Here is a 57,671-nt window from a genome sequence, read left to right as displayed (position 1 = left end):
GGAGTAGCGGAGCTGGATTTAAATACGGGCCGTATTGTGCGCCGTGCACAACACTATGTAAAACCTGAACATGATGAAATTTCACCATTCTGTACGGAATTAACAGGGATTAAACCTGAGCTAATTGAAAAAAATGGTAAGCCATTAGCGACTATTTTACGTTCTATTGAACAAAAATTTGGTGGCCGACATAAGATTTATGGTGCTTGGGGTCATGATGATCGTATTTTAAAGAAAGAGTGCGTTGCAAAAGAATTAAAAGAGCCTTTTCGTGAGTATTTAAATTTAGCTACATTATTTAAACTACAACGCCATGTCACTAATAAACGCTTAGGGCAACGTGCTGCAATGGAGATTGCAGGTGTGGCTTGGGAAGGACGTCAACACTCAGGCTATGTTGATGCTTACAATCTTGCGCGATTAGCAGCAACTATGTTCTGTGAAAAAGAGTCATTGCCGAGTGATAAATAATCAGTCGCTAACTCACATATAGTCTTCAATTTAAAACCTTAAGCATATTACTTGTGACAACAGAGTAAGGTGGTTAGGGTTTTATCATTTTCATTAATAAATGTCCGACTAAGCATTTTCTATGTCTGGTTACGAATATATATTTCTCATCGGAAGTGACAAAATAGCGTCGTCCTCTATTTCAATCTCCCTTATTGAAATAACTGTTTTATCTAAGGCTTAAAATGTTCTATTTACTCCCTCTTTTTACGGTTGCGATCTGGGCCGGAAATGCGATTGTTAACAAAATGGCCTTCAGTGTCATCGACCCAGGTGCGATTTCGTTCTATCGGTGGTTTTTTGCTTTAGTGGCGTTAACCCCTTTTTTAGCTAAGTCGGTATGGCGCGAACGAGTCATCATTAAACCGTATTTAGCTAAGTTAGCTTTTTTAGCTTTACTGGGTATGGTACTGAATCAGTCGTTAGGATATTTTGCCGCGGCGACCACGAGTGCGACAAATATTGCATTAATTATTTCGTTAGTCCCATTAGTGAGTATGTTTTTAAGTGTGCCATTACTTGGCCAACGTTTATCTCCTTTTGCGCTTATTGGCGCCGTTTTATCATTAAGTGGGTTAGTCTTGATGCTAAGCCATGGCCATATCAGTAATTTGATCAGTCAGGGGATTAAACAGGGTGACGGCTTAATGCTGTTAGCTGCGGTGGTGTATGCGTTATATTGTGTGTTACTTAAACGCTGGAAAATGCCGATTTCAAGCTGGCATTCGGTGTATGTTCAATGCCTATTTGCGGTGATGATGCTAACACCTTTATTGTTAACCAGTCATCGGATTGCAATTACCGCCGCTGCTGCACCTTTAATTATGTATGCAGCATTATTAGCATCAGTTTTGGCGCCTTGGTTGTGGATGCAAAGTATTGAACGCCTCGGCGCAGATAGAACTGCAATGTTTATGAACTTATTACCTATTATGGCGGCAGGTATTGCGAGTGTGATGTTAGGCGAGCAGTTACATAACTATCATTATATTGGTGGCATTATGGTGTTATCTGGTGTGGCATTGGCACAGAAACGTGCGAAAGCTAAGAAGCAAATTGATGCAGTTACTGCATAAACACATCGACATATACCACGAATGTACAAATAAAAATGCCGCAGTTAATACTGCGGCATTTTTTTGCGTCACGTTTTTATGAGGATGTGACGGCTTAGATAAACACTAATAGCGGTGAGATACAGAGTAAGATACCTGTGATGATAATAAGGTTTGTTGCTGTGCCTTTATATTGATGCAAATGTGGCACTTGATACACTAAATAGGCAGGAATTAAACAACCTACAATGCCGAATATAGGCGAACAAATAGATGTAAATGATAATATAGGTAAGTTTAAAGCCACAGCACCCCACGCAACTAGAATGATAAATACTGTAGTCAAATTATCTACAAGTTTAGTATTGATCTTATTACTTTCAAATTTACGCTCTAAAACGTTCATCGCTAAGCCACGACAAGCTTCTTTGAAGGCAAGAAAAACACCAAAGAATGAAGTCACAACGGCAAAGATATTGATCACGATACCAACAATTGTTGCAGAGCTACCAGGGAAGTAATGTGCAATCATTGCGAGTGCTGAAATGTTTAATTCCATCGCATGTTTAGCTTCTGTTTGGCTAATGGCAAAAGTAAACGATACTGCAAAGAAAAACACGATCACAAATAGAATAGTAAACGCAATTTTCATCGCACGAGTCGCTTTATAACGCGCAACTTCAATTGATTTTTCATGTGACCGGTAAGAAATAACCATTGGGCTCAATGACTGAATAAACAGAATTGATGTAAGGGTAAATGGCAACGTAATAATAGCATTTTTAAGCATTAGTCCCCAATTTTCGACAGGGGTAACATTAGTAAGGCTCCACTGAGGGACTAATAAAATTCCCATTACCGCGACTAATAGTAAGACGGTGACGGCCATAAAACCGGATATTTTAAATAAGAATTTTTCACTTTTAGAACCAATATAACTGAGTAAGCTAATCAGTGCTAAGCCATAAAAGACATTATGATTAAGATGGGTTTTCGTTATACCAAAAGAATGTAAATAAGAGGCGCTATCATTAGTGACCGTCAAAGAATAAACTAATACCCAAATTACTAGCATTAAGAAATATAATATACCTAATGCAATTCCCCAGTTTTTACCCAAATAACCTGAAATGACACCAGGGTAATCGGTACACTTTTTTGATTCAGCCAAAGTATTGATAAAGAGCTTTTGGAATAAATACATGGCTGGATAACCGATCACAGCTGAAAGTAAAAATACCCATAATCCCATAACCCCTACTTGGACAGGTAAAAATACAATACCTGCACCAACGGCCATGCCGATACTCATTACAATCCAACCAATGTCGATATTGTCAAATTTAATTGCTTGTCGCCATTGTTCTTGAGTCATATTGGCACGAACATGCAGAGGCGTATTCGCTATAAAAGGAGAATTATTGACTGTTTGGTTCATATTAATGTCAGCCCTGAATGATTAACCTAAACATAGTGTTTGGCTATTGTTTTTTGGCAGGATCGCCAATTTAGTTCGTGTATTTTTAGCAATATAAAGCAGTTAAACTATAACCAAACAGAAGCAAAAAAGAGTGATCGCTGTTTATGGTTTTTATTTTAAGTTTATGTTTTTTTTTGCGTTTTAGAGCTGTGTATCAAAAATGGTTGCGAAGTATAAAACACACAAAATGTCAGAATGGCAAAATGCAGAATCGTACGATTATTATTGATGTAAGTGATGGTTTTTCTAATAGTGTTCACATTGTTTATGGCTGGATTATTACGCTAATGGCGTGTTTTTTAAATAACTAGATGTGATTACATATAACTAAAAAGAATATTAGTAAGAGGGAAAATACGGTTTTAACTGTTTTTTGCTGAGAATTATCGAAATGAGGTAATATAATCCTCTAGATAAACATAAAAAAGCAAACGAGTTATCTGGCTTTTTCTATAAATCTAGAGGGGTGTGTCGCGAAATTAGAAGATGTATGGTTATTTATTAATCATGATATCAAGGACCTGAATATCTGTGTGAGCCATTGAACCATTCGCTAACGCTGAAAGATTACGAATAGTACTATCAACATCGTTTGCAACAATACCTTCATTTCCTGTAACACTAAAACCATCAAGTGCCATTAATGCAGATTTAATGGCAGAGCCGGCGGATGATGATACTTTCATTGCACAACTGGTTTTTGCTCCATCGCAGATTATGCCAGCGATATCACCAATCATACTATTGATCGCAGCGCTGATTTGCTGAATATTACCACCAAGCAACCATGTCATTCCAGCAACAGCGCCCATTGAAGCAGTTGTTGCACCACATAAGGCAGATAATTTGTTTTGATGGCTTTTAATATAAATCGCCATTAAATGTGACAACATTAATGCACGGATAAGTTGCTCTTCACCCGCTTTAATAAATTCAGCGACAACAACGACAGGCATGGTCGCAGCAATACCTTGATTACCTGAACCTGAATTACTCATTGCAGGTTTCATTGCACCACCCATTCGTGCATCTGAAGCTGCAGCCGTGCGTAATAATACGTCAGTTAATAAGCCCGCAGAAAGCAAACCACGTTCAATATTGCGTTGGAAAGTTGCACCCACTTGTAAGCCATAGTTACCCTCTAAGCCTTCAATCGAAAGTGCATTATTGAGTTGGTAAGCTTGCTCAATAAAACTAATATCTGCCAATGGTGCCTGCGTTGCGAAATCAAAAATATCTTGAGCACATGCATGAGTAAAAGGATTGGTATTAGCTGATTGTTGAGACGCATGGTGAGCATGTTTAGGATCGGCAATATACGTTGTTATTCCGTCTTCTTCAATTGCCAGTATATGAGTGTGGCTATCGGCAATGGTGACACTTGCAGAGCGATCACCACTAAAGACGGTTACTTTGGAATAAAGAATATTACTGACATTGGCAACACTAACTGAAACTAACTTTTTATCGAGCATTGCTTTTGCGATAGCAACATCATCGGCGGTTAGATTTTTAAGTACTTCTAATTGTGCTTGGCTATCACCCGCGATAGCTCCTGTTGCTGCGGCTATTTCTAGCCCGACCATTCCAGTACCAGGTACTGCTACACCCATACCATTTTTCATTAAATTAGCCGATACGAACGCTTCAATTCCGGTAATTTGTTGATGATTAATATTAAGTTTGTTTACGGCAATTGCTGCTGCTAACGCAACGGATACAGGCTCAGTGCAGCCAAGTGCTGGTACAACATCGCGTTTTACAACATCAATAAATGCAGGCCAAAGTGTATGTTTCATTTCAGTCACCTAACGCTCTATATAAAGAGTTAAAAATTACGGATAAAGCAAATTGAAATATCTGCAGAGTCAATAATTAGTTAATGGTATTTTTTTGCTTGTATTGATAAGTATACGTCTAGTTGTAAAGAAAAAAATTGTATAATTATTGCTTATAGCGAGAGGTTTGGGGGATAATTTTCTATTAAGTTGTGGTGTGGTGGGTCTTTATTGTGATAATCACAGGTATAATAGCAATATTTTTCACTTGTACGATAAGAGATTTTTATGGTGGTAGTTAGAGGGTCATTTAATGATGGTAAAAAAGCAGTTTATAGTGGCGGGAAAGGTTACTTTTTAGGTATCATCTATAAGTAAAGATTACGTAAAGGTTGAAGATAATCACTTCAACCTTTTCTTTTTTTGATAACGTAAACGTTTGCGTTGGCGATTGTGATAACTAATGGCCAGTAGTAACGGTTTGAAAACAGAAATTATAGGAAGACATCATGTCTGCTGACAATACATCCAATACCCAAAGCTCATTAACTCACGGTTTAGATCGTTATTTTCAAATATCGGAGCGTGGTAGTAGTGTTAAACAAGAAGTTATTGCAGGGTTAACGACCTTTTTAGCAATGGTATATTCAGTCATTGTTGTGCCAAGCATGTTAGGTGCGGCTGGTTTTAACCAAAGTGCTGTCTTTATTGCAACCTGTTTAGTTGCTGCTTTTGGTTCATTGCTGATGGGATTGTGGGCTCGATTACCAATGGCTATTGGTTGTGCGATATCGCTTACTGCTTTTACAGCCTTCAGTTTAGTGCTTGGGCAAGGGGTGAGCATTCCTGTGGCTCTTGGTGCTGTTTTTTTAATGGGAGTATTATTTACTCTAATTACAGTGACAGGCATTCGTGGCTGGATCATGAGAAATATGCCAACGGGAATTGCACATGGCACCGGTATTGGTATTGGACTATTTTTGTTATTGATTGCAGCTAATGGTGTTGGTCTAGTTATCAAGAATCCACAAGCAGGTTTACCGGTGGCCTTTGGTCATTTTATGTCATTACCTGTGATTATGTCATTGGTAGGGTTAGCTGCAATCTTAGGGCTTGAAAAGCGTCGTGTACCTGGCGGTATTTTATTAGTGATTATTGCTATTTCAGTATTTGGTTTGATTTTTGATCCTAATGTGAAATATCACGGTTTCTTTGCACTGCCTACATTTGGTGGTGAAGGTTCTCTATTAGGTTCTTTGGATATTATGGGGGCGCTAAATCCGGTGATCCTACCGACAGTATTAGCATTAGTAATGACCGCTATTTTTGATGCAACAGGTACGATTCGTGCAGTAGCAGGACAAGCTAACTTATTGACCGAGCGCGGTAATATTATTAGTGGTGGCAAAGCGTTAACTGCCGATTCAGTGAGTAGTATTTTTGCAGGTTTTGTTGGTGGCTCTCCAGCGGCTGTTTATATTGAATCTGCGGCGGGTACTGCAGCTGGCGGTAAAACAGGTTTAACGGCAACGACTGTCGGGTTATTGTTTGTGCTAATGCTATTTTTAGCACCATTAAGTTATTTAGTGCCAGCTTACGCAACCGCGCCTGCATTAATGTATGTTGGTTTATTGATGCTAAGTAATGTGAGCAAACTGGATATGAACGATTCTGTTGATGCTTTATCTGGGTTGTTATGTGCGGTTTTTATTGTGTTAACGGGCAATATTGTTACGGGAATCATGCTTGGCTTTGTGAGCTTAGTTATTGGGCGTGTTGTTTCAGGTGATTTTAAACGTTTAAACATCGGTACCGTAATTATCGCTATCGCATTGGTGGTGTTTTATGCCGGAGGCTGGGCGATTTAATTTAATTCGTTAGTTAACTATTATAAACCCGCGTACTAAACGCGGGTTTTTAATTGAATCAAATAGCTAATTTCCAATTTTTGTTTGTTGTATTGATCAAAAATGAAAACTTGCTTTACACGATCTGTACTTATCATTGTTATTTAGTACATTGATAGATTATCAATGCTGAGTTTAAATAATATCGCATCGTATTTATAATGCAAACTTAAATATATATTATTCAAATTCAATATGTTATTGCTATTTTGTTGCTGGTGACTAAGCATGAAAAGAAACGCTAACGCACTTTAGAAGGGAATTAATGAAGAGTGATTTTCATGCGCTCTATTTGTGTATCTAACGTTGCAATTTACATGGGATGACAATTAATTTAATGATGGTAAATTTAAAAAAGATGAGTTGCCTTAGGGTTTTGTCATTATTTTATTTTTATTAAACGTTGAGGCTAACCATGAAAGTCGTTATTGAAATTTTAGAGTCAGGCACATACCGCGATCAAGCTTGGGAAGGAACTTTCTTATCAACGAAAGGTGAATTACGCGCTGTTACACCGTCTTATGCTGCACAATTGATTGGCCAAGAAAAAGCGACACTTTATCTAGATGATAACGGGAAAATGAAGTTTGCATAATTACCTATATGGTGGAGATAATTAGAAATGGCGTTTCTATTAGATAAAATAGAAACGCCATTTTTATTTTAAGTAATAAACATGAAGACTAAAAGTATTTACAATGTAAATTCATTACTAATCAGGTGGTTATGTGAAATTTATCGTGTCAAAATATGGGGTTGCGATTATTGCTTTCATCGACGAAATATCATCTAATACGACTAATTGTTGCTGGTGATTAATAATTAAGACAATACACTCTTCACGGTTTTTATTATACAACGTATCGTGTGCAATACCGATAAGATGGCTACCGTCATTCAACGTTAGATCAATGTTCAAATGATGCATACATGCTATTTCGATATAGTCATGTTGGTGACAACTTAACATATTGTGATCCTTGTATAATTCATAATGATATAGAGTAATGACATCAAAAATAAGTAAAATAGATTTAAAATGTTATGGATAAAAGTTAGCAACATTTCAAAAAAATTCATTAGACCTGCAATAGATAAATACCTTTAATATCGACTCTGAAAGTAATGCTATAAGCAATAGTAAAGGAGAGATTAAAAAACCTCCTACAATATATAGCATTTGATGGTGCTTATTTTAAATGTGTAAAAATCAATTACCCAATTTTGCTTAAGTTCAGTGATTGGTTTTCCTGTCTGTGCTAAATAAATACTGATGTAATAAGTTAGCACTGGCTAAGGTTTTAAAACTATTTATCATTGGAACGCGTTGTTCACCATATATAGCTTCAGCTTGTATTACAGTGTTAAAGATCGTTACTGCGACAGTGCGTCCAAAGTGCTGCTCTATGTTAGTAAGCTCGGGGGAATATGATTAATTCGTACTGATGCTAAATGATTAACAGAGAGAATAAGGTGTTGGTAAAATAATGTGATTGATAGTTTAAGTTATATCATTAGTAACAATCTGATATTGTACAATTAATGTGTTAGCTTGTGGCTTTTTGCTTAAAAAATAGCTGGTTAGGGATTTTTTGTGTTTTTTTTCTTTACAGGAGAAGGGCTGCGCTATATTATAAGCGCCATTGGAGAGATGGCTGAGCGGTTGAAAGCACTGGTCTTGAAAACCAGCATACGTTTATAGCGTATCTAGGGTTCAAATCCCTATCTCTCCGCCAAATTTAGTTATCAAGTTTCGACTTGATAGTAAAAAAGAAATTAGTGTGCCGACTTAGCTCAGTAGGTAGAGCAACTGACTTGTAATCAGTAGGTCACCAGTTCGACTCCGGTAGTCGGCACCATTAAATTTCGGTGGGATTCCCGAGTGGCCAAAGGGAGCAGATTGTAAATCTGCCGGCACTGCCTTCGAAGGTTCGAATCCTTCTCCCACCACCATAATTTGTAAAGATACATTGCAGGTATCGTATAATGGCTATTACTCCAGCCTTCCAAGCTTGAGATGCGGGTTCGATTCCCGCTACCTGCTCCAAACAATTCCCTCTTAGTTCAGTTGGTAGAACGCCGGACTGTTAATCCGTATGTCACTGGTTCAAGTCCAGTAGAGGGAGCCAAATAGAGAAGCCCGCAAGAAATTGCGGGCTTTTTTACGTCTGGAGAAAATAGCCTGCAAATCGTGTTGTGTCCCAACTGTGATCACCGTTTGTGAATGGAGCATTGATTAAGCACATCATAAAATAGTATTACTGAAATCTAGCTATTATATAAACTAATCTATTTTTTAATAGCATAGTTAATTTGGCATCCAGTTAGAGGTGATATCACCACATCGTGATTTAATAGGTGACACAATGACTAAGAGTATGCCCTAATTTTATCCTTGAGTTTCGATTGGAATCAACACAACTCGTTTTAGAACAAGACTACTCCATAAAAGAAGCTACTGAAGCGATGAATGTCGGTAAATCAACAATGGATAAGTGGGTTTGGCAGCTTAAAGATGAACGTAGCGGGATTACATCTAAAGCATCACCCAACACCAATGACACCTGATCCGCTTAACATTTGTGAATTAGAAAAGAAGATTAAACGGATTGAAGTGGGAAAGAAATACTAAAAAAACAACCGCTATTTTGGTTCAAAACTTCATATTAGTTGATGAATTAAGGCTTATTATCCTGTATCTATTGTAACGATCAATAAGTTTGATAGTTATAAAAATAGAATGGATGATTAACAATAATAAGCAGTATATATCGAGTATAAAAATGGCAAACAACAATAATGCTGCTTGCCATTACATTTATAATGCAGGCGGTAACTGTCTTAATAATGCAAAGACTTGTTTTTGTTTATTATGAGAAGCGATAAATCCAATAAGTGTTTTATCCGCTGTGTGTGCCTTTGCAATATAACCTTCATGATCTCGTTCAACTTGCCAATGGATATCCATAGCGGTTGTGATTCCCGCTAAACTTAATGGCAACCATGGCGTTTTTGCTTTAATTAACATTGGTGGTAGTGATAATGGCGTCGGTGTTCCTGCTAATGTTTTAGCCAGTGCCATCGCTGATAACATGATGGGTTGAATAAACGCACTAATTTTACCATTGATTTCAGCACAATCACCAATAGCGTATACATTATTAGCGGAGGTTTGTAGCATATTATTGACTATAATACCTCGATTAGTACTGATTCCGGCTTGTTTTGCTAAATCAATTCTTGGTGCTAGTCCCATCGCTGCAATAACGATATCTGTATTTATATCCTTTCTACCTTGCTGTGAAATTATCATCTTTTCGCCATCAAAATTAATTTCATTTATGGTAGCGTTTAGCTGAAGATCTATTTCTTTTTGACTTAATATTTGGTACAGCTCTGCGGCAATAAATTCTGGCAGTAAAGCGGGCATCATGGCAGCGGCTTTATCGCACAATGTAATTTGTTTACCAGCGGTAGCTAAATCAATGGCTATTTCAGTACCAATTAAACCCGCACCTAAAATAGTAATATGCTTTGCGGCATTTATTTGTGATTGATTTTGTTGTAATTCAGATAGACTATTTAATGTGATAATATTATTTGTCGCATTACCTGCAAACTTCGGTATAAATGATGTAGCACCAGTGGCAATTATTAACGAAGAATAATGCAATTGTTGCTGATTAAAATATACCCATTGTTGTGCGGTATTAATTTCTTTAATAACCGTTTCTGTTATTAACTTAATATTTTGCTCTGCTGCAAATTCAGCGGCAGTTTGTTTAATAAGATCTGTTGCTTGTTGGCTACGACTAAAGACATGGCTTAGTTCTGGTTTCGAATAATCAGCACCTTGATCCGCGGTTACTAAAGTAATGGCAGTATGTTGATCCAGTTTTCTAAACGATTTCACCCATTGGTAAGCAGCGAAGCCACTACCAATGACAATAATTGGATTTGACATTGTTAGCTCTCATTTATTTAGTTGATTGGCTCAAATACTTCTTTACCAATACCACATTCTGGGCATAGGAAACTATCAGGCACATCTTCCCAAGCAGTACCAGGAGCAACATCTTGATTAGGTTCACCAAGTGCAGGATCGTAAACCCACTGACAAACCGTGCATAACATTTTCTGGCTACCTGCAGCTTGTGCACAACATTTAACTGCCGCCTCTGTTGTTGGCTCTACTTCAACAACACCTACTTGTTCGATTATTTCAGGAACATCAATCGCGACTTGTATTGTTGCAGCTGGCGTTACTTCGGTAGTGAAAGGTGTGTAATGATCATAAGGGCGTTCATTTTGAGCCCATTCTTTAGCGATTTTTTTGCCATGATCACGACATTCTTGTAATGCTTTGCCATCTGGACGCCACTTGGCTTTAAGACCAATAGTCGTGAAGAAACCAGCATCAGTTAAACGCGCATGAATACGATCAACAGCACCACCATTCCAACCGTAACTACCAAAGGCACCTGCTTTTTTATTTTTAAAACGTAAGCCTGTGATTTCTTCTAGTAGGCCAGCAACTTTAGGCATCATGACGTTATTCATTGTTGATGAGCCGACAAGTACCCCTTTAGAACGGAACATATTAGCAAGAATTTCATTTTTATCATGACGAGCAACATTGAAAATACGCACAATGACTTGATCATCTTCTTCGGTGATCCCTTGGGCAATAGCATCAGCCATCATACGGGTGTTATTTGACATAGAATCATAGAAAATAGTGATACGGTTTTCTTGATATTGATTAGCCCATTCAAGATATTTTTCAATAATTTGAGTTGGGTTATCACGCCAAATGACACCGTGTGAAGTGGCAACCATATCAACTGGAAGGTTAAAGCTTAGAACCTCTTTAATCTTATTGGTAACAAGTGGGCTAAATGGCGTCAAAATATTTGAGTAATAACGTAAACACTGATCAAGCAATTCGTTTTGGTCAACTTCGTCATTAAATAAACGCTCATCACAGTAATGTTGACCAAAAGCATCATTACTAAATAGAACTGCATCTTCGGTCATGTAAGTCATCATACTATCAGGCCAGTGCAACATTGGCGTTTCAACAAACACTAATGCTTTACCATTACCAATATCAAGCGTGTCACCCGTTTTTACGGTGTTAAAGTTCCATTCTGGGTGGTGGTGATGACCAACGATTGAGTCAATTGCGTTTTCAGTACAATAGATAGGTGTATTAGGAATACGGCTCATTAATTCACTTAGCGCACCAGCATGATCTTCTTCTGCATGGTTAATAACAATAAAATCAATGTCGTTAAGATCAATTTCTTGTTCTAAATTTTGTAGGAAAGCTAATGTGAATTTGTGATCAACGGTATCGATGAGCACATTCTTGCCTTCACGAATTAGATAACTATTATAGCTCGTACCACGGGTTGTTTTATATTCTGTGCCATGAAAATCACGTACTTCCCAATCACGTTGTCCAACCCAAGTAATATTGTTTTTAACATGAACAGCCATTTTAAAATTCCTCTAACGCTTTAAGTTGTATTTTAGATGCATGTTATGCCTCGAGGAAATATCTGTCAATGCAAAAGAATCATTTAAAATGCATGTTATGATTTATTTGTTTATTATCATTGTATTAGTGGTTTATTTATTTTGAACCGTCAGTGAGTTGGCGGTTCATTATTGGAATCAAATAAATGGAGGAGAGGATGAGAAGTGTTAATTAAGGTTAAAAACCAGCGCAACGATAGTAATTAGGCTTACTGCATTAAGTGCTGAATAGAGAATTGTTTTTGGCATGCTAAACGCCAAATTATTAAAATCCCGTTTTGAGCCAATAACGGTAATCGTTAACGGTAATACAACCAATAAGCCAAATATCCAACGGATAGTATCAGTGATGGCGTAACCTATTTGAGTTTCAGCAACAATAAAACCTAGAATAGACAAAAGGAAGGTGGTGAGTGAAATTGCAAAGGTTCGATTATAGGAATCCATTAGCTGAGCAAAAGCTTGGTATTCTTCTTCCGTAAAGTCTGGTTTGTTTGCCATGTGTTTTTCAGTCTAATAATGAGATAACTATTTCTATTATAACGGATCACTACTGAGATAACGAAAATAAAGATAGCAACGCTAAAAGAGAAACATAGAAAGTGTGCATTTAATAACCACAGATAAATGGTTTTAGTTATCTAACTGTATCTGTTAGGTGAAATATATTAAAAAACGTTTTAAAATTAATCAGTTGATCGTTTTTGAGTTTACAGTAGCTAATGTGAATTGTATTATACGCCGCATGGAGAGATGGCTGAGCGGTTGAAAGCACTGGTCTTGAAAACCAGCATACGTTTATAGCGTATCTAGGGTTCAAATCCCTATCTCTCCGCCAAATTCTTAAAAAGCCAACATTTAAATGTTGGCTTTTTTTCGTCTAAGTAAAAGTAGCAATATATTTAATTGGCGCAATAAAAGCGGGTTCAAATCCTCTAATACCCAAATCAGCTCCGCCAAATTTAAGAAAGCCGTTAAGAATTTAGCGTTTTTTTGTCTGAATAAAATAGTGATGTATTTAATTGGTGCAATAAAAGTGGGTTCACATCCTCCAATACCCAAACCATCTCGGCTAAATAATTTGGTTATTTGACTGGTACTATAAAGTGGGCCTAAATTTTCGTACCTCGCATTTAAAACAGATGAAATACCCCATTATCTATGTGAATATAGGTATTATTTATTTGGAAAATACCAATAATGACTTTTGAACAATGGGCTTTTGTTGCTGATCTTTATACTCCAATGATTGTCATTATATGCGTTATTAGTATGGTGAAATTAAGACGTGAGCAGGGGATGAGAAGTGGGTTATTCGCGTTGAGTGGAGTCTTGCTCTCAACGGCTTTTATTTATGCAGTTATGTTTTTTGATAATGCGTTGGGGATGTGGCCGGCATTTAATTTGGATTACAGTACCCATACCGCCATTGCGCTTGTTTTTATTGGCTACTTTCTTGTATATACCCCAAAATTAAGAGGGGGGATGGTACTTTCTATGGTGGGTTATGCCGCTTTAATGATGCATCAGAAGTACCATACGTTAAGTGACATTATTACTACTACTGCCTGCGTTATACCTGTGATATGGTTGTGCCAATATAAATTCGCTGTTATTGCTAAACGTTAGTTTTTCTTAGTAATAATAACGTAATTGAATAAGATTAATCCGAGTACAAAACAACCAAATTGAAAAGTGGGCAATACTGTTGCAACGGAACCGATAAGTAATCCTGAGCCTAGCCCAAGTGCAATTTTTTGTCGGGTATTCATTATTAAAATCCTTTTTTAATCATGATTTTTTTCGGTAGTATGTGAATTGTATTTTTCCTCCTAAGACACCTAAATATCCAAAAAATAATGGTTTATGATAAGAGGTGAGTTTTTTATATCAGGTATCGGTATGTGAATAGATAAGCTAGTTACATTATTAGTGCTGTGCAGGGATTAATTACATCAATTATTGGGATATAAGCGTTAGTTGCTGTTTTTCTCAAACCCGCTGTAGTAACAGCGAGTACGGTATGAATATTGAGTGGTAATAATCGATGATTAAAGAGTAGGCTATTGTTAGCCTTAGTCTGTTAAGATTTCACTTTCATTAAAATAAAGACTGATGATATCGTTAAAATGTGTGTGCTCACAAATGAAAGGTAATTTAATATCAATAGCCTCATATGGACTCAGCAGTAACCATTGACCATCAGTCGTAACTTTCCAAGTGATACCTTCTAGTTTGATATAGATTTTGAGCTGCATCCTTTGTTTTATATTATTTGTTATGCAATTGTGATGATGAGTGGTTGGTTGCTTTATGGTATCGAACATAAATTAATCTTCAATTGATATTTAAAATAATTAATACCTTTAATGATAAAATTGCCTGTAAGGCATTATTTATATGATTAAAGATGTTAATGAAATCTTTTTAGTATCAGCTAATAAAAAAGCTAACAGGGATAACTGTTAGCTTTTTAAAATAAGGTGTTAGCGAAGAGGATTAATCTTCAAAATCAACAATCAATTCATCTTCTAAATAATCAATAAGACAACCTAGTGCGGGAGCAGAAACAATATAAGATGTTATTTCAGCAACTTCAGGTGTTGCTAATTGTAATACATCTAATACTGTATGTTCTGGGTTATAAGCAACATCAAATTCTTTGGCAATGGTGCAACTGTCGTTATATTCATCAACAGATAGCTCAATTTTACCATTGTATTCTCCAATATCCGTATCAAAATTATCAACTAATATTTCGATCATAGCTTCATAGTAATGTTGGTAATCCATTGATTTTACCTTAATCTCATTCGAAAAAATTGCTATCTAATACGTTAGGTGTACTGCGCTATGTTACCTTATTTTAGAGTGACAAAAAGCCTTAATCTTTAATAATACGGTATTCATTATTAAATGATATTAAGGAATGATTATTGACGTTATATGTCTTATAAAAAGGCTGACATAAAAAACTATATTTTAATTAAGAATGAAAGCTATTAGTAATTAGAAAAGCATTTATAAATCGACACTTTTATTCTACATAAATCTTTTATTTAGCAGAGGTAATTTCTGAAAGGTATGTGTTTTTAGTGTTGTTACATTTATTGTAACACTTTAACTCTTTGTTACACAAAGTATTAGTTAATCTAGTGATAGCTATAAGATTAAGTTGTATTATATGCAATCATATGGTCAGTAACACTTCATTAGTAAAAACAAAATACTAAAAATAAGTAAGTTGTACGGAATACAACAATGATACTTACTATAAGGATAAGTGCTTTAGGTTTGTTAAAACGAGTGAGTATACTTAGGACGTTAAGTGAAAAAAATAAATAAAATAACAGCAGCTATTGTTAGCGCTATTCTTAGTGGTAATGTTTACGCAGCTGACGCTCGTATTGTTTCTTTTGTTCCTGGAGAAACAATAGTTCAAAATGGTGATATGGTTGCTTATAATGGCGCATGTTTTATTGCCAAAAATAATCCTGGAATATGGGAATCACCAAGCTCTGATTCATGGTTTTGGGAGTCTGCTGAATGTTCTGATGAGCCCAATCCAAACCCGACTCCAGATCCTGAACCAAATCCGAACCCGAACCCAGATCTTGATGGTATTATTCCTTTCATTCCTGGTGCCACACAAGTCAAAAATGGCGATGTTGTCTCCTATAACGGTCAGTGCTTTATTGCTCAAAATAACCCAGGTATATGGGAAGCACCAAGTGCTGATTCATGGTTCTGGAAGCTAACAGAATGTTCTGATGAGCCGTTGCCTGAGCCTGATGTAACAGAAGTATCTATTTTATCGCCAATAGCGGGTCAGTTGCTGAAGGTTAATGAAGCGATTGTAATCAAAGCCAATATTGAGGGTGAGTTAGCATCTAAAGTTGAGTTTTGGGTTAATAGTACTAAATTAGCTGAAAAAGCAATCACTCAAAATACTATGCTTTACTCTCAAACTTGGACGCCAAGTGAAGCGGGTAGTGCTGTTATTAATGTGTTTGTGTTTGATAAAAATAATCAAAAAATAGAACAAAAATCAGTTTCTGTGAAAATCGAAGCTGAAACTAATGAAGATTTTATTGCACCTGTGGTGAGCTTTACGTCTCCAGCAAATGGCTCAACGGTTAATAAAACGGATACTGTCTCTATTGCTGTTAATGCCTCAGATGTAGATAAAGACTTAACAACAGTGGTTGTTAATGCCAATAATCAACAAATTTGTAGCTTTGATGCCGCTGTAGCAACTACATTTAGTTGTGATTGGCAGCCGACTCAATCTGGTAGCGTAACACTGAGCGCTATTGCAACGGATGCACAAGATCTTTCTTCAAACACAAGTTTAACTATTACCGTTAAAGAAGAAACCGTAGAGCCGCCAGTAACACCACCGGGTGGGTTGTGTGAAGAATTTAATGTTTACCCTGACTGGACGCGTGGCGATCATGCAACAGGTGGCGATATTATGGTGCATAACAATATTGCTTATTCTGCTATTTACTGGACCCAAACAACGCCTGGTAGTGATAGCTCATGGGCGCTGCATCTAAATTGTGATGGCTCTGAGCCGGGTACTGCACCACTACTTTCACTACCAAATCCGATGGATCCTGTTCGTTTAGAAGTTGCAGGTTGGCCAAATACATTTGTCGTTGCAAGTCCATCTTCAACGGCTCCTGCGACATTAACTTTTGAAGCAAGCAGTAGTGCAGATTTAACCAATGTTGATAAGCTAGCAGCATCGTTTGTATCGATGATTGAAACAGCGACTCAAACGGATTCTGCATCGATTATTATCAGTAGTGATGTGCTCGATAAGGCAACGCAAGACAAGACTTTATTATCACAAAATATTGCGGCTAAAGAAGCACTAATTAAAGCGGTTGATAGTACGGGTAGTAACATTGATATTGATGCGATCAATGCACTAAGCAATGATCTACAAGGTTGGGTACAAGCACATAACCTTATTGTATCGACATTAGCACCAGCAGCGACATTTGGTTGGTCTTTAACGATTGGTGATTTTGCCTTTAATACTCATTCAGGCCGTCAGTCAGTATGGGATTCAGCGTCTAATCATACGGCTGATCTATTAGATAAATTAGCACTTTATAAAGCTGATAGCGCAACTAAAGCTGATTTTGTTGTGTTCACTAAATCAAGTGCAACAGCGCCATTATCAAGTGATCAATGGCATAACGCGTTAGAATACGTTAAGCAAGTGACTGATTTTGTAAAAACGCCTGCGATGCTGGCAAATATATCAACAGAGCAAGCGGCTAACTACTTTATGGGTGATACAACACATAAAGCACAACTTCGTAAAGCTGCTTACAGCAATGTTTTTGCGCTATTGTTTGATAAAAATAGTACTAATTTAACGGCGAAAATTGAATCTTACCAAAATGCTAAAGTGCCACTGTACTATGTTGGTAAAGAGTTAGAAAAAGGTTCGTTAACCCGTATTGAAGTACTTAACCGTGAGTTAACTAGTGCTGCTGATGTGATGGATAACGAAGTGTTCCTTTATGAAACACCACAATCACAATGGATTCCATCTACCGTTTATAAGTGGGATGATTTCCTTGATGGTCTAAATGCAATGCATAACATTGGCGTTGCAGGGAATAAATTCTGGCTATTAAATGATGAAGCAGATGATACAACGAACATCACTTACGCTAAAGTTGCGATTGCTGCATTCTTAGCTCAAAGTATGCAAGAAACTATTCGTTACAATGCGTGTGATGAGAATAACTGGTCTGAAGTTAAATATGGCGCACCTGCAGACTATCCAATGTCAGCAAGTTGTGGTCAGCTAGGACAGAAATATGCAGATTATGGTGTAAACCCTAATTCAGGCTTAGATTACGCATATTCTTGTCCTCGTGATAACAAGATGGAAGTGAGCGCGTTAACGCATGCTAAATGGTATGGCGCGCCAGCTCCAGTATTTGCAGCACCTAATGCGGTATTAGAAGAGCGTGGTTTGCTGGTTAATGGCAGTGTTGGTCGTTGGACTAACAGCGGTCACTGTAATGATGTGCCAGAGAAAGTGGATACCTCAAAGCAAGTGTGGGAACGCGATACGTGTAAAACGTATGTTGGTCAAAAAGCAGGTACATTCCTTTGGGATGGTAGTAGCCAAGAGAGTGTTGAAGGTTGTGGCTGGTGGGGACGTGGTGTTATTCAAACTACGGGTCGCCAGAACTTTGGTACGCTTAACCATTACTTAGGCCGCTCACATGTTGATCCTGCAACGATTGGTCAAACAATTGATGGCGTAACCGTTGAAGCACCACCGGCAAACCCATTGTATGCTGATCTGGATTTCTGTTCGAACCCAGGCTTAATCTGTAGCTCTGAAGAGAACAAAGAAATCAAATGGATTGCAGGTTTATTCTACTGGGTTACATCGGTTCAAGCATATTCTGATGAAGGTGGTCAATATGCAGATTGGAATTACTATAACGAACTGAAAAAGTACGTTGATGGTGGCCTAAAAGGGACTGATTTTATTGATGATGTTTCAGGTATTGTGAACCGTGGTTGTCCAGACTCTGTTTGTTCGACTGGCGAAGTGCATAATGCCAAAGAGCGTCAAGCTAACTTTAAGCTAGTGTTAGAAAAGTTAGGTCTAAACCCACAATTATAACGGTTAGCAAATAACAGTTATTTTAGACTGTCAGTCAGTGACGATTGACGATAAATACTAAAGAACCCTGCTTTGAAGTAGGGTTCTTTTTTTACAATAATCGGTTGTGTAACAAAGATTAATAGTGGCTTATAGCCAACCCTTACGTTTGAAGAATAAGTAAGGTGCAAACCCCGCTAGCACCATCAACCCTAATGCATAGGGATAGCCGAGTTCCCAATGAAGCTCAGGCATAAACTTAAAGTTCATACCATAACTTGATGCAACCAGTGTCGGTGGTAAAAATACAACCGATACCACAGAGAATATTTTAATAATGCGGTTTTGCTCAATATTGATAAAGCCCATTGCCGCATCCATTAGGAAGTTAACCTTTTGGAATAAAGATTCATTGTGCGGTAGCAAAGAATCAATATCGCGTAACACTTCACGAGCTTGTTCTAATTCAATTTCAGGTAAACGCGCTTTGCGGACTAAAAAGCTTAATGCTCGCTGAGTATCCATTAAGCACAAACGTATTTTCCAGCCCGCATCTTCTTGTTTTGCAAGATGTGATAAAGCCTGATCAAAATTAGCACCGGGTTTGTTGCCGCCTAAAATGGTTTTACCAATTGATTCTAGTTCGCTATAAATATCTTCAATCACATCGGCAAGTTGCTCTATTTTTGTTTCAAATAGGTCAAGTAGTAATTCATAAGCATTGCCTTGCTGTAAACGCTGCGTACGCGCTCGCATGCGGTAAAGACGAAAAGCGGGTAATTCACGTTCGCGTAAAGTAAATAAACGACCATCACGAATGGTGAAAGCGACGGTTGCATTGCTTACATAATCTTCTAGATCTTCAAAATAAAAAAATGAGTGAATGTGTAAGCCATCTTCATCTTCAAAAAAACGCGCACTGGCCTCAATGTCTTCTAATTCAGGGCGTGTAGCAAGGCCTTGACCAAGTTCTTGTTGAACCCGTTCACGCTCTGCTTCATTGGGCTCGATAAGATCAACCCATAATGCTGATGAAATAGGATCTTGATCGTCTAAATCTAAACGTTGTAAACGTAGGTCGTTTAATGTGTATGCGTTCAGCATGTATTATATCTCCACTAATGGCGATGATATAAAGAACACTTTAAAACACGATTTGAGGCTGATAAAAACAGCGTCGACCAATGCAAAACTGGAATAATAAGATTTAAGCAGAAGCAACGAATATTAGGAAAGTGCATGCTGACAGTTAAACATTGTCAACTTACATACCAAAGCAGAAGAGGACAAATTAACGGAGAAAAATCTCATTCCAGTATCGACTGGGTGTGTTCAAAGCGGTGTCCTCTCAAATAATGGTATGTGCATGTTACGTCTGACTGTAAAAGGGTTCAAGTTATGCTATTGCAACATTAGATTTTCCTTTAGCTGTATTAAGTCAAAACTTATTCATGCTTGATTAAGGTTTATTAATATCAGTTTAATTGTTTGTTAATTAATTATAATGAGAATTTGTTGTTTTGCGTTATTAAATATGGAATTAAGTGGAGTCGTTGTTATTTATCTTTAAATATTCCCTCTGAAAGCGATATTTTTCATTAGCTATAGTGAATATTTGCGAGAGGGGAGGATTAAAATAGCTCATTGTTTCCTGAACAGTTTGATAGTCTAAAAGACATTTATGCGTGCTATTTTAGCTGATGATACTCAAAAATAGCACGTAATAAACGAATTCGGCCTCAAAAGTTGCTTTGGCATAACAGCATCGAAGCTATTTAATTAACTCGATTAAGATTTAGCTTTTATCCGTATTGTTTTTCTGCTGCTTTAGTCGATCGAAGTCGTTTGAACCGCGCGTTAATGCCTCTAAGCACTCTGGAGAGTTAGATGCTTTGCGATTGATTATTTCCATCGATGTGGCATGTATTAAACGTTCTTTCATTTTTTTAGTACCTGAGTACCCGAAAGCGTTGTGGTAGCACAGTTCAGAGGTGCTCATGCTCTTGACCTTAGCCGCTGCTGCTTGACTCGTCATGCCACTTCCAGCACAGCCAGATAGAATGAGGGTAATTGCGACTGCAGATAATATTTTGATGAGTAGTCTCCTTAATCATTGAGTACTTTATAGATTAAGTTGAACAGTTATTAATAAAATCGTCAAATTATCAATATATAGAGTATCGAGGAATATTGACATTTGCCAAATGCCGCAGGTTGAATTACGATTCAATACGATGAAATAATAAAAAGTCATATAAAAACAAAGATATAAATTGAAAATAAAATATAGTTTAATATTAAGGGTAAAGAAAATTAACGTTTTAAAATAACGAAGTGAGTGCCAAAATAAAATGATTAAATAACAATAAGATTAGATCTATTGTTATATCAATTTCTAATTAAAATTAAATGTAAACTATTTACATTTAAGTGCTTGTTGTTTAATGCTGATTGTAAAGTATTGTTTTTTTTAATTGTTTTTATTGGTGGCCTTTTTTGGGGACAACCTAAAAAGTGCAAAAAATAGACCTTTCATTAACGATGAACAAATAAACGGTGTTAATTTTTATTATTCTAATTCATTGAACGATTTAATTTTAATACTTACTAAAATTGTCACTATGGCGACAATAATCGCCATATCTTGTAACATATGCCTGTGTCCATACCTCGTCATTCCCTACCGAGAATGCCCGCAAGGGCGATAGGGAATCTACCATCCGCGCGTTGAAGCGTTATTTTTCCATTGGTGTTTGTAATGCTTAATATTGAAGGAATAGCACCTTTCATAACCTATGAAACCGAGAGTGAGAGCTGTAATGCAATTAAATTTATATGACTTGAATCACATTAAATGAAATCGTTTAAGAAACAACAGGATTGGTTAATAAATAAGATTGTCAAAAGAGAAAACATAAATAGAATGAATGCATAATTTTACTTTTTGATATACATATTAATTATGAGCCCGATTGATTCTTTAATGACTTATTTTCCAATAAAATCAGCTGATTTTCACTCTTTGTCTCAAAAGCAACTTGGATTAGATTTTATTCATACTTATATTCATCAAAATGGTGGATGTGACATTTTCTCAAAAATCGTATCCCATCGTATGGCACAGATCCAAACCTGTGAAAATTATAGCGGAAATTTACACCAAATATTTACCAGTGATATAGCTAATCAAATTTGTGGTTATGAGCCCTTAGATGGGCTACCAGCGGTCTACCTTGATATAGAGAAACTCGCTATTTCTCTATTCGGTAATATTTTATATTGCTGGGCTGAATATGAATCATATAAAATTATTAGCCGTGTACAACAATATCAAAACAACCATATGGCGGCGCTAAATAAAGTACATACATGTGCGCCAAATGAGTTTATTTCAGAAATTGTAATGCATATTGAAAAAGATGAACGTCTATTTATGACTCATCATTATAATAAACCAATGCTTCTGTCTGATGCGATTGTTTTAACCAATATTGAAACATTCATAAAAGAGCAGCACTGGTATGAAATGCTGTACTATTTAGAATTATCACAAAAAGGCCAACATTTTATTATGTTACAAGGTGATGAAAGCGGCCTAGCAATCATTACTTCGACCGCATTGCTTCAGGGATGGGAGAAGCGAGACAATTGGCTGACATTTGATCCATTTTTCCAAAATAACGGCTGGCAGGTTGATATAAATGAAAAGAAACTGAATATGCTACGTCAGACCAGCATATTTTCCGATATGTTTCATTTTACTCAAACCCCTTCCTGTGTTCTTGAATTTGAGCTTTTGCTCGTAAAGTCATTGATTGATGAAAAAGCTATTTGCGAGATATTGCGACTGACGGTTAGTGGATCTTCGGCCAAACGTCAGTTTTTCTTATATCAGAGCCAGAAAATGCTGGCACAGAAACTGAGCGAACAGGGTAACACCCTTGCATTGACTATTATAGAACAACCTTCAATGATCTTATTTTATCAAGCCTTAAATAGTGAAGGGCATACTATCTCTCCTTATATTAACACTTCATATCAAGATGTTAATTCAAATGGAATAATTACTTACAAGGGGCTATGGTTGACTAAAAGTCTCAATGAACTATTCCAGAAAAACAGTTTTAAAGACTATAAGAAAAAGATCATACAGATGCGTAAATCTACAAAAGAGATAACAAATGTCTGAGATGTTATACCTGTTTCTATCCGAGCCACGGGGAGTATTGCTGTTTTTCGCGGCTGGGATTATTTTGGCTTGGTTGGGATATTTCAGCTTTATCTTATTTACATCTCGACCGGGGGCAAACAGAAATGTGTATTACCCTTACTTAACTTACTCAGTATCAATCTTTTTATGGATACTGTCTAACGCATATTTTCAGTCGCCACTGCTCACTTACTATAGCGAATCAACTGCTGTTACCATGGCGCTATTCGCTAATTTAGTTTCTTGCTGTGCATTTATTAGCGCATATAACTTCTCTTGCCACCTAATTTCAATACAGCCAAATACAAATTTATCGCTATACCAGAAGCTGTTCATTGGTATCACATCAATTTATATCTTGATTATAAATGGGTCTCCAGGTTTAACCGTTAAGCATGTAGATATTGTAGCTCCGAGTGACTTTGTCATTATATTTGGCCCGCATACATCGTGGCTTTTTCTGATCGTGATGTTATTGCTGGTTCTTACATTCCGCAATTTTTTGATTTATAAAAGATCGGGGTCACAACTTATCCAAATAAAATCCATGTATATGATATTGGGCGTAATTATATTCATGATATCGACACTGATAGTACACGTGCTCATTCCTTTTATATTTGATGATTTTTCATTGACATGGTTACCACCTACATTGGCAATTTTTGAGATACTGTTAATTGGCTATGCTTTGTTGTTCAATCGGTTTTACTCGCCACGATATATCGCCTCCCAATTTATCAGTCATCTGACTAATGTGGCACTTTATTTGTCACCCTACTTATTGATAATAGCTATTGGCTATGAAGATAACCCTCTGTTAATTGGACTCTGGATCGCTCTGATCGGGCTAGGATGGAAAACATCATTATCTCGAATTAAATTATTTACAAATCGAATATTTTACGGCTCAAAAGGAAATCCATCGGAAAATATTCAACGTGTTATTGGTCATTTTCAGTACTCAACGGAATACGGCCTTGGTCGACTGAATGAATTACTCAATACTCGCAGCGGACAAATTCTCAATATTACTACCCATTCTGATCTTGCAGCTCTAAAGATCTATTTTGAAGGGAAACACTCTGTACTGGTAAAAGATGAATTGGAATTTCAGATTCAGTATGAAACGCATACAGAACTTAGTAATATTAGTCAGCTTAAGCAGGATATGGATGCTAGCAATTCTGCATTAATTTTGCCTATAGTGAGTAAAAATGGTGATATATCTCACCTTTTTATGGTATCAAAAAAAGACCATGATAGTTTGTTCTCCAGTGAAGAAATTGAGGCTCTACAAGTTCTATTTGAACAAGCTAACCAATATATCCGTTCAGAAGAACAAGTAAGGAAATCACAAGTATTAGCGGGTTCTATCGCCCATGAGATCAGAAATCCATTATCAAAAATTCAATACCATTTTGAGCGTATTGATGCTGATTTATTTAATGTCAGTAATAACTCGGTACATCCTTTTTTAAATGAACAAATGAAAGATTTCTATAAAGAGCTAACGGAAAGTAAAAAAGCGGTTCAGCTTGGTAGCCGATTTATTGATATTATTATTGATGAGATTAAAGGTAATAGCATTAACCCACAGACATTTAGTGCCCATTCAGCTAGTCGATTAATAGAACAAGCGCTAAATGAATATGGTTTTGCTGGAGATTCTCATCAAGCTAGAGTAATAGCTAATACTCAAAATGATTTTCAATTTTTGGTGAATGAGACCCTATTTAGCTTTGTGATATTTAATTTAGTTAAAAATGCAGTTCATTATTTTTCACAATATCCACAAAGTACACTTTCTATTCAACTCGAACGAGGAGAATCAGAAAATTACATCATTATTACCGATACGGGGCCTGGCATTGCTGACAGTGTTATTCCATATATTTTTGATGAGCTTTATACATTAGGAAAAAGTAATGGCAGTGGACTTGGACTGGCATATTGCCGTCGTGTAATGAATGCGTTTGGGGGCAATATTCACTGCCAATCAAAATATGGCAGTTATACTCGCTTTACATTAACTTTTCCTATTATCAATGAAGAACATATTCCTGATAATTTGTTCAATGAACTAAAAGAAGCATTAACTGGTAAACAAGTTCTTGTGATGGGTCAAAAAGAGAATACCACACTCATCTCATCTCTACTTTCTGGCTTTAATATCCTTGTATCTACCTTTGATAACTGGGAGAGTGCAGCTAAGCATATTATTAATAACAAAGTGGATTTTGCGATTTATGATCTTTCTTTATCGCCAACGCAATTTGAAGCATTTAAGAACATCCGTTCGGGTGATTTTGGTGGCAACGTACAAAAACTACCATTGATTGCATTGTCCTGTGAAAACACAAAAAATATCCATTTTGACACTAATATTTTTCAGGGTGACTTTAAGGTCAGTGACAGCCCGATGTTATTTGCTCAATCATTAAAATCATTGATCGACAGTGGATCACTCAAACCCCTAGGGCACTTGATTGGAAAACGTGTATTAGTTGTCGATGATATGCAAGTTAACCGAATGTTGGTACAAAGCTATTTAACTAAAGAAGGGATCACTGTACTACAGGCTAATAGTGGGAATGATGCATTACGTATCGCCGAGCAAGAGCTACCTGATCTCATTTTGATGGATATTCATATGCCAGAAATGGATGGACTGGAAGTGACTCGAATCCTGAGACAAAAGGGCTGTAATATACCTATTATTGCTCTGTCTGGTGAATATTGTAATAAAGTAACAAAAGACATTAATCAATATATGAATGATCATCTGATGAAACCTATTATTCGCCAACAACTGATACAAAAACTTCAGTATTGGATTCCTGAATCAGAGGCTAAGGAAATGATTGTAAAACGAGATGTTTGTATTAATCACTCCATATAATGGTGATTTTATATAAAATAAGTATGTGAGCTTAAAAACTAACATAAAATAGTAGTCAGTTTTATTTGGTTACTACAGTGTTCAAACGTCGTCATTCTTTATAGTGAATGCCCGCGAGGGCGATAGGGAATCTACCGCCCGCGCGTTGTAGAATTATTTTTTCATTGGTGCTTGTAACCCTCAAGCTCGCGTGAATCGATTATGGGTAGCCATCATTTCTCTATTTCCAAAAATATATGGCTGTCCTATGTTTCTTCTAAAAGAATTACTTGCCGAATTTTATGCTGCATAAACATCATTACCGTTCAGGTTTCTATAAAGGATCTGCTGGTAAGATGGAAACAGACAATATACGAGAGGCTATAACCAACATGAGGTTTAAACGATCCGCTGAGTAAAGCAGGACTTAATCATCATTTGGGTATAGCTATCAACGGGATTAAGGTTATGTTCGCATAATGATCGGAACATCATTATATAAATGCGATTTGTAACCAAAGTCATTGCAACGCTGATCAAGAACGAAAAAGCACTCACCATTTTTGTGGTAGTGATGGATAGACTCTGCAGGGCATTAATTACTCAGCGAAGTCAGTATTCTATCTAGTCGCTTTTTTATATCGCGCTTTTAGTAAGTAACTGTAAATTAAATACTCTTATGATAATAATCAAACAGCTTTCATTAGCAGCAACCATCGCTGCATTATTTACCTCCAGTACCGTATTTGCCGCACCTAGCAACGATGCAATGAACACTATGCCTAATAGTGAGTACTTCGCGGCAACGCAATACAAAGCAGCTCAAGCTCCACTTAATAGCTTTGGTGCTATTGATGTAAAAACCAGTATTCCAGAAAATATACAAGTGCCTTCTGCACCCGTAGGAGCTGGTGGTAATAATGGGATTCCAGAAACACTGGTGCAAAAATGGGCTCAGGCAGGAATATTCTCACCTCAAGTTGAAGCACGCGCTTTCATTTTAATGGATGCCAATACGGGACAGATTATTGCTGCTAACGATGCCAACATGCGTATGGCCCCAGCCAGCACCACCAAGTTAATGCTAATGTACATTGTTGAGCAAAAACTGGCCGACGGTGTAATCTCACTAGACTCAAAAGTACAAGTACCAGAAGTAGCGTGGCACACGGGTGGCTCAAGAATGTTCTTAAAGCCCGGCTCTTTTGTTTCAGTGAAAGATCTTATCTCAGGTGTCATTGTTGAGTCGGGCAATGATGCCGCTGTCACTTTGGCAAATTACGTAGCTGGCTCGCAATCTTCATTCGTTGCAATGATGAACGCGACAGCTGTTAAGTTAGGCATGCACAATACCCACTTCACAACTGTTATGGGCTTGCCAGCGCCAGCACATTTCTCAACCGCTTATGATCTTGGGCTGCTTGGACAGCACATCATGAACGACTACCCTCAATACTTTCATTTTTTCAGTCAAAAGTATTTTGAATACAATCATATCCGTCAACCAAATTTCAATCGCTTATTGTTCACTTACCAATATGCGACGGGCATGAAAACAGGCAGTACAGAAGCGGCGGGTTACTCACTGGTAAGCTCTGCTGAGATACCCAATAACCCAATGAAATTGGTTGGCGTTGTTCTAGGCACAAAATCACTGAATGATGTTGCCGCTCAAAGTAAGGCACTATTCAATTACGGTTTCCATTTCTTCAAGCAAGACACCTTGTATACAGCAAACAGTAAGCTTTCTGAACAAAAGGTTTGGGGAGGAAAACAAGATACTGTCTCTTTAGGCCTTGATAAGCCACTAACCTTGGTTCTTCCTTCCAGTGTTGACGAGAAAGGTTTGGTAACTAAGTTTCAAATTGACCGTGATATTAAAGCCCCGGTTGATAAGGGTGAGAAATTAGGTGAAATTACCGTAACCTATAAAGACAAAGTTATTCAATCAAAGCCACTTGTCGCGCTTAACAGCGTTCAGCAAGGCGGCTGGTTCACTCGAACCTGGGCAAGTATCTCACTGTATTTCCACAACTTGCTAGCATCTTACGGTCTGTAAACGTTAAAACAACCGCAACAGCCATCATACAAATAAAGCCAATACTCTTAGTCGAAAGTGAATAAGGTATTGGCTTTTATTTGGATATAACAATGCTCATAAAAATTAAAAATAATGGCTGTGTCCAAATGCCGTCATTCCCTACAGTGAATGCCCACGAGGGCGATAGGGAATCTACTACCCGCGCGTTGTAGAGTTATTATTTTCGTTGGTTTCTATTAATGCTCCAATACGGGCTGAATAAATCATGAATAGTCATCATTTCTTTCTTTTTAAAAATGTAACCAACATCATGATACTTATAGTTTAAATAGACTATTATCGAAAAATAATGGTAACTAATAATTTTTGCCTAAATGCTGTCATTCTTAATAAAGAATGATAGTAAATTACTTACTGAAATGAGCAAGTAAAGATCTGGCTGTCCTATGTTTATTGGGTAAGAACCAGGAGAGCTGCGCTTAATGGCCCTCTTGGTTCTTGGTAGATTGAAACGAGTACAAGGATGATGCCTTGACGCTATGGACGCGATATTATCTTAATGGAGCTTATATTATTGCTAAATGCTTCTTGGGCATTACCACTGGAATTTCGTGTATAGTAACTACCACCATAATTGGCATGTTCATAAAATCTAATCTCCCAGCCTTCTGGGATGATAAATGATTGTAAGCGATCATTCATTGAATCAAGGAAGTCCATATCTGACGTGATTTCCATATAATCACCCCCATAATTATTGCGATCAAATATCGCAAGATTATTTCTAGGGCTTAATATTTTTACTGAACTTGTTATGTCATGAAAGCCATCGGCATTACCGCTTGTTGTTCGCGTATGGTACCTACCTGCAAAGTTGGCATGTTCATAAAATCTAACCACCCAGTCCGTTGGTAAAACCCATGATGACATTTTGTTATTCATTTCGGAGCCTAAATCGTGCTTGTCCGATGCGATAACTAATGAATTTCCTTGCTGATTGGAGTGCTCATAAATCACAACACCTTCAGTGCCATGATTTTTTTGGAAAAAGTTGATTGCTTCAGCGTGGGTTGTGTTTTTAATGGCGACTACGTCATGTCCAAAAATACTCTCAGGTTTATACGGAACTGATGTTATGAACTGGGATTTCTTATCGACATCCATGATCAGTTCTAGCGGTTTTTTACTGAACTTCTGATATGACTTAACTTTTGATTGTTCTCTGAACATCTCTGAATTTTGATTCTCAAGATTTAAATCATCAGCAACGCGAGAGTCTGTAAACTCTAGTTCCCCGTTATAACATTGAGCGACGCCTTTAAATAGTTCATTGTAATAGATACAGTAATCACTATTTCTTTGGATATCTTCAGCTTTCACTAAAGATAAATCCACATCTCCTCTTGAAAGGATGCTAGATGATAAATTCCCGATACTTTCCATTGATTCGGTTAAATAGAATGGAGGCTTGTTTACTCTCAAGTCCGCTTTGACCCAATACCCCTCAGGAATGTTTGCGAACGATATATAAGACTGAGGGCTTTGAGGTTCTGAACCTTCACTTATACAAAATGAAGGCTCACTTAGATTCTCCTTATCAGTATAAAAACACGCATTTTCAACAGAATTGAGGTCAAAGTCTGTTAGTCTTGACATCATGTGATTGTTGATCATCTCATAGGGGAAATCGTTGGTGTTATAATCAGTTTTCTTAACGTTATTGAAATTAGTCAGTGCATGGAAATTATTTGTTTTTGTGCTCGTGTCAATAAATAGTGTCATGCCATCAGATATGCCCGGTATATAGGCAAGAGCAATCTCAGACGTACTATTGCCAGGGTTTTTAATGTTATCTGCTAGTTGCCATATATTAAACCCCATGCTTAAAAGTTGGTCAGGGCCAAAACTCTTTAATATACTAACGGGATTTGTCAGTCTAATCGATTTTATTGTTTGCTTAACACCATTTGTTTTAATGCTGTTTTTAAATCGGTTAATATTGTCAAGTGTCCCAAGATTTCCCATTAAAATCCCTTGGTAATGAGACGTAGTCCATTGTTTAAATCCTTTCTTTAACTCCTTTTGAGTCCTTTTGTTTGATTCAAATTTAATTTCATTAAATTTGGTCTCAAGACTTATAGTATTGTCATTCATTACTGTTGTAATAAGTCTTGAAAAGTCGTCATTTGTAGAATCTACACCATTCAATCTAAAGTTAACAAGTTTAGACCAAATAATCTTAACGGCTGTCAACGAGTTGTTTTTAATGCTCTCATCGGCAGCACCTGTGTTGAAACTTGGTGACTCCAAATCAAAAAAGATGTCTCGTAATAGATCTACTCCAACATATTGTATTTTATCGTCTCTCCAAAACTCATGATCTGTAATATTTAAATCTGACATGCCTGTAAAATGAGGGTAGCCGGAAATGTTAGGAACATTAACTATAATATCAACGATGTCAGCCAGTGCATTATCCCATACAAATTCATTTTCATTTGTAACTCTAGAGCCTTTTTTAATCCTTATTATTGCAGGTTCATCGTATTTAAAACACCATCGTTCATTTGATTGTGTTTGGATGGCACCTTTCTGAATAGCCATTCTTGAGAAGTTATTAATGGCAGCTTCTGGGTGATCTCGTATCGTATAATCTGGTGCAGGCAAGTCAAAATTATTTGTTTCTTGATTGTATAGTGATACTTGAAACCACCACTGATCTGGTGAATTAACAAACCCTAAATTTGTGATGGAGTTCGCTGCATCAGCTGCAATGTCGGACAATTTATATCTTCGATGGGTATAAATACACATTCGATCATCTTCAATTGTCGGCTCATAGATGCTTGGCATGCCATCTGCGTTCATTAAAAATTGCCAAACACTATTTGTGGCTCCCGGTGGCTTCTCACCATTATCATAATAATCTTGAACAAGTCCTGCCAGATTTTCAGAAAATAATGGATGCACGCTTCTTAAACTTAGCCCCATTGGATTATTTCCAAAGTCAATTTCTGAATTATCAAATGGGACTCTATTTAATGCATAGTGGTGAAAATCAAAAATAGACACTGGTCCCAATGGGTTTCCTGCGTTTTCAATTATCCTATGAATATCTGGCGATTTTGTGTCAATTTCAATAAGAGTTTCACTATGTGTATTGATTGATAAGCACAGTAAAATAGTACTATAAGTAATCCTTTTCAACATCATTACTTGATCCTTCTTCCTATCAGGGGTAATAGAGTAACTATATGTAATATATAACTTTAAATATATTACATTTGTTCAACTAGAAAAGGAATTGATAATTTGGATGCGGATAAGTCTATGAACTAGGCTTCGATATGTATAGATTTGTCTTTAGTAGAAAAACTAAACGGCAACTGCCCGATTTTGTGATTACTCTCGTAAAAAAAAAAAAAATAATGGACACCCATAACTTTTTCTCTCGCTGCTGTCATTCTCAACAACACATGTAGCGTCTAAATATCGTTATTATTTACAACACATGCAGTGTCCAAATGTCGTTATTCCTTACAGCAATTCCTGTGCCCAAATTCCGTCATTCTCTACAGTGAATGCCTGCGAGGGCGATAGGGAATCTATTACCCGCGCGTTGTAGAGTTATTCTTTTCGTTGGTGTTTGTAATGCCCAAACGTGTGGTGGATAGATCATGGGTAGCCCTCAAAGAAATATGGCTGCCCATGTTTACATGTTTATCTCTGTGAAGTTTTAGCGCATTTTCACTGGCTTATTTATGGCTCAAGCACGTGGTGAATAGATTACGGATAATGGGCTAAGTGAATTCTTAACTGAATAGATATCAAAACAATCCCCTTTAGTTTGGTGAGAACCATTCATTTCAGACAAAAACACAAAGGTTTACCATACCTCAACTAATATGTATTTTACTAAGTCGTTGACTCATTTCTGTCCAAAAATGAGTTAGTCTGAATGGCTAGCTTAAATTTATCCAAAAATAAGCCACAAATAAAATAAAAACATCACCATAAAGCACATAACAAAAAAAGCCGCTAAAAAAGCGGCTTCATTGTAGTGGTAATATCTCTATATATTCCGATTCAAATCATCAGCGCTGTCAGAAACATCCTGCTCGCCAATAAACCCACCCGTCTGATGCGCCCATAATTGTGCATAAATTCCATTTTGCTGTAATAACTCAGCATGGGAGCCTTGCTCAATGATTTGACCTTTATCGAGAATGATTAAGCGATCCATCGCGGCAATGGTCGATAAACGGTGTGCAATCGCTATGACGGTTTTACCTTGCATCAATTTATTAAGGCTGTCTTGAATCGCGGCTTCAACTTCAGAATCTAACGCTGATGTGGCTTCATCTAGAATCAATATCGGAGCGTTTTTAAGTAAGACCCGTGAAATAGCAATTCGCTGACGTTGACCACCTGAAAGTTTAACCCCACGTTCACCCACTTGAGCATCATAACCGACGTTACCAAAGGAATCGGTTAGCGTTTCGATAAACTCATGCGCATGTGCTTGGTGTGTTGCCGTTAATAATCGTTCTTCACCAGCATCAGGCGCGCCATAGAGAATATTTTCACGAATAGAGCGATGCAGCAATGAAGTGTCTTGGGTGACCATACCTATGTTACAACGTAACGAGTTTTGAGTGACAGAGGTAATGTCTTTGCCATCAATGCGTATTTGTCCACCTTCAACATCATGGAAGCGCAATAATAGGTTAACCAAGGTTGATTTACCTGCGCCAGAGCGACCGACTAAACCGACTTTTTCACCGGGCTTAATGTTGAGGTTAAGATGGCTGATCACGCCTTTGTTCTCGCCATAATGGAAGCTAACATCATCAAATTCAATGCCACCTTGAGTGACGTCTAATGGTTCAGCATCAGGGGCATCTTCAATCGCAATTGGCTTTGATAAGGTTTTCATGCCATCAACTACCGTACCGATGTTTTCAAATAATGCGCCGACTTCCCACATGATCCACATCGACATACCATTGATGCGTAATGCAAGGCTGATAGCTATTGCGATCGCACCGACTTGAATTGCACTGTGCATCCATAAATAAATCGAGATCGCAGAAATGGCAAACAGCAGGGTATAGTTAGTTAATTGAACACAGAAGTTAAACCCTGTTACTAACCGCATTTGTTGATGCACAGTGCTTAAAAAGCCTTTCATGCCTTTTTCAGCATATTCAGTTTCACGTTGATCGTGAGAGAATAATTTAACTGTTGAAATATTGGTGTAGCTATCAACAATTGAGCCCGTCATAGTTGAACGTGCGTCTGCTTGTTCTGCTGCAATGTGTTTAAGTTTAGGTACAAAATAAAGTTGAATACACACATAAGCGGCTAACCAAAACAGCATTGGTAACATTAACAGCCAATCCGCTTGGGCTAAAATAACCAGCGATGAGGTAAAGTAAACCGCAACATAAACAAACACATCAGCAGTTTTCATTACTGTTTCACGTACAGCAAGCGAGGTTTGCATAACCTTGGTCGCGATGCGGCCAGCGAAATCATCTTGGTAGAACGACACACTTTGTTTGAGTAAATAACGGTGCGCGAGCCAGCGAATCGACATTGGGTAGTTACCCAGCAACGATTGGTGGGTGATTAATGATGAAATCAATACCAGTGTTGGCATGACGACTAAAATCACTAATCCTAACCAAAATAGACTGGTACCATTTTGAGCCAGAAAAGTATGTGGATCACTTTCGGTGAGCCAATCAACCAGTTTCCCCATGAAACCGAATAACACAACTTCGAGAATAGCAACCGTTGCACTAAGGATTGCCATTATAAGCAATGGCTTTTCAAAGCCTCGGCTATAGTAACGACAAAAAGCAATAATACCTTGTGGTGGCTGCTCTGGATCTTGTTTTGGAAATGCTTCTGTGAAATTTTCAAACTGTTTAAAAAAGCGTTTAAGCATGGTTCACCTAATTGATGAAAGGCGCAATAAGCAAATTAACGAGATGTATAGATGAATATTAAGCCGTGGTTACGACAATTATTTTAATAACAATAATGGAAGAGGGTGTGTTGCTATTGTATGCATTACTTTAATTGCACTCAACAATTGTGATATTTTTAATGATGAAAGTATTAACTTGATAGCAAAAAAAGGTTTACGGCAGTGTAATGTCGTTATAGCCGTTATTAAACAAAGTATTCATTGATAATTGTTATAATAAAGCATCAGTAATTCATGGTGTTATCTATTATTCATCGTTAATTAATCTTCGTTCTGTTTACAGTGTAAAACAATAGGTAAAGCATGAAATATAAAGGCACGGTTGTGCAATGGAATCATCAAAAAGGCTTTGGCTTTATTCAACCTCAAACGGGTGGTGAGAATGTGTTTTTTCATATCAGCGCACTAGTGGATCGCCAAAGCCACCCTAGAGTGAATGAAAGTGTACATTATCAATTGGGTCGGGATAATAAAGGTAAGCAAGCTGCACAAGCTGTTGAATTTGTTAAGCCTCATTCTGGGTTAGATAAATATACGGCTCCAATGAGTAAGGCCCAAGGATTCAGTGTGTTGTTCCTTGGATTGGTTAGCCTGTGTGTATGGTTATTTCAGTGCCCGTATTGGGTATTAATTGGTTATGTCTGTTTAAGTATTGTGACCTTTGCTGTGTATGCCCATGATAAACGAGCAGCACGCAAAGAGGCATGGCGAACCAAAGAAGCGAGCTTGCATTTATTAGCATTAGCTGGTGGTTGGCCTGGTGCGTTATGGGCGCAGAAAATCCTGCGGCATAAATCACAAAAACAACCGTTTAAAGCTATTTTATGGCTAACAATTTTTATTAATATCAGTGTTTTTATTATTGTATTTACGCCACTAGGGCAGCACTGGCTACATAATTTTATTGCTTCTATTGGGTATTAATTACCGCGGTGTTGGTGGTTGCTGTATTGGTGTTAAAAACAGAGGAGAAGTTAAGGCTTCTCCTGTTTAGCTTTAAATGAAAACAACGATAAAGGTTTAATTGAGGTGGTTAATGCGAAACAGTTTTTGATAAAAGGTTAACCACTAATACACCCGCAATAATTAATCCAATACCAATAATAGCGGGTAAGTCTAAACGTTGACCATAAGCAAAATAGCTAATGGTTGCGACCAGAACAATGCCGGAACCACTCCAAATTGCATATACAATTCCCACTGGCATGGTTTTTACGGTGACAGATAATAAGAAGAAGGCAATCGCATAACCAGTAATAATAATCACACTGGGTACCAGTTTCGTAAATTGCTCCGCTTTGGGTATAAACGATGTGGCAATGACTTCAAAAATGATGGCAATCGATAATGCGACCAATGGTGGCATTGACGTTAATAGCTTAAACATAAAATATATCTGTATTGATTGAAAACGGGCATTCTAAAGGGATTTGGGGTGCACGACTAGGGTAAAGTTACGTAATTTATATTTACCTTGTTTCAATAATACACAGAGTTATGCAATGCATTTTGCACGGTTACAGATAATTAATATTTGCAAAAGGGATATTAATTGTATAACAACGGCGGCAATGGATATCATTAGTGGCTATTTTATCTATATCGTTAAAATTAGACGTTGGCATACAACTTGCTCTGTATATATAGTCATTTATTATTTTTACAATGGACGTAGAAATAAAAGATGGTGCGAGAACAGTATGTTTTATTATTTCCTTTTTGTAGCCGACATTACTTATTAATGTCGGTTTTTTTTGTTTTAAAGATAGCAAATTATAATTGGTTCTATTCTTCGTCACATTTAGTGATAGAATTTAACAAGTCTTGGTTGTTTTATCCTGATGTATAATTAAACAGCTGAATCATAATGTTCGGTGGAGGTCATTGGTATGAATGGGTCTATGATACGAAATTGGGGTTTAAGTACGGCTATTTTGATTATCGCGTCAGGGTGCGCAAGTCCAGATGTTCCAAATAAAAAAGCGGATGTAGAGACACAACGCCCAGTGTTGATTATAAAACCTGTGGAGTATAAAAAAGATATTAAACAAGAGGTTAAAAAAGTATCGCCACCAAAATCATCATCAAAAATCATTCATGGTAAAGCGTCTTTTTATGCAAATATGTTCCAAGGGCGAAAGACAGCCAATGGACAAATTTTTGATCAAGGTAAGCTTACCGCTGCCCACCGTACTTTGCCTTTTGGTACAAGAGTAAAAGTAACTAACACCAGTAATCATAAAAGTGTGATTGTTACTATTAATGATCGTGGGCCTTTTATTCGTGGGCGTGTGATTGATTTATCAAGCTCAGCATTTAAGGCGATTGGTAATCTTCGCACTGGCGTATTAAATGTCACGATGGAAATTTTAAAATAAATGCAATATTTTTTGTAAGCTGGTGTCAGGAAACTAAGGTAATGCTTGCAGTAGAAGGGCGGTGAAATAAGCATGGCGAGAGATTGAGAGCTGGCTTATATAATAAAAAAAAGAGCGCATAAGCGCTCTTTGTTGTAGGTCAGGGGCAAAGCGATTAGAAATCGTCGTCGCCACCAAAATCACCGCCAAAGCCGCCGTCGGTATCACCAAAACCGCTATTGTTGGCAAAGGTATCGTCGTTGCCAAAACCACTGTCGTCACCGAAACCTGAGTTACCAAAGCCGTTGTCATCACTGCCGAAGCCTGAATCACCAAATCCGCCGTTGTTATCGCCAAACCCTGCATCACCAAAACCACCAGTGTAATCAGAAGCAAAGCTGTTTGAGTCATCATTTAAGAAGCTTTCATTATCAGCTTGTGGATCTGTGGTTGCGTCTGCTGCTGTATCTGTTTGTGCCGTGTCGGTTGCTGCGGTATCTGTTGCCGCATCTGCTGCTGGCGCTGGATCGGCCGCTGCTGTTTCTGCTGGTTTATCATCAAACAGCATATTACTGATCACACTACCTGCAACCATACCCGCCGCGACACCTGCTGCTGTTTGCATGAAACCACCAAAAGCACTTGGTTGGCGAACTGGTTGTTGTGGTGGTTGTGGTGGCGCTTGACGAGAACCACCAAACATACGGCTCATGGTGCCACGGTTTGATTCTTCTTTGTAATATTCAGCGTTTTTCTCTAGGTAATCGTTCTTTTCTTTTAATTGCTTTAATGCCATTTCTTGCACAAGAACCGCTTGTGTTAGTTTGTAGATAGCATCAGGCTGTGCGCCAATTTCAGTGTTAATAAATTGCTCTGCTTCTGCATCTTTCTTGCTTTCAGGGCTTTTTTGAAGCTTAGCAGCAACGCTTTGAATAAGTTCTTTTTCTTGTGGAGTCATTATAATTACCTTCTCAATACCCTGTCAGTGGTAGGGTGTACCGTTGCTTGGTTGATGGTCGTTTCGCTAACATCAGCCTTGCTAAATAAGATTATTCACAAATTATAGTATTCTCATACCGATGTTGAATAGATGATGAATACACCATCATAATTTGTAAATCGAAATAGAATGCGCGAATACTGTATTACGTTCGCTGTACTACATCTATAGTTTGCTACAAGAAATTTAATTTAGTTTGTTACTATCTGTAAATGGGTACTGATAAATGTATTATCAAGCATGATGATACTATTTATTGTTTGATGAGCAATCGGCTCTCAATGTTGAGAGCGTTTTATTTTGATTGTGGTGCTGATTTTAGAGCGGGATAGGGGTATGTGTGTGGGGGGAGGTAATAAGTTAACGAAGAATATTATTGTCGTGACGCCAATCCATGATGGTCCATTCTTGCATTTGAGCATGCATCGCTAAGATTGGATCAGGGTTAACAGCAAAAGGTTTATTAACTAGGCTAAGTAATGGTAGATCATTGATTGAATCGCTATAGCCATAACTGCCTTTATAGCTGTGTTCTTGTTGTTGTAACCATAGCTTTAAACGCTCAACTTTTCCTTCTTTAAAACTTAATATACCTGCCGTTTTTCCAGTATATACACCATTATTTTGTTCTACTTCAATAGCAATAACATCATCAATACCAAGAGCGGTTGCTATTGGTTTAACCAGATGCTCGCCTGTCGCAGAAATGATCAAAATATGATCGCCACGTTTTCGATGCCATGCGATGCGTTCAAGTGCTTGTGGATATATTGCTGGTATAATAATGTCTTGAATAAAGTCATCAACCAGTTGTTTTATCTCGTTAGGATTTTTCCCTTTTAATGGTTCAAGTGTCGTGGTCATGTAACTGTTCATATCTATCGTGCCTTTAGCATAGGCGGTCATCATAGCGGTTTCATGTGTGAGTAATGCTACCGGCGCTAGCCCTTTCTCAACAAGGAAATGGCTCCATAGGCGGGCTGAGTCTGCTGCAATAAGGGTTTCATCTAAGTCAAAAATAGCAAGGTAAGATGGCATCGTTATGTTGTTATTGGTTATCGTCTGAGTGGTAAATGACAAGTGTAATTCCTTCTTTCTTTGTTGTTATATTTATAGTTAGTGTGTAATTAGCCATCAGAGTAGGAAATAACGATGACACTTTTATGATGTTCAGATGTTGTTTTTACTACATTTGATTAAGTGACTTGTTCGTGGCTAGCATTTTCTGAACACTACTGGGTTATGCAATATAAAAATGATCTTATGTTATTTTTGTAATGGTGGGTGTAATTTATCGTTAACGATAGATGTCTATTCAATAGGAAATGGCGATGAGTAATACTGTAGTGATTATTACAACGAGTTGTATTAATGATCTAGATCTTGCCTCTGAATTGGCACAACAGCAGGTTGTTACTGATATTGAGCAAATACAGATTCAATTAGCGGATAATACTACCGTGGTGTTTCAAAAAGATGTCGCTTTACAACATTATATGAACACGCTTTTAGGAACAAATTTAAAGCGTGTATTTAGAAATAATACCCATCAACTTAATCACTTAACTGAAAAATCAGTCAATATAGATGGCACGCTACTCTTATTAAAAGCTGATGGTGATTGGCTACGAATGCAATCTGATAATGGCACCTTAGCACAGTTGTAATAGCTTAAGGCGGGGCGTGATGGCCAATCTAAATCAATACGATAGATTGGCCATTAAGTGTATATCAACGGATCACTTCGCAAACACGTTTATTATTGGTGTAGTAATAACGGTGGTGGCTATCTGGCGTATTATCGCTAAATTCTTTATCGATAACATAAGGCGTGCCTTTGGCAAAAAGCCAGATAAATTGCTCAATAGCTTCGTCGAATTGGTCTTCGGTAGCATTTAAGGTGGGCACTGAAAATTTAAATTGAGTTAGCTTTGTTTTATCGACGATAGAACAACGCTCAAAATCTTTAAATCCCAGTTGCTTAAGATTCGGATGCGGCATACCACCGGGCACCATATGTGAGGGTACTGTCAGTACAGCGTGAGCAAGGTTCATCGTATATTCTTCCTTATAATACCAATCTATCTATAAATAACTTTAACTGAGTTTGTCACTTGTCTCTAGTTTTAAATATAAATAATCATATTTAATGCAGCACAGGTATGATTGATATAGGGTGAGAATAAGTAATTATGACAATGTTTTAAAATTAGCTGATTATTCTTTTTTTTACAATTAGTTAGTATATATTTAAGGAACTTTAGATTTAAGGATAAATCATGTTTATGAAACAGACTAAAATAGCGTCGTCTTTATTATTTTTATCTTCGGTCATATCTTACTCGGCCTTTGCTGCACCATCAACAATACCGACGACAACCCTTTTTTATGGGGGTCCAATTATTACGATGGAAAAAGCAAAACCAACAGCAGAAGCTGTAGTAACGAGTCAATATGGCAAGATTGTTTATGTTGGTTCTGAGAAAGAAGCTTTAAAACAATACCCTGATTCTAAAAAAATAGATTTAAATGATAAAGTGCTAATGCCTGGTTTTATTGAACAGCACTTGCATCCTTTTTTAGGTGCATTGACATTAAATATGCCCGTTATCGCGCCAGAAGAGTGGCAGTTACCCAACAAAACATGGCCAGCAGTAACCAATCATGAGGATTATATTGCTGCGCTAACGGCTCAAGAAAAAGCATTAAAAGATCCTAATGAAACATTATGGACATGGGGCTTTAATAATTATTTTCATGGCGAATTATCACGTCAAGAGCTAGATAAGATTTCAAGCACTCGTCCGATTGGTGTATGGCATCGCTCTGCGCATGAGTTTTATGTCAATTCAGCTTTTATTGAAAAATATAAGTTAAACCAAGCAGATGTCGATAAGCTAGGCAAAGAAGTCGTTGCTCAAGTTCATTTAGATAAAGGACATTTCTTAGAAGGTGGTGCATTAATTTATTTATTACCACGAATTGCAACAGATCTTGCGAATAAAGAACGTTTTACTGTTGGATTAAAGCAAATGGTAACCATGTTACACCAAAAAGGTGTGACGGCTTATAACGAGCCTGGTGCTTTTATCCCTGATTATATGATTGACACTTATCTTGATGTGTTAGGTAGTGAATCAACACCTATGTATTCATTTTTCACACCTGAGAGTAAAACACCTTATTTTACAAAAGGAAAAGAGGGTGTATTAAAAGAAGTGGAACGTATTACAACGACACTACCAGAAACGGGTAAAGTTCGTTATTTTGATAAACAAGTTAAATTGTTATTTGATGGTGCGATCATTTCACAATTAATGAAAATGAAAGATGGCTATCAAGATGGACATCATGGTGAATGGATTCAAACACCAGAAGATGTGGAAGCGATTACCAAGATCTTCTGGGAAAATGATTATCAAGTATTAGTGCATGTAAATGGCGATCTTGGGGTTGAGAAGCTTATTGGTATTTTAGAAAAGCGCCAAGCAGAATACCCACGAAAAGATCATCGGTTTACGATTATTCACTTTGCTAATTCAACCGATGCTCAGGTAAAAAAGCTAAAATCCCTAGGTGTAATTATTAGCGTAAATCCTTATTACGTTACAGGGTTTAGTGAAAAATTTGGTGAGGTTGGTTTAGGTAAAGAACGTGCTCATGCGATGGTACGTTTAGCCACCATTGAGAAAGAGAATATACCAGTATCTCTCCATTCTGATGCCCCTATGGCGCCGTCGGACCCATTATTATTGGCGTGGAGCGCTGCCACGCGTATTACCAACTCAGGTAATGTCGTACGGCCAGACTTGGCCTTGTCTCGCGATGCTGCATTGCGTGGTATTACGATTGAAGCGGCTTACTCTTGGGGACAAGAGCAGAACTTGGGTAGTATCAAAACAGGTAAGATTGCAAACTTTACCATTTTAGAACAAGACCCATATAAGGTTGAGTTGAAAAACTTAAAAGACATTCCTATTTATGGTACTGTTTTTGAAGGGAAATTATTTCCGATTGATAAATAAGGCTATGTAGATAAAGCCGCTATAAAAAACCGCCATTTGAGGCGGTTTTTTTATGTCAGTGGGTAGATAATTAATCTTTAACCCATTGATCATTTACTTTTTTCAGTGATACGGTTTCATTTACAGTATCAACCGTTTGTCCTGCTTTGAAATCACCGTATTTAGCACTAAATGCAACAACCATTACTTCAGCGGCAAGGTTGTTTTTTAATGAATGTAGCGTAGATGCCATGTCATCTTTTGTTGTATCGGCTGTCGTTTCAGTTACTGGTGCTTGTGGCTTCTCAGCGATAGCTTTCATTGCGTTCTTAAACTCGTCTACGCTCTTATTCGCAACTAAGTCGTAACTTACTTCTGCTTTGTAATCTGTTTTAGTATCAAGTAATACTTTAGTAATCTTGAGGTTTTTTACTTCAAAAGGTGTTGTTTTTGCCGTAATACCTAGATTCGGTTGCTCATATTGGCTTGTTTGAACAACATTGGTAATTGTGGACTCGTCAACTTTATCACTACAACCTGCTAAAAATAGTGTTGACGCGATAGCTGCAGCTAAAACAAATTTTTTCATTAATAATACTCTTTACTTGTAAGAGATACCCAGCACAAGGTGGTGAACTGGCGTCTATTTATATTATACGTTACATCCAGTTTTACATATGGACAAGTAACTGTAGTGATTAATTACTTAATGCTAACACGCATTATGCGAAAGTTTCAAATCGAGCAGTGTTTTATATTAGGGCTTCGATGATGGTTAGTTCGCAATTCCGCCTTGAGTGAGTTTTTTAGGATCGAGTAACGATTCAAGTTCAGCACGGCTTAAATTTGTTTCTTGTTCTGCAATATCAATAATAGGAAGTTGTTCTTTATAGGCTTTTTTAGCAATTTCTGCTGCTTTTAAATAACCAATCACAGGGTTTAACGCAGTAATAAGAATTGGGTTTTTGCTCAGTGCTTGCTTAAGGTGCTCATCACGGACGGTGAAGGTCATTATTGCTTTATCTGCTAATTGAACTGCTGCTGTAGATAATAAACTAATGCTTTGCAGTAAATTATAGGCAATAACAGGCAGCATCACATTGAGTTGAAAGTTGCCTGATTGACCTGCGACGGTGATTGTTGCGTCATTACCAATCACTTGTGCAGCCACCATTGCCGCAGCTTCAGGGATAACTGGGTTTACTTTGCCCGGCATAATCGATGAGCCAGGTTGTAACGGCTTTAATTCAATTTCACCTAGACCTGCAAGAGGGCCTGAATTCATCCACCGTAGATCATTGGATATTTTCATAATAGCGACGGCAAGGGTTTTCAGTTGGCCCGATAAAGCGACCACTGCATCTTGACTACTCATGCTATAAAAGAAATTACTACTGGTCGAAAAAGGGACGGCGGTTGCAATTGCGATATTTTTCGTAAATATAGCAGCAAAATGAGGGTGGGTATTGATGCCCGTTCCAACAGCTGTACCGCCTTGCGCAAGTGCAGATACATTGTCTAATGTTTGCTCAATACCATTGCGTGCATGCTCAATTTGGCTTTGCCATCCACCTAATTCTTGTCCTAGTGTCATCGGCATGGCATCCATTAAATGGGTGCGACCTGTTTTTACATACTCACCAACGTGTTGGCTTTTTTGCTCTAAGGCTTGTTCTAAATGCTTTAATGCGGGTAATAGTTGCTGGTGGCAGGTGACTGCGGCACTGACTTGAATTGCTGTTGGAATGGCATCGTTACTGCTTTGACCACGGTTAACATCATCATTAGGGCTGACTGTTGTGCCTAATTGTTGTGAGGCTAGCGTTGCAATAACCTCGTTGACATTCATATTAGAGCTGGTACCCGATCCAGTTTGAAATACATCAATCGGGAATTGATCCGAGTATGCCCCGTCAATAATCAGCTGGCAACTGTCAATAATGGCATGTGCTACTTTATCATCAATCAATTGGAGTTCAAGGTTGGTACGCGCTGCTGCCTGTTTAACATAGGAGAGTGCCTGAATAAAGACATCTGGCATGGTTAAATCGCTGATAGAGAAATTATTGATAGCCCGCTGTGTTTGAGCTTGGTACAACGCGCCTTGTGGGACTTCAACGTCACCCATACTATCAGTTTCGATACGATGTGATCCTGACATAATGTTATCCTTTAAATTGGTGATGCTCCATAATGGTAATATATGTAAATCTGACACTAACGTTACTTATTACCATGAGCAGATAAGTTATTATAGACCTCTGTTCGGGTGGCTTTTTATTAATATCATAGTTTGCAAATACACTACTATTGTTTTTATTATTAGCTACTTTTTATAGTATTTCACTGTGGCGTATAACAATTAAAGATAAGCTATTTAGAATTATTGGTGCAAATTTTGCTTCAATATAAGAAGGGTAATGTTGATATAATCAATGCTAACTTTAGCAAGAGTGCTATTAAGGGGGACAAGTGATCAAAAGTGTTAAGGTGTTATTTATTAGTAGTAGTATGTGTTGCTTGTTACAAAGTTATATTACTCATGCTGATCCTGTAGATACCAGCGCGGTTAATATGCTAAGTGTGCCGAGTGCCATGAAGCAACTTGAATCTGACGGTTATTATGATTTTAGAATGATAAAAATCGAACGAAAGCATAATGAAATTGCAGTAAAAGCGCGTAACAAAATAGGTGAATCGGTTGAATTAGAGATGGATTTATATACTGGTGTGATTTTGCATGAGAAGGTACATGGAGAAGAAACACTATAGTAATCATGTATTTTTGTGTGCGGGATATTGATGACTTGCGACTATAGTACCAGAGTAATGTGAGCTTTTTATGCGTCATAAAGTATGCAATGGATAAGTAATGGCGATGATCCTTACTTATCCATTGGTATGCTATTCATCATCGTTAAATATTCGACCCTCTAGGGAGTATGGCTCGTTTTCATCGTATAAATTATGGTGACCTCGAATACGCTTGAGTGTCTTTTCAAGAGCTTTGGCTTGCTCAAAATAACCTTCTTGGTAGGCAATAAATATTTTTTGCTCCATATCTTCAATTCTATCTTGGTTATTCATTTTAATCCTCCCACTGAATGACGATTCAACACTACTTCTTATTATTTTATACCAAAATGTAAAACAATGAATGGATCTAAATGAATGGATATTTGTAGTGTCGTTTTTATGCGAGGATTTATATTTTCGTTTATTTTGTTTAGATTTATAGCTGCGCATTGTTTTGTTAGTTAAATGATGCGCTTATGTGTAAATACTGTGCTATAAATAACGCTGAGTGTAGTTGTTAGCATAAGTATGGCCGCTGAAAACGCTAACATTACTTCTATTCTTGCGTTTTCCTCTTAACTAATTTTACGCAAATAAGCGTAAATTCTTAGTAAGCCCGATTTCTCTCGGGCTTTTTATTACGCAGTCTTTATCGTTAACACAATGTGTCATCGTTATTTTCTGCGATGTAGATTTGCTGTTTTTTCTTATTCTTCTGTCGTGCTATGCGTAATACTTCAATGGCTTGTTGCAATACTGCTACGGCTGTTTGTTTGGTATTCGCACTACACATCCCTGCGCTAACACTGACTTTGATGGCTTTTTTTCGTGGTTTCTTAACTTTTGTTGCTGTTTGTTGTGGCTGAGGTTCGATTATTATGGGTTCTATCGTGTGCTTTTCTGAGCCAATAGCATGTTGCAGTTGTTCTATTATGGCTTGACAGTCGGTTATTTTTTTATGCTCAAAAATCACAATAAACTGCTGCGCGACAAAATAGAGATGTGGCGATAGTTGAGTTTTCTCCGTTAAGATGGCGGCAATAGAAGCTTGTATATCGCTAATCGCTTGTGGTTGATGTTTATCAATGATGGCGGTTGGGTTATCAATATCTAATACTGCAATCGTACAATCATGGTGTAGCTGGGGGAGCGCTTGTGCAAGGGCGCGATGATCTGCTAATTGAGTGAGTGGATCGCGAAGACTTTGTTGGTAGTGACTATAGCCAAGATCAATTAAGAGAAAGGCAGCGCATAGAATAAAAGCACTGCTTGATATAAACGGATAATGGAAAAAAATAAAAGTAGTGGTCGCTAATAAGCTGCATACAAAAATATGACGATCAATGCGCCGATGATATTTAACGGCTAATGCTCCTGTGCTACAACACGCAGCAAGGTTAAAAAGAATTAAAATTAACGGCAGTGATGAAATATTGTGATAGGTAAAAAGGTGGATCTGCTGCCAGTTTTCAAACCCAGTATGATAAAAATAGCTGATAGTTGCACCAATACTGCATTGAATAATTACCAGTAGCAATAATGCAGCAGTACCCCAAGACAGTAATTTAGGTAGGGCAATAAAGCGCAGCAATAAAAGATTAATAGGTAATAATGTTGCTAACAAACAAAAAATTAACTTAGTATCGGTATTTGCTAATGACGTTTGTAGCCAATATAGAATAACGCTGTAAGCAACTAACATAACGATAGCAATAAATCCACTTTGCGCTTGAGGCTGTTTGTTACTGAGAATAATAACCGTACCCAGTAGTATAAAAGGAAGATTAACCCACAGTTGTGAGTAGCTCACAACAAAAGGGGTCAATAAAGGGTAACAAATAACCATGAGCGCAGTGATAAGTAAGGGCAGTATAAAGCGTGTATTTGGTGAGTATAGACGAAACAATGACAGCATTTAACAATGAGCCCTAAGCAGAAAGATGTAATGGGCTATTAAGATAACAAATAAATAGCGACAATAATTGGATATTGTCGCTATTTTATGACTTCGATGTTCAAGGCTATAACGTTAAGAAAAAGCGACCTATTATTTGATTAGATAAGGAAATAATTGACGCATTTGTTCTGGCGTTAAATTTTCAACACACTCGATATTACGATCAGGAATCGCTTCCGGATTAGGGTAGTGTTTGATCACTTTTGCCATACTTTCTTCACGAATAAGATGAAAAATAGGATACGGTGAACGGTTGGTGAGGTTTTCTGCATCATCAGGCTCCGCGCCGTAGAAACAGTAATCAGGGTGGAAACTGGCAATTTGATAGGTGCCGCTTTTTCCTAATTGAACCACTAAGCCTTCAACAAGATCAAGAAATTGATTGTAGTCATCAAATTCTTCAAATAAGTAGGGCGCAACGACTAAGATCGTTTCTAGCGTTTCGGGTGGTGTCTCGTCTAACTCTTTGAACTGCATATAAATCGTTTCAAGCAGATCATTTTCGTTATCGTCTTCACTCACAAATATCTTAATTTGTTTATTGCGATTAGGCTTTGTGGCAAAAGGGCATAAATTAAGGCCGATGACGACATCTTCAAGCCATTGTTTTACTTGCTGCTCGATAAGTTGGCATTGTTCTGGCGCGTTGTTTTTGTTGTTATCGCTTGCTGGAGTATGATTTGACATTGAGAGCTGACTTCTATGAATTATTTATATTGGAATAATAGTGTGTAAGCTGCAAAAAAGGCCAGCATTCACTGGCCTTTTGTTTTGTTGTAAGCCGATTTACATCGTTATGCTTTTTGTGGTGCGTCTGCCGCTTGTTCCGGCACTGGTGTTACTTCTGGTGCTGGGTACTGTTGTATCGGTTTTGCTACTAATTGACGTGTTGCTGCGCGAACTTCCGCTAGTTTCACCTCAAAAGTATCACCGAGTTGGTATTCTTTAACACCATCAATGCTGATAATGCCAAGCTCACCGCTACATACAATACGCTCTTTGTTATCAACAATTAGCGAGCCAGGAATAAAGGCTGCGGCACCATTCTCAAGTAGGCGTACACGCATACCTGCACGGTTAATATCAAAGATTTCAGCTTTAAAGACCGTTTCGTTCTTTACTGCATCTTTAAGTAAACGCACGTATAGCCAATCAGATACGTCACGTTCCGCCATGCGATGATGACGACGGTGATTAGCAATCTCATCACCCACGTTATCATCAGGCTTTTGTGTTGGCTCATTACCTGTGATTAACGCTTTAAGTAAACGGTGATTGATCATATCGCCGTATTTACGAATAGGTGATGTCCATGTAGCGTAAACATCCAGACCCATTGCATAGTGAGGTGCAGGTGTATTAGCCACTTCACTGTAAGCTTGGAATTTACGTAAACGGTTATCAAGATAGGTGCTATCTAGCGTGTTTAACCAACGACGTAATGCACTAAAGCCTTCTAAAGTAACAATTTCTTCTTTAGTAAATGGGGCTTCTGCATTAGTGATGAATTCCATTGCAGTATCAAGTTTTTCTTGATTAAAGCCGCTATGAACGTTAAACACACCCGTTGCGAATTTTTCTTGTAAAGCACGACCCGCACAAATGTTGGCGGTGATCATTGCTTCTTCGATCATACGGTTCGCAATACGGCGTAAGTCAGTGTGAATGGCAACAACATCGTTATCTTCACTTAACTCAAAGCGGTAATCTGGGCGATCGGGGAATACCACGGCATTTGCCATGCGCCAATCAGAACGTAACGTTGCAAAACCCTGTAGGGCAATGATTTGTTGTTCTATAACAGGGCTTGGTGTCCAGTTATCACAATGGCCGTTTTCAAGGAAATCAGATACATTGTTGTAAGATAAACGACCTTGAGATTTGATCCATGCGCCAAAGAAAGAAATATCGTCTTGAATTACACCTGCATTATCGATAGAAACACGACAGCATAAAACTGGGCGTTTTTCATTTTCGATAAGTGAGCATAATTCATCACTTAATTCGCGTGGCAGCATTGGAATATTGCGACCAGGAAGATAAATGGTAAATCCACGCTCACGTGCTTCATCATCCATCTTATCGCCAACGGCAATGTAAGATGTTGGATCAGCAATTGCGATGGTGATTTCATAGCTACCGTCATCTTTAGCGACAGTATATAAAGCATCATCCATGTCTTTCGTTGATTCACCATCAATAGTAATGAAAGGTAAATCAGTTAAGTCTTGGCGTTCAATGCCTTCATCAAGCATGGTCCAACTATCTTGTGGTGCAGGCTCTGCATTAGGTAGTTGGTGGCGAGCAAGCGTAACCCACCATGGTGCAATCTTGTCATTGCTGTCAGTGATTTTTTGGTTCACTTCGCAGAAAAACGGTTGATTGTTACCAGCAAGAGGGTGGCGAGTCAGTTCTGCAACAACCCAATCACCTTCTTGTAGTGTTTCTGGGTTAAGGCCTTTTGCTGCACGTGCCTGAATCGCTTCTTTTAATTGTGGGTGATCAGGTACAATATGTAAGCGATTACGAATCAGTTTTACGCGGCCAATAAAGCGTGTAATTGCTTGTTCAACAAGTTCTTGTGGTTCAGCAACTTCGCGATCCTTTTCGGTACGGAGAACGGCGATAACACGGTCACCGTGCATAACGTTTTTCATATATACCGGCGGAATAAAAATGCTTTCTTTGTTATCAGTTTCTAGAAAGCCAAAGCTACGATCTGTGGCTTTGATGTAACCTTCCTTCTTCGGAAGTGTTTCTTGGATTTGCTTTTTTAGCTGTGCTAACAGCGGGTTATCTTGAAACATTATGTCTGGTCTCAGATTATCGACATAGACACTATACGTTTTTGGTCATATAAAACCAAGATTTGACTGTTTTAATTTTCATATTGTCTCATGATTCATCTTACAATCAATAGCTTATGATTTAAATTTTGCAGTTTGTGTCATAAAGTAAATATGTAATGACAACATATGATGATAAATATAAATAATAAAGAAAATATCACCTAGAAACAGGAAATAGCCTTAAAACGGTATATATGGCTTTTTTACATTCTGCTAGCACTAGTTTTACATAAGTCAATGTTGGTTTTTTCGTTTAAATTCCTTGTAAAACAATAGTTAATGATTTTCTTTGTTTATGGGTGATCACTAAGGATAAAAAATAAAAAAAACACTTATATTAAAGAAGGAACAAAAAAAGCGGCAATATAAAAATGCTAATAAAAGATTACCCTAATCTAATATCAAAATTAAGTTTAATAGATTAAGTCTGGTGGTAGGGTTAACTATTGTTCGCATTTTCAACAACATAGTTAATTGATAATCGATGGAAAGTTCGTAAATGTTTATCAGGTGTACTATTTGTTCAATAAATAGTTGTTTGTGAGTTATTTTGTGACGTTGTTCAATTTTTTCTGGCTTTTTATCCAGTATTAGCCCACAATACGCCCCCTATTAGTCGAGGCCCGTGCTAGTGGTTGCTGTTGCAGAACCCTCTGTAGCAAAGGGGCCCCGTTTTTAAGTTGATCATATATTGGGATCCCAATGCAAGAAACTGTTACAGAATTTCGCCAACTAGATTTGGCCGACACACTATTATCCGCACTAGATTCTATGGGTTTCGTTTCGCCTACACCTATCCAGGCGGCGTCAATACCTCTACTTTTAACTGGTACGGATGCGCTTGGTAAAGCACAGACTGGTACTGGTAAAACAGCAGCGTTCTCGTTGCCTGTATTGAACAAAGTTAATCTTTCTCAGCATAAGCCACAAGCTATTGTTATGGCTCCAACACGTGAGCTTGCAATTCAGGTTGCTGCAGAAATTAAAGTACTTGGTCAAAATATTAAAGGACTTAAAGTTCTTGAAATTTATGGCGGTGCTTCAATCGTTGATCAAATGCGTGCACTAAAAAATGGTGCTCACATTGTTGTTGGTACTCCTGGTCGTGTTAAGGACCTTATTTCACGTAAGCAACTTCACCTAGACGAAGTATCTACTTTCGTTCTTGATGAAGCTGATGAAATGCTAAAAATGGGTTTCGTTGACGACGTTACTTGGATCATGGAACAAGCACCAGAAACTGCACAACGTGTACTTTTCTCTGCAACTATGCCTCCAATCGTTAAAGAAATCGTTGATCGTTTCTTACGTGATCCAGCACGCATTGACGTTGCAGGTGAGAACCGTACTGTATCTCAAGTATCTCAACAATTTTGGGTTGTTAAAGGCGTAGAGAAAGACGAGGCAATGAGCCGTCTTCTTGAAACTGAAGATACTGATGCATCAATCGTATTCGTTCGTACTCGTCAAGATACTGAGCGTCTAGCCGATTGGCTATCTTCTCGTGGCTTTAAAGCTGCGGCACTTCACGGTGATATTCCTCAGTCGCTACGTGAGCGTACTGTTGACCATATCAAACGTGGTGTGATTGATATTTTAGTTGCAACTGACGTTGTTGCTCGTGGCCTTGACGTGGCACGAATCACACACGTATTTAACTACGATATCCCATTTGATGTTGAGTCATACATCCACCGTATCGGTCGTACTGGTCGTGCTGGACGTGAAGGTAAAGCGATCCTATTGGTTCGTACTAACCAAATCCGCATGCTACGCACTATCGAGCGTGTTACTAAGTCTCGTATGGAAGAAATCCAACTTCCTCTACGTGATCTAGTAGCTGCATCTCGTCTAAACCGTTTAGGTGAAGAACTAGCTGCACAGAAAGAACAAACAAATGTTGATGCATTCGTTGAACTAGTAGAGAAATTACAAGAGTCAATTGATGTTGATGCAGCTACACTAGCGGCAATGCTTCTTCAACGCCAACAAGGTAGCCGTCCTTTATTCTATAAAGGTCCAGATCCAATGATCGCAGCTATCGAGCGTGAATCACAACGTCGTGAGCGTCGTGGTGACCGTGATGATCGTGGTAGTGACCGTCGTGGTGATCGTCCGGATCGTGGCGACCGTCGTGGTGACCGTCCTGATCGTGGCGAACGTCGCACTTTCAACAGCGCTGATTGGGATACTTACCAATTACAAGTTGGCCGTGAGCAAGGTGTTCAAGTTAAAGATATCGTTGGCGCAATCGCAAACGAACTTGGCTTAAGCAAAGAGTTCATCGGTGCGATTAAACTTGCTCCTTCGCATACTTTTGTTCAACTTCCTAAGAAGATGACAGCAGAAGTTGCAGCACAACTGAAGAAACTACGTATTCGCCAGAATGACGTTAAAGCCGTTGTTGTTGAAGGTGAAGTATTACGTGAACATCGTCCACGTACAGGCAACCGTGATGCAAACCGTAGCGGTGAGCGTACTGGTCATCGTGGTAGTCGTGATGGCAACCGTGGCGGCGAACGTGGTGGCGAGCGTCGTTTCGATCGCAACCGTGGCAACGACAGCCGTGGTGGCTACCGTGGCAACCGTGATGGTGCAGCAACAGCACGTCCAGCGGGCGACCGTAAGCCACGTACTGACGCTTAATTTGCGCTAGCGTAATAAAAAAGCCAGACGAGAGTCTGGCTTTTTTATGTCTTTTTAAGGGGATCAACTTACATTGCGGCTAAGGTTAATATCCGTAACACGTTTCAATAGATATTCTTTAAAATTAACACAGCGAGCTGGCATGTATTTTCTGGGTTTGTAATATAAGCTCAGTTCAAACTCACTGCTAATATAATCATTAAGCACTGAAACTAATTTATTGTGTTGTAAATCTTCGTGAATCAAACTGTAAGGTAAATACGCAATCCCTCCGCCAGAAAGTGCAATATTTTTTAAAATTTCACTGTCATCAACTTCGACGGTACGTGAAATCTGTACTGAGTTATATTCCCCATCTTGCTCAAAAATCCAACGGTTTCCACCAACAAGCGTGGTCGCAAATAAACATAAATGATTTTTTAAATCGTGAGGGATAACGGGTTGCCCATAACGCGCAATATAAGCAGGGGAGCAACATGCTTTCAGTGGCTCACGGAATAGTGTTCGTTTTACCAATAAACTGTCTTTATCTTGAAAACCACGATAAGTCGCATTCGCTCGTATCGCAAAATCAACTTCATGTACATTATCAACTTCAAAAGCCGTTTCAATAACTACGAAATTAATGTTGGGGTTATCACTGACATATTCGCCAATAATGACACTTAAATAATGCTTGGCAAACAGTGGAGTGCAAGCGACTTTTATGGTGCCACTATCTTCTTGGCTAAGGTTTTGTATTTCATTAAGTACATCTGTAATCTGATTATTAATTAGTGTAAAACGTTGGAATAAATGTTGCCCAGCTTGAGTAACCGAAATTTTGCGTGTTGTTCGTTTTACCAAGCTTATGCCCATCATTTCTTCAAGTTCAGTGATCCAACGGCTACCAGCAGATGTTGAAATACCATACTGTTTAGCAGCTTCTGTTACGGATTGACATCGAACAACATGAAGAAAAAAAATAATTTTATCTAACATCATTATTTTCTCTGCATCGATTGGTTAATTTGTAGTCATTAATAATGAACGGAGTATACTTTACATGCGTTAAAGTGCACTTCGTTGTGGTTGAATTTGATGGCACTATCTCATTTTTGCAATTGTGTGTTGTGATATTGGGCTGAATATTCAAACGAGAGTTATCTAAACTAAATATGAGCGCTAAGTTTTAATGTGATTATAGGACGATAATATTAAGGGGAAAAATATGCTAACAGGTAAGGTTTGTCTTGTAACTGGTGGGGCGCAAGGAATTGGCCGTTGTATTGTAGAAACATTTGCGCGTCAAAATGCAACTCGCGTTATTGCGTGTGATATGAATATGGGAATGATGGCCGATCTAGAGCAACAGTTTCCAAACGTGACAGCATTAGAGCTTAATGTCTGTGATCGCAAAGGTGTTGTAGAAGCGGTTAAGCAGCTCACAGAGCAATACGGGCATATTGATGTCTTGGTAAATAATGCTGGCATCACGCGTGATAATTTGATTGATAAAATGACAGAATCTGATTGGGATCTGGTTATGGATGTTAATCTTAAAGGCGTATTTAATATGACCCAAGCGATTGCCCCTGTAATGATGAATACCGGTAGTGGTTCAATTATTACCATGTCATCTGTCGTGGGAACGGACGGAAATATTGGTCAAACCAACTATGCTGCAACCAAAGCGGGCGTTATTGCAATGACGAAATCATGGGCAAAAGAGTTCGCGCGTAAAGGTGCACAAGTACGTGCAAATTGTATTGCTCCTGGATTTATAGAAACACCAATGACTGTCGATTTACCTGAAAAGGTGATTGATCATATGACATCAAAAACACCATTAAAGCGAATGGGTAAATCACAAGATATCGCGAACTGTGCATTATTTTTAGCCAGTATGCAATCAAGCTTTATTACCGGACAAGTATTAAAAGTGGATGGTGGGCTGGTTATTTAGTGGTTAATTATGATTAAACGTTGTTTTAAAATCATTGTGTTTATTGAGCAATTAATATCAATAGGCGCAATGTTTTTATATTTATTAAGGTAGGAATATGGTTATATAAGCATCGTATTTATCATTGGCTCTTTATTTATGTGAATTTATTGTCAAATAAGTATATTTTTAAAATTAAAGTGAAGGTTTAATCAATAAAAAGCGTTAAAATGCTAGTAGTGTCAATTGCACTTTACTGGTTACGTTATAATGATATTTTCATCAGCTACACTATGGTTTATAAGTATTGCTTGTGTCCCATTATCAGTCGCCTTTTTTTTATGGTCACTTAAACAGAAAAATATTTGGTGGAGCATAACAACATTAGTATTTGTCTTTATTGCTTACGGCTTGATTGTTATTCAGCAATATGAAGATTATTCATGTTTTACTGATTGTATAAGAAAAGGTTTTAACTACAATGCATATTCCGGTGAATGTAGTTTGGGTGCACAAGATATAAAATGAGGATTGATAATATAATCTCATTCCTTTGAGCATAAGATTGTTATATCTATTTATTATTAGCACATGCTAGCAACAATAACTTGAGTCGAATGGAATAAGCCGTAAATAGGCATACCTAAGCGCAATGTTTCATCCATCAAATCTTGATTGTCAACGAAAGCGCAAATACTGATTTCGTCGGTTAAGCTAATTGTGATTTCAGTTGATTGTTTATCTTGTGTCATTGCGGTAAGCGTTCCGAGTAATTGGTTATCAAACCGATCCCGCTTTCCATGAATTAAATTTTCTTCGCTACAAACCGTAATTGCAGGCGCTTTAATTAACGTAACCACATCTTTGTTTTGTTTAAGATGAAGACGCAGGGTACTACCATGTGTAATTGTTGCTTGAATCTGATGTTGGTCTGTAATGGCAATAGTGACCACGTCATATAAATCATGGGTTTCAATCGTATTAATATGGCCAAATAATTGATTACGCGCACTGGTTTGTAATGAAAAGCGGCTCATGACTCCGAGTAGGCTGTCAAGCGGTGCATTCTCATCGTTAAGCGCTTGTAAGCCCATATCTTGAATTTTATTTAAAAGATCATACATCTGGATCAGACGTTGGCCAAATCGCGTCAATGTTGCGCCTCCGCCGCCTTTACCGCCTTTTTCACAGTTAACTAATGGCTGTTCGTTGCTGGTGTTCATATCTTTAATTGCATCAAAGGCGGTTTTATAGCTAATACCTGCTAATTTTGCACCTTGGCTGATAGAGCCTGTTGCATCAATAGATTTTAAGAGTGCGATACGACGTGGATTAGCAAACATTTTATTATTCATTTGCAGTGTTGCAATGGCGGTAAGATTCATTGTCTTATTCTTATTAGGTGTTTTTTATATGTTATCGCATTTTGTGGAAGATTTTAAATCTAATAATAGAGATTGCTAGTTGCGAGGATAATAATAGACATCTATTTGAGTTAGCGCAAAAAAACCTTACTGAGTTGGGTTTACATAAATAGCTTTATCAGTAAGGTTTAATATCAATAATAGCGTTATTTACCCGCAATATTTAAACGAGAAAAACGGATTTTAGGGGCATAGAAACTACGGCTGTAATCATTATCGAGTTGATTACCTACCGCATCAATTTCTTTGATCATTTGGTAGAAATTACCGGCAACAGTAATACCTCGTACTGGTTGTAAGCGTTGTCCATCGCGGCATAGAAAACCACTAGCACCAAATGAGAAGTCACCACTTACGGCATCAGCACCTGAGTGAACGCCTTGTAATTCAACTAATTCAAGATATTCACCAGTAGTGATGTCTGCGTCTGAGCTAGTGCCTGTTTGAATAACCGTGTGAGAACCACCGACACCTAATCCACCTTTAGCTGAACGAGAGCCATTAGCTGTATTCTCGATGCCAAAATAACTTGCGGTGTGGCTATTGTGTAATAAGCTCTGAAGCTTACCTTCACCAATTAATAATGTGTCACGGGTTGCAAATCCCTCACTATCAAATGCTTTAATTGCAAAGCCGCCATTCACATATGCGGTATCAGTAATGGTTAGCAGTGGGCTCGCAACTTGAGTATGAAGCGCATCACGCCAAGGGTTTATCCCTTTCATTGCTGCTTGTCCTGATAGACACATACCATAAGCAGAAAAGAGGTTACTTAAAGCACTAAGGGTAAATATTACCGAATAGTGCTTACTGGCAATGGGGGCACCATCTAATAGTGCTTGTGCCATGTCATAGCCGTGGTTAATACAATATGTTGAATCTAGCTGATGAAATAAACGTCCTGATGACATGCCACCATGCATGGCTTGTTTACTATCTTTTTCATATAAAGTATAAGCATAGCAATATGTTGAACGCTCATTATGACTGCATAATGTGCCTTGGGTGTTGGCTAAAATGACATGGTTATCTGATTCAGCAAAACCATTGTAAGGTGCACTGGTCGCATTAGGCTTAGTCACCACACCTTGCTCTAATGATAACGCAAGTGCAATTTTGTCATCAACAGTTGCCGTTTCTATTTGGTATACTTCAGGTTCAATTGTCGCTAATCGGCTATCAAGACAACTGATGTTCTGGTGGGGATCTTGTTGAGAATATTCAGCATTAATTAGTGCATTATTTACCATTAAATCAAGGCTAGCGATATCAAGTGATTCTGAGTAACTGGTGGCCGTACGTTGATCTTTAACCACTCGCACACCAATGACTTGACCAGATGTTACTTTATATTCATCCAGTTCGCCTTGGTTAGCTTTTAATGAAAAATTATTACTGCGATTTGCAATAACATCAGCTTCGGCATTATGTGCCTTAACACGATCAAGGACGTAATCGATGGCCTGTTGTAGTGCATTTTGATCTGTCATTAGTTGCCACCTCCCACAAGAATATTATCCACTTTCAATGCTGCTTGACCGACGGTTGTTGGCACTGAGCCACTTACAGATCCGCACATGCCAGCGGCAAGGGCAAAATCATTACCTACCATGCTAATTTCTTTTAGTACTTTAGGGCCTGTGCTGATTAATGTGGCTGATTTTAGTGGCTTGGTGATCTTACCGTTTTCAACTAAATATGCTTCTTGGACGGCAAAGTTAAACTCACCCGTACCTGGCTGTACTGATCCGCCGCCCATTTTCTTAGCATAAATACCACGTTCAACGCCCGCAAGCATATCATCAAGAGTGCTTGTTCCCGGTTCAATAAAGGTATTACGCATACGTGAAGTAGGGGCGAACTTATAAGACTCGCGTCGACCGGAACCTGTACGTTCAAAGCCAGTTTTTAGCCCACCCATACGATCGACCATAAAACTAGTTAGCTTACCGTCTTTAATTAATTGAGTGCGTTGGGTTTCCATGCCTTCATCATCAATATTGATGGAACCCCATTGATTGGTCATGGTGCCATCATCAACAGCACTGACGACAGAATTAGCAATCATTTCGCCCATTTTGTCGTAAAAAACCGAGGCTTTTTTAGCAACAGAAGTGGTTTCAAGTAAGTGACCACAGGCTTCATGGAAGATAACGCCACCAAAGCCGTTACCAATGATGACAGGCATTTCACCAGATGGACAGGCGTCAGCAAACAGTTTAACCATGGCTTGTTGTGCCACATCATGCCCGAGTTTTTGTGCGTCTAGATGGGTGTTAAATTCCCATCCTGTAAATGCGCCAGGTGCTTCGTAACCTGTTGATTGCTCACTACCATTTTGTGCAACAGCATTAGCAGAAATACGGGTGTAATGACGAGTATCGCCAATATGAAGGCCATCGGAATTGAAGATCTCAATTTGCTGTTCACGTTGTGCAACACTACCGATAAATTGGGCGATTTTTTCGTTTTCAGCGCGAGCAGCTTGATCCGCTTGGCGTAAAAAGGCAATTTTAGCCGCCATATTGGTGTCTTGGCTGAGCGGTAATTGACAACTATGTTTATTGTCATAACGGCTTAAATCGAAAGAGCCCGCTGTTAATATTTGGTTGCGTTTATCTTTTGCAGCCAGTAAAGAAGTAACACGTTTTAACTCTTCTTCATCGGTGC

The 57,671-nt window shown here is 38.0% G+C and carries 42 protein-coding genes, 6 tRNA genes and 1 pseudogene (2 of these 49 cut by a window edge); 23 read left to right on the top strand and 26 right to left on the bottom strand.

Annotation, left to right across the window (positions count from 1 at the left end):
- Positions 1-471: the 3' portion of a 3'-5' exonuclease gene (locus Q0V26_RS03395; protein ID WP_297476858.1), read on the top strand. Its footprint begins 90 nt before the window's first position; 471 of the gene's 561 nt are visible here — the last part of the coding sequence; the start codon falls outside the window, past its left edge; the stop codon is at positions 469-471.
- Between the two features lie 224 nt (positions 472-695).
- Positions 696-1,586, top strand: a complete 891-nt coding sequence (locus tag Q0V26_RS03390) for a DMT family transporter (protein WP_297476856.1) — start codon at positions 696-698, stop codon at positions 1,584-1,586.
- Between the two features lie 94 nt (positions 1,587-1,680).
- Here Q0V26_RS03390 and Q0V26_RS03385 read toward each other — a convergent pair whose 3' ends face one another.
- Positions 1,681-2,940, bottom strand: a complete 1,260-nt coding sequence (locus Q0V26_RS03385) for a hypothetical protein (protein WP_297476885.1) — start codon at positions 2,938-2,940, stop codon at positions 1,681-1,683.
- A gap of 599 nt (positions 2,941-3,539) precedes the next feature.
- Positions 3,540-4,844 carry an L-serine ammonia-lyase, iron-sulfur-dependent, subunit alpha gene (locus tag Q0V26_RS03380; protein WP_297476854.1) on the bottom strand — a complete coding sequence of 435 codons (1,305 nt, stop codon included), beginning with the start codon at positions 4,842-4,844 and terminating at the stop codon, positions 3,540-3,542.
- A gap of 488 nt (positions 4,845-5,332) precedes the next feature.
- On the opposite strand from Q0V26_RS03380, the gene Q0V26_RS03375 reads away from it, so the two are divergent.
- Positions 5,333-6,691 (top strand): NCS2 family permease, encoded by a 1,359-nt coding sequence (locus Q0V26_RS03375; protein WP_297476852.1) that lies wholly within the window; start codon positions 5,333-5,335, stop codon positions 6,689-6,691.
- A 454-nt stretch (positions 6,692-7,145) separates the two neighbouring features.
- Positions 7,146-7,325 carry a hypothetical protein gene (locus tag Q0V26_RS03370; protein ID WP_297476851.1) on the top strand — a complete coding sequence of 60 codons (180 nt, stop codon included), beginning with the start codon at positions 7,146-7,148 and terminating at the stop codon, positions 7,323-7,325.
- A 129-nt stretch (positions 7,326-7,454) separates the two neighbouring features.
- On the opposite strand, the gene Q0V26_RS03365 is transcribed toward Q0V26_RS03370, so the two are convergent.
- Entirely contained in the window at positions 7,455-7,700 is a 246-nt protein-coding gene (locus tag Q0V26_RS03365; RefSeq protein WP_297476849.1) for a Rho-binding antiterminator, read from the bottom strand.
- Positions 7,701-8,375: 675 nt separating this feature from the next.
- Here Q0V26_RS03365 and Q0V26_RS03360 point away from each other — a divergent pair.
- The 6 genes and pseudogenes from Q0V26_RS03360 to Q0V26_RS03335 all read left to right on the top strand — a co-directional run.
- Positions 8,376-8,466 (top strand) — tRNA-Ser (locus tag Q0V26_RS03360).
- Positions 8,467-8,513: 47 nt separating this feature from the next.
- Positions 8,514-8,589 (top strand) — tRNA-Thr (locus Q0V26_RS03355).
- Between the two features lie 9 nt (positions 8,590-8,598).
- Positions 8,599-8,683, top strand: a tRNA-Tyr gene (locus Q0V26_RS03350).
- Between the two features lie 19 nt (positions 8,684-8,702).
- Positions 8,703-8,777, top strand: a tRNA-Gly gene (locus Q0V26_RS03345).
- 6 nt (positions 8,778-8,783) lie between these two features.
- Positions 8,784-8,859: transfer RNA gene (locus Q0V26_RS03340), tRNA-Asn, on the top strand.
- A 237-nt stretch (positions 8,860-9,096) separates the two neighbouring features.
- Positions 9,097-9,344: pseudogene (locus Q0V26_RS03335) on the top strand (IS3 family transposase); the annotation flags it as partial.
- Between the two features lie 204 nt (positions 9,345-9,548).
- Here the strand turns inward: Q0V26_RS03335 and norW are convergent.
- The 3 genes from norW to Q0V26_RS03320 all read right to left on the bottom strand — a co-directional run bounded on the left by norW (position 9,549) and on the right by Q0V26_RS03320 (position 12,772).
- A complete protein-coding gene (gene norW / locus Q0V26_RS03330) occupies positions 9,549-10,694 on the bottom strand; it encodes an NADH:flavorubredoxin reductase NorW (protein ID WP_297476847.1) in 1,146 nt (381 codons plus the stop codon).
- 17 nt (positions 10,695-10,711) lie between these two features.
- Positions 10,712-12,232, bottom strand: a complete 1,521-nt coding sequence (gene norV / locus Q0V26_RS03325; RefSeq protein ID WP_297476846.1) for an anaerobic nitric oxide reductase flavorubredoxin — start codon at positions 12,230-12,232, stop codon at positions 10,712-10,714.
- 207 nt (positions 12,233-12,439) lie between these two features.
- Positions 12,440-12,772, bottom strand: coding sequence for a hypothetical protein (locus Q0V26_RS03320; RefSeq protein WP_297476844.1), 333 nt, complete (start codon positions 12,770-12,772; stop codon positions 12,440-12,442).
- Positions 12,773-13,018: 246 nt separating this feature from the next.
- On the opposite strand from Q0V26_RS03320, the gene Q0V26_RS03315 reads away from it, so the two are divergent.
- Together Q0V26_RS03315 and Q0V26_RS03310 are read left to right on the top strand one after the other, a co-directional pair.
- Positions 13,019-13,109 (top strand) — tRNA-Ser (locus Q0V26_RS03315).
- A 362-nt stretch (positions 13,110-13,471) separates the two neighbouring features.
- A complete protein-coding gene (locus tag Q0V26_RS03310) occupies positions 13,472-13,900 on the top strand; it encodes a hypothetical protein (protein ID WP_297476842.1) in 429 nt (142 codons plus the stop codon).
- Here the strand turns inward: Q0V26_RS03310 and Q0V26_RS03305 are convergent.
- A complete protein-coding gene (locus tag Q0V26_RS03305) occupies positions 13,897-14,043 on the bottom strand; it encodes a hypothetical protein (RefSeq protein ID WP_297476840.1) in 147 nt (48 codons plus the stop codon). The two genes, Q0V26_RS03310 and Q0V26_RS03305, sit on opposite strands and share 4 nt — an antisense overlap.
- A gap of 727 nt (positions 14,044-14,770) precedes the next feature.
- The gene (locus Q0V26_RS03300) at positions 14,771-15,064 is read right to left on the bottom strand and encodes a hypothetical protein (RefSeq protein ID WP_297476838.1); all 294 of its coding nucleotides are present in this window, start codon (positions 15,062-15,064) and stop codon (positions 14,771-14,773) included.
- Between the two features lie 535 nt (positions 15,065-15,599).
- On the opposite strand from Q0V26_RS03300, the gene Q0V26_RS03295 reads away from it, so the two are divergent.
- A complete protein-coding gene (locus tag Q0V26_RS03295) occupies positions 15,600-18,938 on the top strand; it encodes an Ig-like domain-containing protein (RefSeq protein ID WP_297476836.1) in 3,339 nt (1,112 codons plus the stop codon).
- Positions 18,939-19,067: 129 nt separating this feature from the next.
- Here Q0V26_RS03295 and corA read toward each other — a convergent pair whose 3' ends face one another.
- On the bottom strand, positions 19,068-20,021 hold the full coding sequence (gene corA, locus Q0V26_RS03290; protein WP_297476834.1) for a magnesium/cobalt transporter CorA: 954 nt from the start codon (positions 20,019-20,021) through the stop codon (positions 19,068-19,070).
- Between the two features lie 691 nt (positions 20,022-20,712).
- Positions 20,713-20,952: a hypothetical protein gene (locus Q0V26_RS03285; protein ID WP_297476832.1), complete on the bottom strand. Its 240-nt coding sequence runs from the start codon at positions 20,950-20,952 to the stop codon at positions 20,713-20,715.
- A 948-nt stretch (positions 20,953-21,900) separates the two neighbouring features.
- Between Q0V26_RS03285 and Q0V26_RS03280 the strand changes: the two genes are divergently transcribed.
- The 3 genes from Q0V26_RS03280 (at position 21,901) to Q0V26_RS03270 (ending at position 28,067) form a co-directional block, all read left to right on the top strand.
- Positions 21,901-23,106 (top strand): acyl-homoserine-lactone synthase, encoded by a 1,206-nt coding sequence (locus Q0V26_RS03280; protein ID WP_297476830.1) that lies wholly within the window; start codon positions 21,901-21,903, stop codon positions 23,104-23,106.
- Positions 23,099-26,029 carry a response regulator gene (locus Q0V26_RS03275; RefSeq protein ID WP_297476828.1) on the top strand — a complete coding sequence of 977 codons (2,931 nt, stop codon included), beginning with the start codon at positions 23,099-23,101 and terminating at the stop codon, positions 26,027-26,029. The genes Q0V26_RS03280 and Q0V26_RS03275 overlap by 8 nt, the downstream gene beginning before the upstream one ends.
- Before the next feature lie 658 nt (positions 26,030-26,687).
- A complete protein-coding gene (locus tag Q0V26_RS03270) occupies positions 26,688-28,067 on the top strand; it encodes a D-alanyl-D-alanine carboxypeptidase family protein (RefSeq protein WP_297476826.1) in 1,380 nt (459 codons plus the stop codon).
- A 519-nt stretch (positions 28,068-28,586) separates the two neighbouring features.
- On the opposite strand, the gene Q0V26_RS03265 is transcribed toward Q0V26_RS03270, so the two are convergent.
- Positions 28,587-31,262 carry a peptidase inhibitor family I36 protein gene (locus Q0V26_RS03265; RefSeq protein WP_297476824.1) on the bottom strand — a complete coding sequence of 892 codons (2,676 nt, stop codon included), beginning with the start codon at positions 31,260-31,262 and terminating at the stop codon, positions 28,587-28,589.
- A gap of 859 nt (positions 31,263-32,121) precedes the next feature.
- Entirely contained in the window at positions 32,122-34,002 is a 1,881-nt protein-coding gene (locus tag Q0V26_RS03260; RefSeq protein ID WP_297476822.1) for an ABC transporter ATP-binding protein, read from the bottom strand.
- Positions 34,003-34,347: 345 nt separating this feature from the next.
- Between Q0V26_RS03260 and Q0V26_RS03255 the strand changes: the two genes are divergently transcribed.
- Positions 34,348-34,968, top strand: a complete 621-nt coding sequence (locus tag Q0V26_RS03255) for a cold shock and DUF1294 domain-containing protein (protein WP_080156214.1) — start codon at positions 34,348-34,350, stop codon at positions 34,966-34,968.
- A gap of 109 nt (positions 34,969-35,077) precedes the next feature.
- On the opposite strand, the gene Q0V26_RS03250 is transcribed toward Q0V26_RS03255, so the two are convergent.
- The gene (locus Q0V26_RS03250) at positions 35,078-35,431 is read right to left on the bottom strand and encodes an SMR family transporter (protein ID WP_107276519.1); all 354 of its coding nucleotides are present in this window, start codon (positions 35,429-35,431) and stop codon (positions 35,078-35,080) included.
- Between the two features lie 514 nt (positions 35,432-35,945).
- Between Q0V26_RS03250 and Q0V26_RS03245 the strand changes: the two genes are divergently transcribed.
- Positions 35,946-36,422, top strand: a complete 477-nt coding sequence (locus Q0V26_RS03245; RefSeq protein ID WP_297476816.1) for a septal ring lytic transglycosylase RlpA family protein — start codon at positions 35,946-35,948, stop codon at positions 36,420-36,422.
- A gap of 154 nt (positions 36,423-36,576) precedes the next feature.
- Here the strand turns inward: Q0V26_RS03245 and Q0V26_RS03240 are convergent, their stop codons facing one another.
- The gene (locus Q0V26_RS03240; RefSeq protein ID WP_297476814.1) at positions 36,577-37,359 is read right to left on the bottom strand and encodes a DUF2076 family protein; all 783 of its coding nucleotides are present in this window, start codon (positions 37,357-37,359) and stop codon (positions 36,577-36,579) included.
- A gap of 402 nt (positions 37,360-37,761) precedes the next feature.
- A complete protein-coding gene (locus Q0V26_RS03235) occupies positions 37,762-38,481 on the bottom strand; it encodes an HAD family hydrolase (protein ID WP_297476812.1) in 720 nt (239 codons plus the stop codon).
- A 251-nt stretch (positions 38,482-38,732) separates the two neighbouring features.
- On the opposite strand from Q0V26_RS03235, the gene Q0V26_RS03230 reads away from it, so the two are divergent.
- Positions 38,733-39,068, top strand: a complete 336-nt coding sequence (locus tag Q0V26_RS03230) for a hypothetical protein (protein ID WP_297476811.1) — start codon at positions 38,733-38,735, stop codon at positions 39,066-39,068.
- Positions 39,069-39,132: 64 nt separating this feature from the next.
- Here Q0V26_RS03230 and Q0V26_RS03225 read toward each other — a convergent pair whose 3' ends face one another.
- On the bottom strand, positions 39,133-39,456 hold the full coding sequence (locus tag Q0V26_RS03225) for a hypothetical protein (RefSeq protein WP_297476810.1): 324 nt from the start codon (positions 39,454-39,456) through the stop codon (positions 39,133-39,135).
- Positions 39,457-39,686: 230 nt separating this feature from the next.
- Here Q0V26_RS03225 and Q0V26_RS03220 point away from each other — a divergent pair, with 230 nt between their 5' ends.
- Positions 39,687-41,426, top strand: a complete 1,740-nt coding sequence (locus Q0V26_RS03220) for an amidohydrolase (RefSeq protein WP_297476883.1) — start codon at positions 39,687-39,689, stop codon at positions 41,424-41,426.
- Between the two features lie 70 nt (positions 41,427-41,496).
- Here the strand turns inward: Q0V26_RS03220 and Q0V26_RS03215 are convergent, their stop codons facing one another.
- Together Q0V26_RS03215 and Q0V26_RS03210 are read right to left on the bottom strand one after the other, a co-directional pair.
- Positions 41,497-41,994, bottom strand: a complete 498-nt coding sequence (locus Q0V26_RS03215) for a hypothetical protein (RefSeq protein WP_297476808.1) — start codon at positions 41,992-41,994, stop codon at positions 41,497-41,499.
- Between the two features lie 186 nt (positions 41,995-42,180).
- Complete coding sequence (locus Q0V26_RS03210) at positions 42,181-43,566, bottom strand: class II fumarate hydratase (protein WP_297476806.1); 1,386 nt, start codon at positions 43,564-43,566, stop codon at positions 42,181-42,183.
- Between the two features lie 311 nt (positions 43,567-43,877).
- Here Q0V26_RS03210 and Q0V26_RS03205 point away from each other — a divergent pair, with 311 nt between their 5' ends.
- Positions 43,878-44,177, top strand: coding sequence for a PepSY domain-containing protein (locus Q0V26_RS03205; protein ID WP_297476804.1), 300 nt, complete (start codon positions 43,878-43,880; stop codon positions 44,175-44,177).
- Between the two features lie 132 nt (positions 44,178-44,309).
- Here the strand turns inward: Q0V26_RS03205 and Q0V26_RS03200 are convergent, their stop codons facing one another.
- The 4 genes from Q0V26_RS03200 to Q0V26_RS03185 all read right to left on the bottom strand — a co-directional run bounded on the left by Q0V26_RS03200 (position 44,310) and on the right by Q0V26_RS03185 (position 48,965).
- Positions 44,310-44,492, bottom strand: coding sequence for a hypothetical protein (locus Q0V26_RS03200; protein WP_297476802.1), 183 nt, complete (start codon positions 44,490-44,492; stop codon positions 44,310-44,312).
- A gap of 364 nt (positions 44,493-44,856) precedes the next feature.
- Positions 44,857-46,116 (bottom strand): hypothetical protein, encoded by a 1,260-nt coding sequence (locus Q0V26_RS03195; protein WP_297476800.1) that lies wholly within the window; start codon positions 46,114-46,116, stop codon positions 44,857-44,859.
- Positions 46,117-46,248: 132 nt separating this feature from the next.
- Positions 46,249-46,845, bottom strand: coding sequence for a DUF1415 domain-containing protein (locus tag Q0V26_RS03190; RefSeq protein WP_297476798.1), 597 nt, complete (start codon positions 46,843-46,845; stop codon positions 46,249-46,251).
- Between the two features lie 107 nt (positions 46,846-46,952).
- Positions 46,953-48,965, bottom strand: coding sequence for an exoribonuclease II (locus Q0V26_RS03185; RefSeq protein WP_297476796.1), 2,013 nt, complete (start codon positions 48,963-48,965; stop codon positions 46,953-46,955).
- A 744-nt stretch (positions 48,966-49,709) separates the two neighbouring features.
- Here Q0V26_RS03185 and Q0V26_RS03180 point away from each other — a divergent pair.
- Positions 49,710-51,653, top strand: a complete 1,944-nt coding sequence (locus Q0V26_RS03180; RefSeq protein WP_297476794.1) for a DEAD/DEAH box helicase — start codon at positions 49,710-49,712, stop codon at positions 51,651-51,653.
- 63 nt (positions 51,654-51,716) lie between these two features.
- On the opposite strand, the gene Q0V26_RS03175 is transcribed toward Q0V26_RS03180, so the two are convergent.
- Complete coding sequence (locus tag Q0V26_RS03175) at positions 51,717-52,634, bottom strand: LysR family transcriptional regulator (RefSeq protein ID WP_297476881.1); 918 nt, start codon at positions 52,632-52,634, stop codon at positions 51,717-51,719.
- Between the two features lie 229 nt (positions 52,635-52,863).
- Here Q0V26_RS03175 and Q0V26_RS03170 point away from each other — a divergent pair, with 229 nt between their 5' ends.
- Positions 52,864-53,598 carry a beta-ketoacyl-ACP reductase gene (locus Q0V26_RS03170; protein ID WP_297476792.1) on the top strand — a complete coding sequence of 245 codons (735 nt, stop codon included), beginning with the start codon at positions 52,864-52,866 and terminating at the stop codon, positions 53,596-53,598.
- A 563-nt stretch (positions 53,599-54,161) separates the two neighbouring features.
- On the opposite strand, the gene Q0V26_RS03165 is transcribed toward Q0V26_RS03170, so the two are convergent.
- The 3 genes from Q0V26_RS03165 to Q0V26_RS03155 all read right to left on the bottom strand — a co-directional run.
- Complete coding sequence (locus Q0V26_RS03165) at positions 54,162-54,962, bottom strand: TOBE domain-containing protein (RefSeq protein WP_297476789.1); 801 nt, start codon at positions 54,960-54,962, stop codon at positions 54,162-54,164.
- Positions 54,963-55,147: 185 nt separating this feature from the next.
- Positions 55,148-56,491: a TldD/PmbA family protein gene (locus tag Q0V26_RS03160; RefSeq protein WP_297476787.1), complete on the bottom strand. Its 1,344-nt coding sequence runs from the start codon at positions 56,489-56,491 to the stop codon at positions 55,148-55,150.
- A protein-coding gene (locus tag Q0V26_RS03155) for a TldD/PmbA family protein (protein WP_297476785.1) crosses the window boundary here: on the bottom strand, positions 56,491-57,671 show its 3' portion. The gene runs 205 nt beyond the window's last position; 1,181 of the gene's 1,386 nt are visible here — the last part of the coding sequence; its start codon lies off the right edge, out of view; it ends in the stop codon at positions 56,491-56,493. The genes Q0V26_RS03160 and Q0V26_RS03155 overlap by 1 nt, the downstream gene beginning before the upstream one ends.

This window comes from uncultured Photobacterium sp., from assembly GCF_947039875.1.
In the GTDB taxonomy this organism is placed as follows: Bacteria; Pseudomonadota; Gammaproteobacteria; order Enterobacterales; family Vibrionaceae; genus Photobacterium.
The sequence above is the reverse complement of the archived record's forward strand: the minus strand, read 5'-3'. Positions and strand labels throughout refer to the sequence as shown.

Excerpts from the sequence above, each read along its gene's own strand:
- Q0V26_RS03390 (WP_297476856.1), top strand. The coding sequence starts at position 696 with ATGTTCTATTTACTCCCTCTTTTTACGGTTGCGATCTGGGCCGGAAAT.
- Q0V26_RS03385 (WP_297476885.1), bottom strand. The coding sequence starts at position 2,940 with ATGACTCAAGAACAATGGCGACAAGCAATTAAATTTGACAATATCGAC.
- Q0V26_RS03380 (WP_297476854.1), bottom strand. The coding sequence starts at position 4,844 with ATGAAACATACACTTTGGCCTGCATTTATTGATGTTGTAAAACGCGAT.
- Q0V26_RS03375 (WP_297476852.1), top strand. The coding sequence starts at position 5,333 with ATGTCTGCTGACAATACATCCAATACCCAAAGCTCATTAACTCACGGT.
- Q0V26_RS03370 (WP_297476851.1), top strand. The coding sequence starts at position 7,146 with ATGAAAGTCGTTATTGAAATTTTAGAGTCAGGCACATACCGCGATCAA.
- Q0V26_RS03365 (WP_297476849.1), bottom strand. The coding sequence starts at position 7,700 with ATGTTAAGTTGTCACCAACATGACTATATCGAAATAGCATGTATGCAT.
- norW (WP_297476847.1), bottom strand. The coding sequence starts at position 10,694 with ATGTCAAATCCAATTATTGTCATTGGTAGTGGCTTCGCTGCTTACCAA.
- norV (WP_297476846.1), bottom strand. The coding sequence starts at position 12,232 with ATGGCTGTTCATGTTAAAAACAATATTACTTGGGTTGGACAACGTGAT.
- Q0V26_RS03320 (WP_297476844.1), bottom strand. The coding sequence starts at position 12,772 with ATGGCAAACAAACCAGACTTTACGGAAGAAGAATACCAAGCTTTTGCT.
- Q0V26_RS03310 (WP_297476842.1), top strand. The coding sequence starts at position 13,472 with ATGACTTTTGAACAATGGGCTTTTGTTGCTGATCTTTATACTCCAATG.
- Q0V26_RS03305 (WP_297476840.1), bottom strand. The coding sequence starts at position 14,043 with ATGAATACCCGACAAAAAATTGCACTTGGGCTAGGCTCAGGATTACTT.
- Q0V26_RS03300 (WP_297476838.1), bottom strand. The coding sequence starts at position 15,064 with ATGGATTACCAACATTACTATGAAGCTATGATCGAAATATTAGTTGAT.
- corA (WP_297476834.1), bottom strand. The coding sequence starts at position 20,021 with ATGCTGAACGCATACACATTAAACGACCTACGTTTACAACGTTTAGAT.
- Q0V26_RS03285 (WP_297476832.1), bottom strand. The coding sequence starts at position 20,952 with ATGACGAGTCAAGCAGCAGCGGCTAAGGTCAAGAGCATGAGCACCTCT.
- Q0V26_RS03280 (WP_297476830.1), top strand. The coding sequence starts at position 21,901 with ATGACTTATTTTCCAATAAAATCAGCTGATTTTCACTCTTTGTCTCAA.
- Q0V26_RS03275 (WP_297476828.1), top strand. The coding sequence starts at position 23,099 with ATGTCTGAGATGTTATACCTGTTTCTATCCGAGCCACGGGGAGTATTG.
- Q0V26_RS03270 (WP_297476826.1), top strand. The coding sequence starts at position 26,688 with ATGATAATAATCAAACAGCTTTCATTAGCAGCAACCATCGCTGCATTA.
- Q0V26_RS03265 (WP_297476824.1), bottom strand. The coding sequence starts at position 31,262 with ATGATGTTGAAAAGGATTACTTATAGTACTATTTTACTGTGCTTATCA.
- Q0V26_RS03260 (WP_297476822.1), bottom strand. The coding sequence starts at position 34,002 with ATGCTTAAACGCTTTTTTAAACAGTTTGAAAATTTCACAGAAGCATTT.
- Q0V26_RS03255 (WP_080156214.1), top strand. The coding sequence starts at position 34,348 with ATGAAATATAAAGGCACGGTTGTGCAATGGAATCATCAAAAAGGCTTT.
- Q0V26_RS03250 (WP_107276519.1), bottom strand. The coding sequence starts at position 35,431 with ATGTTTAAGCTATTAACGTCAATGCCACCATTGGTCGCATTATCGATT.
- Q0V26_RS03245 (WP_297476816.1), top strand. The coding sequence starts at position 35,946 with ATGATACGAAATTGGGGTTTAAGTACGGCTATTTTGATTATCGCGTCA.
- Q0V26_RS03240 (WP_297476814.1), bottom strand. The coding sequence starts at position 37,359 with ATGACTCCACAAGAAAAAGAACTTATTCAAAGCGTTGCTGCTAAGCTT.
- Q0V26_RS03230 (WP_297476811.1), top strand. The coding sequence starts at position 38,733 with ATGAGTAATACTGTAGTGATTATTACAACGAGTTGTATTAATGATCTA.
- Q0V26_RS03225 (WP_297476810.1), bottom strand. The coding sequence starts at position 39,456 with ATGAACCTTGCTCACGCTGTACTGACAGTACCCTCACATATGGTGCCC.
- Q0V26_RS03220 (WP_297476883.1), top strand. The coding sequence starts at position 39,687 with ATGAAACAGACTAAAATAGCGTCGTCTTTATTATTTTTATCTTCGGTC.
- Q0V26_RS03215 (WP_297476808.1), bottom strand. The coding sequence starts at position 41,994 with ATGAAAAAATTTGTTTTAGCTGCAGCTATCGCGTCAACACTATTTTTA.
- Q0V26_RS03210 (WP_297476806.1), bottom strand. The coding sequence starts at position 43,566 with ATGTCAGGATCACATCGTATCGAAACTGATAGTATGGGTGACGTTGAA.
- Q0V26_RS03200 (WP_297476802.1), bottom strand. The coding sequence starts at position 44,492 with ATGAATAACCAAGATAGAATTGAAGATATGGAGCAAAAAATATTTATT.
- Q0V26_RS03195 (WP_297476800.1), bottom strand. The coding sequence starts at position 46,116 with ATGCTGTCATTGTTTCGTCTATACTCACCAAATACACGCTTTATACTG.
- Q0V26_RS03190 (WP_297476798.1), bottom strand. The coding sequence starts at position 46,845 with ATGTCAAATCATACTCCAGCAAGCGATAACAACAAAAACAACGCGCCA.
- Q0V26_RS03185 (WP_297476796.1), bottom strand. The coding sequence starts at position 48,965 with ATGTTTCAAGATAACCCGCTGTTAGCACAGCTAAAAAAGCAAATCCAA.
- Q0V26_RS03180 (WP_297476794.1), top strand. The coding sequence starts at position 49,710 with ATGCAAGAAACTGTTACAGAATTTCGCCAACTAGATTTGGCCGACACA.
- Q0V26_RS03175 (WP_297476881.1), bottom strand. The coding sequence starts at position 52,634 with ATGTTAGATAAAATTATTTTTTTTCTTCATGTTGTTCGATGTCAATCC.
- Q0V26_RS03170 (WP_297476792.1), top strand. The coding sequence starts at position 52,864 with ATGCTAACAGGTAAGGTTTGTCTTGTAACTGGTGGGGCGCAAGGAATT.
- Q0V26_RS03165 (WP_297476789.1), bottom strand. The coding sequence starts at position 54,962 with ATGAATCTTACCGCCATTGCAACACTGCAAATGAATAATAAAATGTTT.
- Q0V26_RS03160 (WP_297476787.1), bottom strand. The coding sequence starts at position 56,491 with ATGACAGATCAAAATGCACTACAACAGGCCATCGATTACGTCCTTGAT.